General features: G+C 68.7%; 50 protein-coding genes and 2 pseudogenes (1 of these 52 cut by a window edge). 30 read left to right on the forward strand and 22 right to left on the reverse strand.

Going from position 1 to position 56,425, the window contains the following annotated elements; genetic code table 11:
* Positions 1-926, forward strand: a 926-nt coding sequence (locus Q7V15_RS14610) for an amylo-alpha-1,6-glucosidase (RefSeq protein WP_304756470.1), incomplete at its 5' end; no start/stop codon positions are given.
* Between the two features lie 6 nt (positions 927-932).
* Here the strand turns inward: Q7V15_RS14610 and pyk are convergent.
* The gene (gene pyk / locus Q7V15_RS14615) at positions 933-2,351 is read right to left on the reverse strand and encodes a pyruvate kinase (RefSeq protein ID WP_304756471.1); all 1,419 of its coding nucleotides are present in this window, start codon (positions 2,349-2,351) and stop codon (positions 933-935) included.
* 147 nt (positions 2,352-2,498) lie between these two features.
* Between pyk and Q7V15_RS14620 the strand changes: the two genes are divergently transcribed.
* Positions 2,499-4,295 (forward strand): glycoside hydrolase family 15 protein, encoded by a 1,797-nt coding sequence (locus Q7V15_RS14620; RefSeq protein ID WP_304756472.1) that lies wholly within the window; start codon positions 2,499-2,501, stop codon positions 4,293-4,295.
* A 69-nt stretch (positions 4,296-4,364) separates the two neighbouring features.
* Here the strand turns inward: Q7V15_RS14620 and Q7V15_RS14625 are convergent, their stop codons facing one another.
* The 4 genes from Q7V15_RS14625 to vapB form a co-directional block, all read right to left on the reverse strand.
* A complete protein-coding gene (locus Q7V15_RS14625) occupies positions 4,365-5,810 on the reverse strand; it encodes an amidase family protein (protein WP_304756473.1) in 1,446 nt (481 codons plus the stop codon).
* Positions 5,807-6,631, reverse strand: coding sequence for a 4-hydroxy-tetrahydrodipicolinate reductase (gene dapB / locus Q7V15_RS14630; protein WP_370689822.1), 825 nt, complete (start codon positions 6,629-6,631; stop codon positions 5,807-5,809). Before dapB ends, Q7V15_RS14625 begins: the two co-directional genes overlap by 4 nt.
* A gap of 70 nt (positions 6,632-6,701) precedes the next feature.
* Positions 6,702-7,109 (reverse strand): tRNA(fMet)-specific endonuclease VapC, encoded by a 408-nt coding sequence (gene vapC / locus Q7V15_RS14635; protein ID WP_304756474.1) that lies wholly within the window; start codon positions 7,107-7,109, stop codon positions 6,702-6,704.
* Entirely contained in the window at positions 7,110-7,331 is a 222-nt protein-coding gene (gene vapB, locus Q7V15_RS14640; RefSeq protein ID WP_304756475.1) for a type II toxin-antitoxin system VapB family antitoxin, read from the reverse strand.
* A 175-nt stretch (positions 7,332-7,506) separates the two neighbouring features.
* Between vapB and Q7V15_RS14645 the strand changes: the two genes are divergently transcribed.
* A complete protein-coding gene (locus Q7V15_RS14645) occupies positions 7,507-7,833 on the forward strand; it encodes an addiction module antidote protein (RefSeq protein ID WP_304756477.1) in 327 nt (108 codons plus the stop codon).
* Here Q7V15_RS14645 and Q7V15_RS14650 read toward each other — a convergent pair.
* Entirely contained in the window at positions 7,814-8,890 is a 1,077-nt protein-coding gene (locus Q7V15_RS14650; protein ID WP_304756478.1) for a Shedu immune nuclease family protein, read from the reverse strand. The two genes, Q7V15_RS14645 and Q7V15_RS14650, sit on opposite strands and share 20 nt — an antisense overlap.
* Positions 8,891-9,160: 270 nt before the next feature.
* Here Q7V15_RS14650 and Q7V15_RS14655 point away from each other — a divergent pair, with 270 nt between their 5' ends.
* Both Q7V15_RS14655 and Q7V15_RS14660 read left to right on the forward strand, forming a co-directional pair.
* Positions 9,161-11,449: an NADP-dependent malic enzyme gene (locus Q7V15_RS14655; protein WP_304756479.1), complete on the forward strand. Its 2,289-nt coding sequence runs from the start codon at positions 9,161-9,163 to the stop codon at positions 11,447-11,449.
* A gap of 91 nt (positions 11,450-11,540) precedes the next feature.
* Complete coding sequence (locus Q7V15_RS14660) at positions 11,541-12,890, forward strand: Hsp70 family protein (RefSeq protein ID WP_304756480.1); 1,350 nt, start codon at positions 11,541-11,543, stop codon at positions 12,888-12,890.
* 53 nt (positions 12,891-12,943) lie between these two features.
* Here the strand turns inward: Q7V15_RS14660 and Q7V15_RS14665 are convergent, their stop codons facing one another.
* The 4 genes from Q7V15_RS14665 to Q7V15_RS14680 form a co-directional block, all read right to left on the reverse strand.
* Positions 12,944-14,530 (reverse strand): alkaline phosphatase, encoded by a 1,587-nt coding sequence (locus Q7V15_RS14665; RefSeq protein ID WP_304756481.1) that lies wholly within the window; start codon positions 14,528-14,530, stop codon positions 12,944-12,946.
* Positions 14,531-14,584: 54 nt separating this feature from the next.
* Positions 14,585-15,832 carry an NAD(P)/FAD-dependent oxidoreductase gene (locus Q7V15_RS14670; protein WP_304756482.1) on the reverse strand — a complete coding sequence of 416 codons (1,248 nt, stop codon included), beginning with the start codon at positions 15,830-15,832 and terminating at the stop codon, positions 14,585-14,587.
* Positions 15,833-15,886: 54 nt separating this feature from the next.
* Positions 15,887-18,700, reverse strand: coding sequence for a pitrilysin family protein (locus Q7V15_RS14675; protein ID WP_304756484.1), 2,814 nt, complete (start codon positions 18,698-18,700; stop codon positions 15,887-15,889).
* Between the two features lie 189 nt (positions 18,701-18,889).
* A complete protein-coding gene (locus Q7V15_RS14680; protein ID WP_304756485.1) occupies positions 18,890-19,873 on the reverse strand; it encodes an NADP-dependent oxidoreductase in 984 nt (327 codons plus the stop codon).
* 105 nt (positions 19,874-19,978) lie between these two features.
* Between Q7V15_RS14680 and Q7V15_RS14685 the strand changes: the two genes are divergently transcribed.
* A complete protein-coding gene (locus tag Q7V15_RS14685) occupies positions 19,979-20,857 on the forward strand; it encodes an aminoglycoside phosphotransferase family protein (protein WP_304756486.1) in 879 nt (292 codons plus the stop codon).
* Between the two features lie 82 nt (positions 20,858-20,939).
* On the opposite strand, the gene Q7V15_RS14690 is transcribed toward Q7V15_RS14685, so the two are convergent.
* Positions 20,940-22,274, reverse strand: a complete 1,335-nt coding sequence (locus Q7V15_RS14690; protein ID WP_304756487.1) for an acyl-CoA dehydrogenase family protein — start codon at positions 22,272-22,274, stop codon at positions 20,940-20,942.
* Positions 22,275-22,653: 379 nt separating this feature from the next.
* A complete protein-coding gene (locus Q7V15_RS14695; protein WP_304756488.1) occupies positions 22,654-24,141 on the reverse strand; it encodes an MATE family efflux transporter in 1,488 nt (495 codons plus the stop codon).
* A gap of 176 nt (positions 24,142-24,317) precedes the next feature.
* On the opposite strand from Q7V15_RS14695, the gene rfbB reads away from it, so the two are divergent.
* From rfbB to rfbA, 3 genes are read left to right on the forward strand one after another with little or no spacing between them, the layout of a single operon-like run.
* The gene (gene rfbB / locus Q7V15_RS14700) at positions 24,318-25,367 is read left to right on the forward strand and encodes a dTDP-glucose 4,6-dehydratase (protein WP_304756489.1); all 1,050 of its coding nucleotides are present in this window, start codon (positions 24,318-24,320) and stop codon (positions 25,365-25,367) included.
* Positions 25,364-26,260, forward strand: coding sequence for a dTDP-4-dehydrorhamnose reductase (rfbD, locus tag Q7V15_RS14705; RefSeq protein ID WP_304756490.1), 897 nt, complete (start codon positions 25,364-25,366; stop codon positions 26,258-26,260). The genes rfbB and rfbD overlap by 4 nt, the downstream gene beginning before the upstream one ends.
* Positions 26,257-27,153 carry a glucose-1-phosphate thymidylyltransferase RfbA gene (gene rfbA, locus Q7V15_RS14710; RefSeq protein WP_304756491.1) on the forward strand — a complete coding sequence of 299 codons (897 nt, stop codon included), beginning with the start codon at positions 26,257-26,259 and terminating at the stop codon, positions 27,151-27,153. Before rfbD ends, rfbA begins: the two co-directional genes overlap by 4 nt.
* 4 nt (positions 27,154-27,157) lie before the next feature.
* Here rfbA and Q7V15_RS14715 read toward each other — a convergent pair whose 3' ends face one another.
* The gene (locus tag Q7V15_RS14715) at positions 27,158-27,793 is read right to left on the reverse strand and encodes a TetR/AcrR family transcriptional regulator (protein ID WP_304756557.1); all 636 of its coding nucleotides are present in this window, start codon (positions 27,791-27,793) and stop codon (positions 27,158-27,160) included.
* 140 nt (positions 27,794-27,933) lie between these two features.
* Between Q7V15_RS14715 and Q7V15_RS14720 the strand changes: the two genes are divergently transcribed.
* The 4 genes and pseudogenes from Q7V15_RS14720 to Q7V15_RS14735 all read left to right on the forward strand — a co-directional run bounded on the left by Q7V15_RS14720 (position 27,934) and on the right by Q7V15_RS14735 (position 32,321).
* On the forward strand, positions 27,934-28,794 hold the full coding sequence (locus tag Q7V15_RS14720; RefSeq protein WP_304756492.1) for a UDP-2,3-diacylglucosamine diphosphatase: 861 nt from the start codon (positions 27,934-27,936) through the stop codon (positions 28,792-28,794).
* A 49-nt stretch (positions 28,795-28,843) separates the two neighbouring features.
* Positions 28,844-29,047 (forward strand): annotated as a pseudogene (locus Q7V15_RS14725) (TetR/AcrR family transcriptional regulator); the annotation flags it as partial.
* 171 nt (positions 29,048-29,218) lie between these two features.
* A complete protein-coding gene (locus Q7V15_RS14730; protein ID WP_304756558.1) occupies positions 29,219-30,313 on the forward strand; it encodes a glycosyltransferase family 1 protein in 1,095 nt (364 codons plus the stop codon).
* Between the two features lie 220 nt (positions 30,314-30,533).
* Positions 30,534-32,321: a DUF885 domain-containing protein gene (locus Q7V15_RS14735; RefSeq protein ID WP_304756493.1), complete on the forward strand. Its 1,788-nt coding sequence runs from the start codon at positions 30,534-30,536 to the stop codon at positions 32,319-32,321.
* Between the two features lie 138 nt (positions 32,322-32,459).
* Here Q7V15_RS14735 and Q7V15_RS14740 read toward each other — a convergent pair whose 3' ends face one another.
* The 4 genes from Q7V15_RS14740 to phnC all read right to left on the reverse strand — a co-directional run bounded on the left by Q7V15_RS14740 (position 32,460) and on the right by phnC (position 35,548).
* Complete coding sequence (locus Q7V15_RS14740) at positions 32,460-32,774, reverse strand: hypothetical protein (protein ID WP_304756494.1); 315 nt, start codon at positions 32,772-32,774, stop codon at positions 32,460-32,462.
* A 74-nt stretch (positions 32,775-32,848) separates the two neighbouring features.
* Complete coding sequence (gene phnE, locus Q7V15_RS14745; RefSeq protein WP_304756559.1) at positions 32,849-33,628, reverse strand: phosphonate ABC transporter, permease protein PhnE; 780 nt, start codon at positions 33,626-33,628, stop codon at positions 32,849-32,851.
* Positions 33,629-33,683: 55 nt separating this feature from the next.
* Positions 33,684-34,757 carry a phosphate/phosphite/phosphonate ABC transporter substrate-binding protein gene (gene phnD, locus Q7V15_RS14750; protein WP_304756495.1) on the reverse strand — a complete coding sequence of 358 codons (1,074 nt, stop codon included), beginning with the start codon at positions 34,755-34,757 and terminating at the stop codon, positions 33,684-33,686.
* On the reverse strand, positions 34,754-35,548 hold the full coding sequence (gene phnC, locus Q7V15_RS14755) for a phosphonate ABC transporter ATP-binding protein (RefSeq protein ID WP_304756496.1): 795 nt from the start codon (positions 35,546-35,548) through the stop codon (positions 34,754-34,756). Before phnC ends, phnD begins: the two co-directional genes overlap by 4 nt.
* Before the next feature lie 305 nt (positions 35,549-35,853).
* Between phnC and Q7V15_RS14760 the strand changes: the two are divergent.
* The 6 genes and pseudogenes from Q7V15_RS14760 to ribB all read left to right on the forward strand — a co-directional run bounded on the left by Q7V15_RS14760 (position 35,854) and on the right by ribB (position 44,601).
* Positions 35,854-37,110: pseudogene (locus Q7V15_RS14760) on the forward strand (type III PLP-dependent enzyme).
* Positions 37,111-37,212: 102 nt separating this feature from the next.
* A complete protein-coding gene (locus Q7V15_RS14765) occupies positions 37,213-38,271 on the forward strand; it encodes a deoxyhypusine synthase (RefSeq protein ID WP_304756497.1) in 1,059 nt (352 codons plus the stop codon).
* 388 nt (positions 38,272-38,659) lie between these two features.
* Complete coding sequence (gene acs, locus Q7V15_RS14770) at positions 38,660-40,546, forward strand: acetate--CoA ligase (protein ID WP_370689824.1); 1,887 nt, start codon at positions 38,660-38,662, stop codon at positions 40,544-40,546.
* On the forward strand, positions 40,543-41,523 hold the full coding sequence (locus tag Q7V15_RS14775; RefSeq protein ID WP_304756501.1) for a small ribosomal subunit Rsm22 family protein: 981 nt from the start codon (positions 40,543-40,545) through the stop codon (positions 41,521-41,523). The genes acs and Q7V15_RS14775 overlap by 4 nt, the downstream gene beginning before the upstream one ends.
* A 120-nt stretch (positions 41,524-41,643) precedes the next feature.
* The gene (locus tag Q7V15_RS14780) at positions 41,644-43,401 is read left to right on the forward strand and encodes a class I adenylate-forming enzyme family protein (RefSeq protein WP_304756502.1); all 1,758 of its coding nucleotides are present in this window, start codon (positions 41,644-41,646) and stop codon (positions 43,399-43,401) included.
* Between the two features lie 72 nt (positions 43,402-43,473).
* On the forward strand, positions 43,474-44,601 hold the full coding sequence (gene ribB, locus Q7V15_RS14785) for a 3,4-dihydroxy-2-butanone-4-phosphate synthase (protein ID WP_304756503.1): 1,128 nt from the start codon (positions 43,474-43,476) through the stop codon (positions 44,599-44,601).
* A 12-nt stretch (positions 44,602-44,613) separates the two neighbouring features.
* On the opposite strand, the gene Q7V15_RS14790 is transcribed toward ribB, so the two are convergent.
* Complete coding sequence (locus tag Q7V15_RS14790; protein WP_304756504.1) at positions 44,614-45,150, reverse strand: hemerythrin domain-containing protein; 537 nt, start codon at positions 45,148-45,150, stop codon at positions 44,614-44,616.
* A gap of 222 nt (positions 45,151-45,372) precedes the next feature.
* On the opposite strand from Q7V15_RS14790, the gene Q7V15_RS14795 reads away from it, so the two are divergent.
* Both Q7V15_RS14795 and Q7V15_RS14800 read left to right on the forward strand, forming a co-directional pair.
* Positions 45,373-46,134, forward strand: a complete 762-nt coding sequence (locus tag Q7V15_RS14795) for a hypothetical protein (RefSeq protein ID WP_304756505.1) — start codon at positions 45,373-45,375, stop codon at positions 46,132-46,134.
* Between the two features lie 131 nt (positions 46,135-46,265).
* Positions 46,266-46,901 carry a DUF1013 domain-containing protein gene (locus Q7V15_RS14800; RefSeq protein WP_304756506.1) on the forward strand — a complete coding sequence of 212 codons (636 nt, stop codon included), beginning with the start codon at positions 46,266-46,268 and terminating at the stop codon, positions 46,899-46,901.
* A gap of 118 nt (positions 46,902-47,019) precedes the next feature.
* Here the strand turns inward: Q7V15_RS14800 and Q7V15_RS14805 are convergent, their stop codons facing one another.
* Positions 47,020-47,193: a YdcH family protein gene (locus Q7V15_RS14805; protein WP_304756507.1), complete on the reverse strand. Its 174-nt coding sequence runs from the start codon at positions 47,191-47,193 to the stop codon at positions 47,020-47,022.
* 130 nt (positions 47,194-47,323) lie between these two features.
* Between Q7V15_RS14805 and Q7V15_RS14810 the strand changes: the two genes are divergently transcribed.
* From Q7V15_RS14810 to Q7V15_RS14820, 3 genes are read left to right on the forward strand one after another with little or no spacing between them, the layout of a single operon-like run.
* Positions 47,324-47,953: a UbiX family flavin prenyltransferase gene (locus Q7V15_RS14810; protein WP_304756508.1), complete on the forward strand. Its 630-nt coding sequence runs from the start codon at positions 47,324-47,326 to the stop codon at positions 47,951-47,953.
* Positions 47,954-47,956: 3 nt separating this feature from the next.
* Positions 47,957-48,502, forward strand: coding sequence for a TIGR02444 family protein (locus Q7V15_RS14815; protein WP_304756509.1), 546 nt, complete (start codon positions 47,957-47,959; stop codon positions 48,500-48,502).
* Positions 48,503-48,539: 37 nt separating this feature from the next.
* Complete coding sequence (locus Q7V15_RS14820) at positions 48,540-48,755, forward strand: YdcH family protein (protein ID WP_304756510.1); 216 nt, start codon at positions 48,540-48,542, stop codon at positions 48,753-48,755.
* An 18-nt stretch (positions 48,756-48,773) separates the two neighbouring features.
* Here the strand turns inward: Q7V15_RS14820 and Q7V15_RS14825 are convergent, their stop codons facing one another.
* The 3 genes from Q7V15_RS14825 to acnA form a co-directional block, all read right to left on the reverse strand.
* Positions 48,774-49,127 (reverse strand): DUF2794 domain-containing protein, encoded by a 354-nt coding sequence (locus Q7V15_RS14825; protein WP_304756511.1) that lies wholly within the window; start codon positions 49,125-49,127, stop codon positions 48,774-48,776.
* Between the two features lie 337 nt (positions 49,128-49,464).
* On the reverse strand, positions 49,465-50,193 hold the full coding sequence (locus tag Q7V15_RS14830) for a thioredoxin family protein (RefSeq protein ID WP_304756512.1): 729 nt from the start codon (positions 50,191-50,193) through the stop codon (positions 49,465-49,467).
* Between the two features lie 162 nt (positions 50,194-50,355).
* On the reverse strand, positions 50,356-53,046 hold the full coding sequence (gene acnA, locus Q7V15_RS14835; RefSeq protein WP_304756513.1) for an aconitate hydratase AcnA: 2,691 nt from the start codon (positions 53,044-53,046) through the stop codon (positions 50,356-50,358).
* A 211-nt stretch (positions 53,047-53,257) separates the two neighbouring features.
* On the opposite strand from acnA, the gene ccmA reads away from it, so the two are divergent.
* The 6 genes from ccmA to Q7V15_RS14865 all read left to right on the forward strand — a co-directional run.
* Positions 53,258-53,857 (forward strand): heme ABC exporter ATP-binding protein CcmA, encoded by a 600-nt coding sequence (gene ccmA / locus Q7V15_RS14840; protein WP_304756514.1) that lies wholly within the window; start codon positions 53,258-53,260, stop codon positions 53,855-53,857.
* Entirely contained in the window at positions 53,854-54,519 is a 666-nt protein-coding gene (gene ccmB, locus Q7V15_RS14845) for a heme exporter protein CcmB (RefSeq protein WP_304756515.1), read from the forward strand. Before ccmA ends, ccmB begins: the two co-directional genes overlap by 4 nt.
* Positions 54,520-54,587: 68 nt before the next feature.
* Positions 54,588-55,106: a Spy/CpxP family protein refolding chaperone gene (locus tag Q7V15_RS14850; RefSeq protein WP_304756517.1), complete on the forward strand. Its 519-nt coding sequence runs from the start codon at positions 54,588-54,590 to the stop codon at positions 55,104-55,106.
* Between the two features lie 231 nt (positions 55,107-55,337).
* A complete protein-coding gene (ccmC, locus tag Q7V15_RS14855; protein ID WP_304756519.1) occupies positions 55,338-56,066 on the forward strand; it encodes a heme ABC transporter permease CcmC in 729 nt (242 codons plus the stop codon).
* Between the two features lie 11 nt (positions 56,067-56,077).
* Complete coding sequence (gene ccmD / locus Q7V15_RS14860) at positions 56,078-56,290, forward strand: heme exporter protein CcmD (protein ID WP_304756521.1); 213 nt, start codon at positions 56,078-56,080, stop codon at positions 56,288-56,290.
* Positions 56,287-56,425: the 5' end (the start) of a DsbE family thiol:disulfide interchange protein gene (locus tag Q7V15_RS14865; protein ID WP_304756523.1), read on the forward strand. Its footprint extends 377 nt past the window's final position; only the first 139 of its 516 coding nucleotides appear in the window; its start codon is at positions 56,287-56,289; the stop codon falls past the right edge of the window. Before ccmD ends, Q7V15_RS14865 begins: the two co-directional genes overlap by 4 nt.

Here is a 56,425-nt window from a genome sequence, read left to right on the forward strand (position 1 = left end):
CCACCGGCGATGGCCTGATCGACTATGCCCGGGGCGAGGAGTCAGGCCTGGCCAATCAGGGCTGGAAGGACAGCGAGGACTCCGTCTTCCACGCCGACGGACGCTTTCCCAACGGACCCATCGCCCTGGTGGAGGTGCAGGGCTACGCCTTCGCCGCCTTCCGCGCCATGGCCGACCTGGCCGAACGCCGCGGGGATCTGGAATCGGCCCATCATTGGCGGGCACGCTCCGAACACCTGCGGGAGTCGGTGGAAAGCCGCTTCTGGATGGCCGACAAGGGGTTCTACGGCATGGCCATCGACGGGGACGGCGAGCTCTGCTCGGTCCTCGGCTCCAATCCCGGCCACCTGCTGTTTGTCGGCCTGCCCTCCCCGGAGCGGGGCGAGGCGGTGGCCGAGCGGCTTCTGTCGACGGCGTTTTCCACCGGCTGGGGCCTGCGGACCCTGGCGGCGGGCGAGGCGCGCTTCAATCCCATGTCCTATCACAACGGCTCGGTCTGGCCCCACGACACCGCCCTCTGCGTCCAGGGCATGGCCAACTATGGGGCGCGGGACGGGGTGGTGAAGATGATGTCCCACATGTTCGAGACCGCCTCCCACTTCGAGATGCGCCTGCCCGAACTGTTCTGCGGCTTCCCCCGGGGGGCGGGCGAGCCGCCGGTGGCCTATCCGGTGGCCTGCCTCCCCCAGGCCTGGGCGGCCGGGGCCATCTTCATGATGCTGCAGGCCTGCCTGGGCTTGAAGATCAATGGACGCGATCGGCGGGTGGAGATCGACGATCCCCGCCTGCCCATCGGCATCGACCGCCTGACGGTCGAGGACCTGCGGGTCGGCCCGCACCACATCACGCTCCATTTTGAGACCCTCGACGGCAAGGTGGTCGTCCGCTGCGAGCCGGTGGATGGGGTCAAGATTGTGGTGCGTTAGGCCCCATTATCGACGCGGAACGTGCGCCAAACGCAGAATATTGGCCGCCCCAGGGGAGCCCATGGGCAGGCCGGCCAGGATCAGAATCCTCTGACCCGGCGGCGCAAGGCCCAGCGCGGCGGCCACCTCCGTCGCGATCTTGGCCAGACTCTCGGAATCGGCGGGCTGAGCCACCACCCGGGCCTCGACCCCCCAGGTCAGGGCCAGGCGCCGGGCGACGCCTATGTGGGGGGTCAGGGCCAGGGCCGGTTGCAGGGGGCGCTCCCGGGCCAGGCGCAGCGCCGTCTGGCCGGTGGTGGTGAAGCTGGCCAGGCAGGCCACGGCCGGCCCCTGGGCGGCGCGGCCGGCGGCGGCCACCAGGGCGTCGGCGTCGGCGTCCTCGATGGGATATTCTGCCGCCATCAGCTCGGGCCAGCGGGGGTCGCGCTCCACCCGGCAGATGATGCGGTCCATGATCGACACCGCCTCCAGGGGAAAGTCGCCGGCCGCGGTCTCGGCTGACAGCATCAGGGCGTCGGCGCCCTCATAGACCGCGCCCGCCACATCGGAGGCCTCGGCCCGGGTGGGCGTCGGCGCGCTGGTCATGGATTCCAGCATCTGGGTGGCGACGATCACCGGAATGCCCCGGGTGCGGCAGGCGCGGATCAGCGCCTTCTGGACCACCGGCACGTCCTCGGGCGCGAGTTCCACCCCCAGGTCGCCCCGGGCCACCATCACCCCATCGCAGAGGTCGAGGATTTCATCGAGGGCGTCCAGGGCGGCGGGCTTCTCTATCTTGGCCAGGACGGCGGCCCGGCCCTGGACCAGCTGGCGCAGCTCGGCCATGTCGGCGGCCCGCTGGACGAAGGAGAGCGCCACCCAGTCCACCCCCTGGTCCAGGGCGAAGGCCAGGTCCTTGCGGTCCTTGGCGGTCAGGGCGGGAATGGGGATCGGGTGGCCGGGCAGGTTGAGGCCCTTGTGGTTGGACAGGGTCTCGCCCACCACCACCTCGGTTTCGGCGAAGTCCTTGCCATGGCGGGTGACCCGCAGGCGCACCCGGCCATCGTCGATCAGGATGTCGGCGCCGACCTTCACCGCCGCCAGGATTTCGGGATGCGGCGCGCAGACCCGGGCCGCGTCGCCGGGCGTCGGGTCGAGATCGAGGCGGAAGGCCTGGCCGGGCCGGATGCGCACCTGACCATCGGCGAACTTGCCGAGCCGCAGCTTGGGGCCTTGCAGGTCCGCCAGGACAGCGATAGGCCGACCTAGGGTCGCCTCGGCGCCCCGGACCGTGGCGATGGCCCGGGCATGGTCCTCGTGCGTCCCGTGGCTGAAATTGACCCGGAAGACATCGGCGCCGGCCCGGGCCAGCGCCTCCACCTGGGCAGGACTGCGACTGGCGGGGCCCAGAGTGGCGACGATTCGGGCGCGGCGGGCTCGGATCATGGGTTCCCCGTTTGGATGTGCGGCCCGCACAGGGCCAAGATGGCGGCGAGTCACTTGGCGCCTCGCAGCTTAGCAAACGGCGCTGACCCGCCGTCGAGAAAAAGGACGCCACCACATGCGACACAACACCAGCGAGGCCCTGGCCCTGTGATTCAGACCCTGGACCTGTTTCCCATCGGCAACTGCTCGGCCAGCGCGCTGATCGACCGGCACGGCCGTTTCGTCTGGGGTTGCGTGCCCCGGGTGGACGGCGACCCCTTCTTCTCGGCCCTGCTCAGCGACCGTGACCCGGCCGACGCCGACGTCCAAGGCCTGTGGGACATCCAGGCCGAGGGCCTGGCCCAGACCCGCCAGACCTATCTGCGCAACACCCCCATCGTGCGCACCGAACTGACCAACAAGGATGGGGAAAGCCTGGAGATCCTCGACTTCGCCCCGCGCTACCGGCAGTTCGGGCGGATCTATCGGCCCATGGCCATGATCCGGCTGATCCGGCCCCTGTCGGGCGCCCCGCGCATCCGCATCCGCATGCGGCCCAGCGTCAACTGGGGCCAGGCGCCCGCCCGCCAGACCACCGGCTCCAACCACATCCGCTATGTGGGCGGGCCGACCACCATGCGGCTGACCACCAATGCGCCGGTGAGCCACATCACCGAGGAGCGGCTGTTCCGCCTGGAGGAGCCCATCGCCATGTTCCTCGGCCCCGACGAGGGGTTCGACGCCGATGTGATGGCCACCACCACCCGCATGCTGACCGAAACCACCGACTACTGGCGCGGCTGGGTGCGCACCCTGTCGGTGCCGCTGGAGTGGCAGGAGGCGGTGATCCGCTCGGCCATCACGCTGAAGCTCTGCGCCTATGAGGAGACCGGCGCCATCGTCGCGGCATTGACCACCTCGATCCCTGAGCACGCGGAGTCCGGCCGCAACTGGGACTATCGCTACTGCTGGCTGCGGGACGCCTATTACGTGGTCCAGGCCCTGACCCGCCTGGGCGCCGCCGACATGCTGGAGAACTATCTCTCCTACCTGCGCAACCTGGTGGCCGAGGCCGGCGGCGGCCATGTGCAGCCGGTCTATGGGGTGGGGCTGGAGCCGGGGCTGACCGAGAAGATCGCCACCGCCCTGCCCGGCTATCGGGGCATGGGGCCGGTGCGCATCGGCAACCAGGCCCACGAGCACCTGCAGCACGACGTCTATGGCCAGATCATCCTGTCCACCGTGCAGGCCTTCTTCGACGAGCGCCTGCTGCGTCCGGCCACGGTGGAGGATTTCCGCGCCCTCGAGCCGGTCGGCGAGCGGGCCTATGAGGTCTACGCCACCCCCGACGCCAGCCTGTGGGAGTTCCGGGGCCGGGAGGCGATCCACACCTATTCGGCGGTGATGTGCTGGGCGGCCTGCGACCGCCTGGGCAATGCGGCGGTCCAGCTCGGCCTGCTGGAGCGGGCGGCCCTGTGGAACGCCCGGGCCGACGAGATGCGCGCCGTCATCGAGGACCGAGCCTATAACGAGGAGCTTGGCCGCTACGCCGCCACCTTCGACGGGGACGAGCTGGACGCCAGCCTGCTGCAGCTGGTGGACGTCCGCTTCACCCCCGCCAGCGACCCGAAGATGGCCGCCACCATCGCGGCGGTGGAAAAGGGCCTGCGGCGCGGCCCCTACATGCTGCGCTACGCCCTGCCCGACGACTTCGGCGAGCCCAAGACCGCCTTCAACATCTGCACCTTCTGGCTCATCGAGGCCCTGCACCTGTCCGGCCGCACCCAGGAGGCCCGGGAGCTGTTCGAGGAGATGCTGACCAGGCGCACGGCCGCAGGGCTCCTGTCGGAGGACATCTCCTTCGACGGCGATGAGCTGTGGGGCAACTATCCCCAGACCTATTCCCTGGTCGGGCTGATCAACTGCGCAACGCTTCTGTCCAGGCCCTGGGCGGCGGTGCGCTGAGCGGGCTCAGAGCGCGTTCCGATAAGTGGGAACCGGTTATCGGGACGAAACGCGCTCCAGACATAGAGTTTAGGCCGGCGGCGGGGTGAAGCCGCGGACATTCTCGTCGATGGCCTGGGCCAGGGACAGGAGCCGGGCGTCGGTCCCATGGCCGCCGATCAGCTGGGCGCCCACCGGCAGGCCGTCGGCGGCGATCCCGGCCGGCAGGGTCACCGCCGGCAGCAGGCAGGCCGTCGCCAGGGCGATCCAGCCCAGCATGGTGATGTAGGGCGCGCCGCCCCCGTCGGAGAATTTCAGCCGCCGGGAGGGGAATGAGCCCTGGCTGTGGGGAAAGGCCGTGCCGGGCGCCACCGGCGCCAGGATGGCGTCATAGCCCTCGAACACCGCCTCCATCTCCCGGCGCAGTCGGGCGCGGATGGCGTCGGCCGCCAGCCAGTCCCGGTGGCGGGCCGTATAGGCCATCACCGTGCCCGCCCAGGAGAAGGGGCCGGCGCCGCGCGCCCTGGCGATGCGGGCGGCCGGGCGCATCATCTCCATGCGGCGGATCTGACCCGCCGGCATGTCGGCGCCGATGATCGCGCCCAGCAGCAGCAGGTAGGACTCCAGCAGGGTCTCGATATCCACAGGCGGCGAGATCACCTCGACGGTGGCGCCGGCGGCGGCCAGTTCGCCGGCATAGGCCACCAGCACCGCCCCCACCTGCGGATCCAGCGGCAGGCCCGGCGCCTCCAGCCACAGGCCGATGCGGGCCTTGTGGAGGTCGGCCGGGGGCGCCTTGGGCGAGACCCCGCCATCGGCGATCACCGACAGCAGCAGACGCAGGTCCCGGGCCGAGCGGGCCATGGGGCCGATGACGTTCAGGTCCGGCTCCTGCCAGGAGCCGGGCTTGGGCGGCACATGGCCATGCTGGGGAGTGAGCGCCCAGGTGGGCTTGTGCGAAAAGACCCCGCAGAAATGGGCCGGCACCCTCAGGGAGCCGCCGATGTCCGAGCCGATCTCCAGGGCCGTGACCCCGGCCGCGAGCGCCGCCGCCGCCCCACCGGACGATCCGCCGGGCGTGCGGGTCACGTCCCAGGGATTGTTGCTGGTCCCGTAGAGGGAATTGAAGCTCTGCCAGTCCCCGGCCATGACCGGCACATTGGTCTTGCCCCAGATCACTGCGCCTGCCCGCCTGGCCTGGGCGACTACGGCGGCGTCCTCGGCCTGGCGCCGGCGATGGACCTCCAGCCCCGCCGAGGCGGGCATGCCGCTGACGTCCAGGGTGTCCTTGATGGTCATGGGCAGGCCCGCCAGGGGCCCCAGCGCCCCGCCCCGGCCGCGGATGTCGTCAATGGCCTTGGCCCGCTCCAGGGCGCGCTCCAGATCGGCGGTGACCACGGCGTTCAGCCGCCGATGGGTCTGTTCATGACGGGCCAGGGTGAGCTTCAGGAGCTCCACGGCGGTGACCCGGCCAGACGCCAGCAGGGCCAGCTGGCCCGAGGCGTCGAGGCTGAGCAGGTCGAGCCCGCCGTTCATGCCCCGGCCCTGGACGGACGGCCCTTGAGGCCCAGCACGTCCTGCATGTCATAGGCGCCCGGCGGCTGGCGCACCGCCCAGAGGCCGGCCTCCACCGCCCCGCGGGCGAACAGGCTGCGGTCCCGGGCCGAGTGGGACAGGGTCAGGATCTCGTCCTCGGCGGCGAAGACCACCGAATGCTCGCCGATGATCCCGCCCCCGCGCATCACCGAATAACCGATCTCCCCTTCCGGCCGCGCCCCTGTGATCCCGTCCCGGGCCGCCCGGGCCACGGTCTCCAGGGCCACCGCGCGTCCCTCCGCGGCGGCCTGGGCCAACATGATCGCCGTGCCTGAGGGCGCGTCGACCTTGCGCCGGTGATGGGCCTCGAAGACCTCGATGTCGTAGTCGGCCGCCGCCAGGGCCCGCGCGGCCTGGGCCACCAGGCCCAGCAGCATGTTGACCCCCAGCGAGAAGTTGCCGGCCCGCACGATGGGGATGGCCTTGGCCGCCTGGTCGATCACCGCGATCTGGGCCGCATCAAAGCCGGTGGAGCCGATCACGAGCGCAATGTCGCCCCGGGCGGCGCACACCTGGGCGAGCTCGCAGGAGGCCTGGGGCGTGGAGAAGTCCACCACCACATGGGCCGCCGCCAGCGCGCTGGCCTGATCCACCAGCCGGGGATCATCGGCGCCGGGCCTATCGAAACAGGCGAAGACGCCGGCGTCGGACCGCGCCTCCAGCACGGACACCACCGCCTGGCCCATCCGGCCAAGGGCGCCTGAGACAGCGAAACGAACAGGTGCGGTCAGGACGGTCTCTCCGGGGCTCACGCGACGCAAGGCAGCGAATGTCGCCCCTGGACCGGCGCGGTCAAGGGCGGAGGTGGGGGCGGAGGCAGGGCGGGGCGCTTTAGGCCCCAGCCAGCCAGTCCTCGCAGCGCAAACCATCGACCCGGCGAAACTCTGACAGATTGCCGGTGATCACGGTCAGGCCCCGGCTGCGAGCGTGGCCGGCGATCAGGAGGTCATAGCCGCCGATCATCTCCCCCCGCGCCTCCAGATTGGCGCGGATGTCGGCGGCATGGTCGGCGGCGCCCGCGTCAAAGGCCAGCACCTCCAGCCGCGCGGCGAACCGCTCCACCTCATTGCGATTATGCGCCGGCCGCGCCGACTTCGCCGCGCCATGCAGCAGCTCGGTCAGCACGATGGTGGAGATGCAGAGGCTGTCGGCCTCCAGATTGAACCGCTCGCGAACCTGAGGCGGCCGGTCCCGCAGCACCCGGATGCAGAGATTGGTGTCGAGCAGGTAGCGTAGCATTCAGAACGGCTCGCGGCCTTGCACCGCCGGCTGATCCCGCTCGCCCAGATCGACGCCCGGCGCATCGAAGAAGTCGTCCCAGATGGCGTCGGCCGGCACGATGACCCGCCGCTTCCCATCCCGCAGCACCGCCACGGCCCGCACGCTGTCCGGAAAGGCCACGTCCTTGGGCAGACGCACAGCCTGGGAGCGATTGGACTGAAACAGGGTCGTGCGGGTCATGGGGCGCCTCTTGGGATATACGGAAGGTATATCCCATGGTGGGTGGGATCAAGGTCGGGGGTGGCCTTGAGCCGTTCAATCTCCTGGGCGAAGCGTCGCCACCCCCTGTCGCCCATAGTTGACATGTAGCTGGAGAGCGCCAAGGCCATGGCGCGTGAATTGGAGATTTGAGCGGATGCCTCTGAAGACCAGCCGCTTCGATGCGGCCGCAGTTCTGGACACGCCCGAGGCGATCGAAGCCTTCCTGGAGGACGCCTTCCAATCCGGCGACGCGTCCTTCATCACCCACGCCCTGGGGATCGTCGCCCGGGCCAATGGGATGTCGCAACTGGCCGAAGAAACCGGCCTCTCCCGCCAGGCCCTCTACAAGGCGCTCAGCGCCGAGGGCCGCCCGGAGTTCAGCACCGTCCTCAAGGTGGCCGGCGCCCTGGGCTTCCGGCTGCATCCGGAGCGGGCATTCACGCCGCCGCGCCCAACGGACTTCAATCAGCTTGTCCGCTGAGGTTCTGGACGATGAAACGCGCCCGGTAGAGCAACTCGTCAAACGTCAGGATTTCGGGCGAACGCACGTTCCGCCGATAGAGCTCGAAGCACGCAATTTTATCGTCGTTTCCAGATAACTCACCAGAGTTTCCAACAACGAGGAAACCACGCGGCTCAACAGAATACGTCAGATCTGTCGTGTCATTACCCGCGGCGTCCTTCATCACTTCCCGGAAGCGCCGGCGGGCAAAATCAAATGTGGTTTTCTGCACCTGCGTAACCGCGTTGGAAACCTCACTACTCACCCCATAGCAGCCAGGGCGATAGGGCTCCGCCGTTTGTCTGAGCAGGGCGGTGCTGTCTTTCTTGATCTCGACGAAAACGAACTGGCTGACCTGCGCGCGGGTTCGCATCAGCGCGTCTACGGTTTTTCCCGCTCGGTCGAATTCGTGCCCGGTGGTCTTTGCCATCAAGGTCTCTGACACTTTGCCCATGGCTACGTAGTGGAGCCCGTGTCCGAATATCCAAGAATTGACCTCAAAGAACGCTTGCCAGTCCGCCTCTGAGAGCCCTTTTCCCATGCGGTGTTCAAAGTCGTCCAACACCGAACGCTTCGCTGCCAACGCGTATATATCTTGGTGTAGCTCAGGAGACTCGGCTAGTTGGGCGATGACGTCGGCCGCTTTGTTCGATGTCAGAAGACTTGTGAGCGCTGCAAGACTCACATTCTCCAATGAAACTTTCGTCTTTCGGGCGTCACCGAAGTCGAGGCTTGCTATAATTCTCAAGAAATCGCGGATTTGGGCTAGTTGAAAATGGGTGACCTGCACCCGGGAATCCTCACGCCACCCATAGGTCTTATGGTGAGTAAGCTTGATAAGCGCGAAAGTGCCGAAGTCAGATTTGTCATTCACCCAGAAGGCTTTGACCGCTAGCTTGCAGCGTTGGGTGACGTCTATGCCACCGATGACCTCCTCGCTTGCGCCACATATCGTAGCGTAGGCACCATTGGGACCCGGGTGAACATAGAGCTTATCAGGCGTGTAGTTCGCCAAGTATTCCGCATCATCGCTCATAGCGGCAAGATATCGCGGTTCTCGCTCGCTTGGCTAGGCCGATCAACTGGGGCTGGTCTGCACTTGCCGAGGACTTGCGCGCCAAAGTCCAAAGGACTGGGCTAACAGCGGCGTTTCCGAGCGGCCGCTCAGAGCCAGAACCGGCCAACAACTCCCCACCTCCCGCAATTCCTACCGCCCCGCAGGAGTCTTGCGGTTGTGGCGGGGGGGCGGGGTATGTAGGTTGCGGCCCTCTTCCATCACCAGTGTCTGCAAGGACCGTCCGCGCTCATGAGCGACGCCGAGAAACGCACCTTCACCGACGAGGAGGCGCTGAGCTTCCACCGTCTGCCCACCCCTGGGAAAATCGCCATCGTGCCGACCAAGCCGATGGCCACGCAGCGGGACCTCTCGCTGGCCTATTCCCCCGGCGTGGCCGTACCGGTGCTGGCGATCGCCGAGGATCCGGACAAGGCCTATGACTACACCTCCAAGGGCAACCTGGTGGCGGTCATCTCCAATGGCACGGCCATCCTGGGCCTCGGCAATCTGGGGGCCCTGGCGTCCAAGCCGGTGATGGAGGGCAAGAGCGTCCTCTTCAAGCGCTTCGCCGATGTGGACTCCATCGATGTGGAGGTCTCGGCCACCGACGCCGACGAGATCATCACGGTGATCAAGAACATCGGCATCACCTATGGCGGCATCAATCTGGAGGACATCAAGTCCCCCGAATGCTTCCGCATCGAGACCGAGCTGCAGGAGCTGCTCGACATCCCGGTCTTCCATGACGACCAGCATGGCACGGCGATCATTTCCTGCGCGGGCCTGCTCAACGCCTGCAAGATCACCGGGCGCAAGCTGTCCGAGGCCAAGGTGGTGCTGTGCGGCGCCGGCGCCGCGGGCATCGCCTCCCTCGAGCTGATGAAGGCCATGGGGGTGCGGGCCGAGAACTGCATCGCCGTGGACAATACCGGCGTCATCTATCGTGGCCGGGCCGAAAACATGAACCAGTGGAAGTCGGCCCACGCCATCGACACCGACAAGCGCACCCTGGCTGAGGCGCTGGACGGCGCCGACGTGTTCCTCGGCCTGTCGGTCAAGGGCGCGGTGACGCCGGAAATGGTCGCCTCCATGGCGCCCAATCCGATCATCTTCGCCATGGCCAATCCCGATCCGGAGATCACGCCCGAAGAGGTTCATGCGGTCCGCAAGGACGCCATCATGGCGACGGGCCGCAGCGACTATCCCAACCAGGTCAACAACGTCCTGGGCTTCCCCTACATCTTCCGCGGCGCGCTGGACGTGCGCGCCCGGCGGGTGAACATGGAGATGAAGATCGCCTGCGCCCAGGCGCTCGCGGCTCTGGCCCAGGAGGACGTGCCCGACGAGGTGGCCGCGGCCTATCACGGGGTGCAGCTGAAGTTCGGCCCGCAATACATCATCCCGAGCCCCTTCGATCCGCGGCTGATCTCCTACATCCCGCCCTTCGTGGCCCAGGCGGCCATGGACACCGGGGTGGCGCGCAAACCGATCGAGGACATGGACGCCTATCGCGCCCAGCTGGCCCAGCGGCTCGATCCCACCGCGGCCTTCCTGCAGAAGCTGCAGGGCTCGGTCCTGTCGGGGCCAAAGAAGCGCGTGGTGTTCGCCGAGGGCGAGGAGCCCAGCGTGATCCGCGCGGCCTACGCCTTCCAGACCGCAGGGCTCGGCGAGGCGATCCTGGTGGGCCGTGACGAGCTGGTGGCCGAGAACATGCGCGCCGTGGGCCTCAGCCCCACCGACGCCAACCTGCGGGTGGTCAACGCCCGGACCTCCGACCACAATCCGGAGTTCGCCGAGTTCCTCTACAAGCGCCTGCAGCGTCAGGGCTATCTGATGCGCGACGTGCAGCGGCTGGTGAACCAGGACCGCAACACCTTCGCCGCCTGCATGGTGGCGCTGGGCCATGCCGACGGAATGGTCACCGGGGTGACGCGCTCCTACGACCAGGTGCTGGACGAGGTCCTGCGGGTCATCGATCCGGCCCCGGCCGGGCGGGTCATGGGCATGTCGGTGCTGCTGGGCAAGGGCCACACCCTGTTCATCGCCGACAGCAATGTCACCGAAATGCCCGAGGCCGAGGACCTGGTGGAGATCGCCCTGGAGGCCGCCCAGGCCGTCAAGGCGCTGGGCTACACCCCGCGCCTGGCCTTCATGTCCTATTCCACCTTCGGCAATCCCATGGGCGACCGCTCCGAAAAGGTGCGCGAGGCCGTGGCCATGCTCGACGAGATGGAGCTCGACTTCGAGTACGAGGGCGAGATGCCGCCGTCCCTGGCCCTGGAGCCCGAGCGTCGCGGCAACTTCCCCTTCATGCGCCTGACCGGCCCGGCCAATGTGCTGATCATGCCGGCCATCCACTCGGCCTATATCTCCACCCAGCTGGTGCAGGCCTTTGGCGGCGCCACCCTGGTGGGCCCGATCCTGCTCGGCCTCGAAAAGTCGGTGCAGATCGCGCCCCTGTCCTCCTCGGTCACCCGCATCCTGCAGCTGGCGACGCTGGCGGCCTACGACCTGCGCCAGACCGAGGCGCCCCGCTGATGACCCTCGGCGCCCGCCAGCACGCCTGACGGATCGCGCGCCTTCGGGGCGGCGGGCGATCCGCCGTCCGCCCCCCGAAGGAGTCCGCGCCATGAGCGCCGCGCCTACACCCTCGACCCCGCCCCAAACTGAGGTGGGCCTCAGCCTGGGGATCGACTTCGGCACCACCAACACCGTGCTCGCCCTGGCCGCGCCCGGCGCGCCGGCCCGCCTGGCGCGCTTTCCGGCGCCCGACGGCGACGTGTTCGCCTTCCGCTCGGCGCTGGCCTTCCATGCGCCGCCGGACCAGCCTGCCGAGCGCACGGTGGAGGCTGGCCCCTGGGCCATCGAGGCCTATGTGGAGGACCCGCTGGAGACCCGCTTCATCCAGTCCTTCAAGACCTTCGCCGCTTCGGCGAGCTTCACCGAGACCCAGATCCTGGGACGCCGCTACGCCTTTGAGGACCTGCTCTCGGCCTTCCTGTTCAAGCTGCGCGAACATGGGGGTGAGACCCTGGCCCACCTGCCCGCCCGGGTGATCGTCGGGCGCCCCGTCACCTTCGCCGGCGCCGCGCCTGATCCGCGCCTGGCGCTGTCGCGCTACGAGACGGCCTTCGCCCGACTGGGATTCTCCGAAATCCTCTATGTCTATGAGCCGGTGGGCGCAGCCTTCTTCTTCGCCCGCACGCTGAAGGCCGACGCCACCGTCCTGGTGGGCGACTTCGGCGGCGGCACCAGCGACTTCTCCATCATCCGCTTCAAGCGCGATGGCGAAGGCGCGTTCCGGGCCGAGCCGCTGGGGCGTTCAGGCGTTGGCGTGGCCGGCGACGCCTTTGACTACCGGATCATCGACCAGCTGGTGTCGCCGGCGCTCGGCAAGGGGTCCAGCTACAGGACCTTCGGCAAGACCCTGCCCATCCCCAACCGCTATTACTCGGCCTTCGCCCGCTGGGACCAGCTGGCCCTGTTGCGGGCCTCCCGGGACATGCGCGAGATCCGCAAGCTCGAGCGCGAGGCCGTGGAGCCTGAGAAGATCGCCCGGCTGATCGAAATCCTCGACGACAACCACGCCTATCCCCTCTACCGGGCCGTCTCGCGGCTGAAGGAGACCCTGTCGCGGCAGGGTCAGGCGCGCTTTTCCTTCGAGGCCGGCGGGGTCTCCATCGTCCGCGATGTGGCGCGGGGGGAGTTCGAATCCTGGATCGCCCCGGAACTGGGCAAGATCGAAGGCGCGGTGGACGAGGCCCTGGCGGGCGCTGGCCTGAACCCGGACGGGATCGACCGGGTCTTCCTCACCGGCGGCTCATCCCTGGTGCCGGCGGTCCGCGCCATCTTCAACCGCCGCTTCGCGCCTGAAAAAATCGAGACCGGCGGGGAGCTGGAGTCCATCGCCTCGGGCCTGGCCCTCATGGGCCACGAACCCGACCTCGCCCGCTGGGGCGAGCGGGCAGTGATCGCTTAAAGCTGGACGCGCGTTTCGATCCGATAACCGGTTCCCACTTATCGGAACGCGCTCTAGGCCGGAACCACCACCGCCTCGCCATTGGGCACGACCAGCTTCGCCCGGGTGCTGACGGCGCCGCCGGGCGCGCTGACCCTGTCCATCACCCGGAAGGCGGTCTCGAAGCGCTCGGCCGTCACGTCGCAGAGCATGTAGCCGCGCTGGGAGTTGTTGAACTTCAGCTGCGGATTGGCCGCCTGGACCTGCGCCATCCGTGGCGACTGATCGCTCCCATCGCCGCCAGAGGTGATGGAGGTGGCGACGAACTCGGTGGCGATGGCCCGTGGCTCAGGGTTGCGGCCGTCCAGGTGCAGCTCGCCGGCATAGTTCTGATGCTCGTCACCGGTCAGCACCACGGGATTGGCCACCCGGCGGTCGCGGATATGACGCAGTAGCCGGGCCCGCGGCGTCCGGTAGCCGCCCCAGGAGTCGGGATTGACCATGTAGCCGGGGCCGGGATCGCGATCGAGGTCCATCATCATCACCTGCTGGGCCAGGAGGTTCCAGCGGGCGGGCGAAGATGACAGGCTGTCGAACAGGAACTGTTCCTGCGCCGCCCCCAGCATCTCGGCCTGCGCCCGCTCCAGTTCGTTGCAGGCGCCCCAGCGGCCGCCACAGGGGTGCTCGGTGCGATACTGCCGGGTGTCCAGCAGGTTCAGCCGTAGCAGGGTTCCATAATCGGCCCGCCGGTAGAGCCGCATGGCCGGGCCGGCCGGGAAGGCCGAGCGCCGCAGGGGCATGTGCTCGTAATAGGCCTGCATGGCCGACTGCTGACGCAGGCGGAAGATGGCCGGGTCGGTTCCGTCCTGATCGAGGTCGGCGGCCCAGTTGTTGTCGATCTCGTGGTCGTCCCAGGTGACGAACCAGGCGGCCGCGGCGTGGCTGGCCTGCAGGTCGGGGTCCATCTTGTACTGGGCGTAGCGCCGCCGATAGTCATCCAGGCTGTAGGTCTCCTGACCCACATGCTGGCGCTGATTGGCCTGGGGGCCGGCTGCGGAGTTCCCCACCCGGGCCGAGCGCCCCTCATAGATGTAGTCGCCGTAGCAGAAGACGAAGTCGAGCTCGTCCTCCTCCGCCAGGCGCCGGTGGGCGGTGTAAAAGCCCTGCTCGTAGTGCTGGCAGCCGACCACGCCGAAACGGACCCGGGCCAGGCTCGCCCCGGCCGCGGGCGTCGTGCGGGCCCGGCCTGCGAGACTACGCTCGGCGCCGGCCATGAACCGGTAGTGATAGGTCCGCGCCGGCGAGAGGCCGGCCACCTCCACATGAACCGCATGGGCGAGCTCGGGCCTCGCCACGGTCTCACCTCCGGCGGCGATACGGGTGAAGGCCTCGTCCTCGGCCACCTCCCAGCTGACCGGCACGGGGCGGGCGGGCATGCCGTAGCCGACCGCCAGGGGGTCGGGCGCCAGCCGCGTCCAGATGACGAAGCCGTCGGGGGCCGGGTCGCCGGCCGCCAGGCCCAGCTGGAACGGATAGTCGGCGAACACCGGCTGGGCCTGCGCCTGACGGGGGTCGAGCGCCGGGGCCAGGAGCGCGCCCAGGCCTCCGGCCAGCATCCGCCGGCGCGACAGGGTCAGGGCTCGAATAGTGTGGTCGTCCATGCGCCCCTCCCCAGACAGCGCTCTTGTCTAACCTCAGTCCATGACGGCCGTGAGTCAGGTCTCCCGCAGGCCAAGCGCCGCCAGGGCCTCATCGGCGGCCCGCAGGCCGCTCTCCCACGCGCCATGGGCGGTGGAGAAGGATTTGGTTGAGGTGGCCTCGCCGGCGAAAAACAGGCGGCCATCGACCGGCTCGGCCAAGGCCCGCCTGGCCGCCGCGCAGCCCGGCAAGGCGTGGGAGTAGGCGCCCAGGACCCAGGGATCGGCGCCCCAGCGGGTCTCGGCCAGGGGCTGCAGCTGGGCGCGCACATCGGCGCCGTAACAGGCGACCAGCTCGTCGATGGCGAAGGCCGTGGCTGCGCCAGGCCCCTCGGCCGACAGCGCCCGGGCGTGGTCGCCGCCGAAATAGGCCTCGATCACCGGCCGCCCCAGGGGCCGGAGATAGTAGCTGCCGGTCGCCGCCCGGTCGGTGGCGCCCCAGCGGTGGCTCTCCCGCGGGAAGACCTCCGGCGCGGAGGGCCGCAGGAACACCTTCTCGGCCTGGCCCAGCGGCAGGCCCGTGGCGGCGTCCACCTTGGCCGGCAGGCGGGGATGGATGCGGATGGCCTCCTGGGCGATCAGCGCGCTGGAGACGGTCACCACCGCGGCCCTGGCGGTGATGGTTCCCCGGGCGGTCTCCAGCCTGAGCCTCGAGCCCTCATGGTCGATGGACAGCACCGCGCAGTGGGGCACGATCAGGGACCGGGGGGCGAGGCCGCAGATCGCCGCCCCATAGCCGTCAGGCGCCCGCCAGTTCACGCCGGTATCGGAAAAGGCCCCATAGTCCTGCACCGAGACCTGGGAGAGGGACGCGCCGTTATAATAGGCGCTGAAGGCCTCCAGCATCGGATGCCAGCGCGTCGCCCGCGGGGGCAGGTGGGCGATGGCGCGGCCCTCCTGTCCCGCCCGGGCGGCCTGTTCGAGGGCGGCTTCAAAGTCCTGCATGGCGCTGGCGAAGGCGGCCTGATCCTCAGGCGTCAGGCTCTGATTGGCCTCGGGGCGGCTCCAGGCCGGCGTCGTGCGGTCCAGCGCCACGCCGGCCCGGGCGAACAGGGTCGCCAGCGGATTGCGATCGGCGCTGTGCAGCCAGCCGCACCCCAGGTCGAGGGGCAGGTCCGGGCGGGCCGCCAGGGTGTGAGCCCGGCCGCCGATGCGGCCCTGCCCCTCCAGGACGACCACCGAAAGGGCTGCGCGGGACAGGCGCGCCGCCGCCGCGAGGCCAGCGGCTCCGGCCCCGACCACAACAACATCGAACGCATCCTGCATGCCGCGACTAGGCAGGTTCTACGGCCAAGGTTCAACCCCCGGCGTCGAATCGTCTCAGGGCGCCGCAGCGCCCAGGTCCGTGGCCTCCAGGTCCAGCTCCGCCGCCGGTATTCGCCGCAGGTCCGGCGCCCGGCTCCGCAGGCCTTCGATGAAGGCTTCGGCGTCGCCGACGACGATCACCGCCGCGTCGCCCGGCGACAGGCGCTGGGCGGCGAAGGCGCGGACCTCATCGGCGGTCACCGCCTGGACCTTGGCGGTATAGGCGCTGATCTCCTCCAGGGGGACGTCTTGCAGGGCCATCTCCCCCAGCACCCCGCCCAGGCCGCCGGCGGTGCCCAGGGCGCGACCAAAGGCGCCGATCAACACCGACTTGCGCGCGGTCAGCTCTTCGGTGGTCACGGGGTCGGCGGCCAGTCGCGTCATCTCCGCGGAGATCAGGTCGACCACCTCGGGGGCGGACTCGTTCTTGGTCTGGGCCTGGGCCTGGAAGGCGCCGGTGGTCCGCCGGGCCGACAGCCCCGATCCCGCCCCATAGGAGAGGCCGCGCTTGATGCGGATCTCCTGGTTCAGCCGGGCCGAATAGCCGCCGCCCAGGACCGAATTGGCGACGATGGCCGGATAGTAGGCCCCGTCCCGGCGGGATATGGCCGGCTTGGCCAGACGGACAGCGGCCTGGCCTGCGCCGGGCAGGTCGATCACCACCACCTGCCGCCGGGCGGCCGGGGCGATCTGGGGCTGGGCCGGCAGGGCCTCCGTCGGCCGCGCCCAATCGGCGAAGGCCTGGCGGGCGAGGGCGAACCCCTGTTCCGGAGAGACATCGCCGCTCAGAACCAGAATGGCGTTGTCGGGCCGGAAGTGTCGGTCATGCAGGGTCTTCAGGCTTTCCGGCGTCAGCCGGGGCAGCGAGGCGGGCGTCCCATCGGCCGGGTGGCCAAAGGCCGTGCCGGCGAAGATCACCGGACCCACGGCCATGGCCGAGAGCTGGCCGGGATCCTCATAGGCCACAGACATGCCATCCAGAGCCTGGGTGGTCTGACGCTCCAGCTCTTCGGGGGCGAAGGCGGGATTGCGCACCACGTCCGACAGGATGGCGAAGGCCGGCTCCACCTTGTCGGACATGGAGGTCAGGCTGACGCTGACCGATTCCAGCCCCGCCGAGGAGGACAGGCTGGCGCCCAGGGCCTCGATCTGCTGGGCGATCTGCGGCGCCGTGCGGGTGGTGGTCCCCTCGGTGAGCATGGCCGCGGTCATGGACATGGCGCCGGCCAGACCTTGCGGGTCGGCCCAGGCGCCGGCGCGTACGATCAGGGCCGCCGAGACCAGGGGCAGGTCGCTGGAGCGGGCGACAATCACCCGCAAGCCATTGTCGAGGACCATCTGGGCCGGGGTGGGCAGCACCGGGTCCGCCGGCTCGCCCACCGGCGGGGGCGCCTGGCGTTCGGACTCCGGCGCCAGGGTGACAATCTCCCCGTCAAAGGCCACGGGCTGGGCCGCGGGCGGCGCAGGCTCGACGGCGGCCTGCCCCGCCGGACGTTCTGACTCCGGGCGATAGCGGATGGTCATCCGCCGGTCGGCGGCGAGGTATGTCTGCGCCACCCGCTGGACGTCGGCGCCGGTGACGGCGGCCAGCTCCGCCAGCTCCGTATTGGCCTTGGCCGGGTCGCCTTGGGTCGCCCAGGCATAGCCGAGCGCGAAGGCGCGGCCATCGACGGTTTCGCGCTCGCGCAGGGCGCCGGTGACCAGCTCGTTGCGGGCCTCATTCAATTCGGCCTCAGTGGGCGGGGCCTCCCGCAGGCGGGCGACCTGGGCCAGCAGGGCGGCCTCGCCGGCCTCCACGGTCTGCCCGCTGGAGAGGATGGCGCCGACGGCGAACAGGCCCGGCTGCTGCGGCAGGTCGGCCTGGGAGAAGGCCTCCACGGCGATCTGCTGCTCATAGACCAGGCTGTTATAGAGCCGCGAGGACTTGCCGGCCGACAGGATGGCGTCCAGCACCTTGAGCGCCGGGGCGTCCGCGCTGGCGGCCTCGGCGCCCAGCCAGGTCAGGACCACGGCGGGCAGAGGCACATTGGGGCCATAGCCGTCATAGACGCCGGGTCCGGTGCGCGCAGGCTCCACCGCATCCACCCGCTTGAGGGGCGTCTCCGGGGTCTTCAGAGGCGCGAAATACTTGTCCACCCAGGCGTCGAGCTGGGCCTCATTGAAATTGCCGATGACGATCAGGACGGCGTTGTCGGGGCGGTAATAGTCCCGGTGGAAGGCCCGCACATCGTCGATGGTGGCGGCGTCCAGCTCGGCGATGGAGCCGATGCCCGGCCGCCTGTAGGGATGCTCCTGGAAGCTCGCCTGCGGGATCATCAGGCCAAAGAGGCGGCCATAGGGGGCGGCGAGGATGCGCTGGCGCAGCTCCTCCTTCACCACGTCCCGTTCGGAGTTGAAGATCTCGGCGTCCACCACCAGGGAGCCCAGCCGCTCGGCCTCGGCCCAGAGCAGACGCTCCAGATGGTTGGCGGGGACCACCTCGTAATAGTTGGTGAAATCATCCCAGGTGGACGCATTGTTGAACCCGCCCACGTCCTCGGTCATGCGGTCCAGGGTCTCGGACGGCATGTTGCGGGTGGCCTTGAACATCATGTGTTCAAAGAGGTGGGCGAAGCCCGAGCGCCCCTCCGGGTCGTCCTTGGAGCCGACCCCGTACCAGACCTGCACCGTCACATTGGGCGTGGTGGCGTCCACCCCGCTCAGCACCCGCAGGCCGTTGTCCAGCACCCGCTCGCGATAGGTGATCGGCGGAATGTCGGCGGCCTGGACGGCCATCGGCGCGGCCAGCAGAACGGCGGCCAGGGCGATGCGGGTGAAGGCGCGAAACATGGCGGGCTCCGGAACAGTCGAAGCCAAATCCATAGCATCCTGAGCGGCCCGCGGAAGCCGGCGCGTCGGGAGGCGACGCGAAGGACACAAAGGGAGGCGAAGAACACAAAGATGAGGCCGCCGACACCTTCGTGTCCCTGGCTCGTCTTCGTGTCCTTCGTGTCCCTGTCTTTTTGAAGCGCTAGGCGCCTAGTCGGCCAGCTTGACCAGCATCTTGCCGGAATTGGCGCCTTCCAGCAGGCCGATCAGGGCCTGGGGGGCGGACGTGATCCCGTCCATCACCGTCTCCTGGTACTTGATCTTGCCCTCGCGCAGCCAGGCGGCCATGTCGCGCTGGAAGTCGGGCTGCAGGTGCATGAAGTCCGTGCCCACAAAGCCCCGCAGCATCACCCGGGAATAGATGATGTTGGACAGGTTGCGCACCGGCGCCTGACCTTCGTTGTAGCCCGAGATCATGCCGCAGACCGCGATACGGCCCAGTGTGTTCATCCGGCGCAGCGCGGCTTCCAGATGCTCGCCGCCGACATTGTCGAAATAGACGTCGATGCCCTTGGGCGTGGCGTCCTCCACTGCCTTGCGAATGGGCTGGGTCTTGTAGTTGATCACGGCGTCCAGGCCGATCTCGTCCCGCAGCCAGGCGGCCTTGTCGTCCGAGCCGGTGGAGCCGACCACGTAACCGTTTTTGATCTTGGCGATCTGGGCGGCCATCGAGCCCACCGCGCCGGCGGCGGTGGAGACGAACACCTGCTCGCCCTCCTTCATCGCGCCGATGAACAGCAGGCCGCCATAGGCCGTGAAGCCGGTCATGCCCATCGCATGCATGTGGACCGTCAGCGGCAGGCCCTCGGCCGGGGTCAGCTTGGACAGGCCCTTGGCGTCGGAGACGAAATACTCCCGGAAACCCAGGCGGTTGTTGACCAGATCGCCGACGGCGAAGTCCGGGCTCTTGGACTGGACCACCCGACCGAGCGCCCCGCCCATCATGGCCTCATTCAGGGCCTGGCCTGAGGTCAGCCGCGGGCGCATGGCCGGGTCCACCGACATGTAGAGGTTCTGGACCAGCACTTGGCCGTCGGCGGCGTCGGGGACGTTGGTCTCGACGATCTCGAACTCGCTCGCCTGCGGCATGCCATTGGGGCGGGTGATGAGATGAACTTCGCGGCTGATGGGCATATGGCCCTCCCTTATGTGTCTTGAATGGGTGAAAACTATGGGCGGACCATGGACCGCGCCGATCAGGGGCTTCAACCCTGACGCAAGGGAAGGGGGAGGGGGCTGATGGCCGAGCGCGTGCAGGTGGACGAGGCGACCGTCGCCGCCCTGGTGGCCGAGCAGTTTCCCCAATGGGCGGACCTGGCCGTGAGCCGCGTGCGGCCCGGGGGCTGGGACAATCGCACCTTCCGGCTGGGGGAGGCCCTGCTCGTTCGCATGCCGGCCGCCGACCACTATGTGGCCGCTGTGGAGAAGGAACAGGTCTGGCTGCCGAGGCTGGCGCCCGCCCTGCCCCTGCCGATCCCGGCGCCTGTGGCGGTGGGCGCGCCGGGCCACGGCTACCCCTTCCCCTGGTTGATCTGCGCCTGGATCGCGGGGGACACGGTGGCGGCGGCGGAGGGCCTGGACCACAATCAGCTCGCCCAGGACCTGGCTGACTTCCTGCTGGCCCTGCACGCCATCGACGCCCAGGACGGGCCGGCGGCGGGCGCCCACAACTTCCACCGGGGTGGCGATCCGGCGGTCTATGACGGCCAGACCCGGGCGGCGGTGCGGGCCCTGGGCGATCAGATCGACGGCGCCGCGGCCCTGGGGCTGTGGGAGGACGCCCTGTCCACCCGCTGGGAGCGGCCGCCGGTCTGGATCCACGGGGACGTGGCGCCGGGCAATCTGCTGGTCCGGGACGGCCGGCTGGCCGCGGTGATCGACTTCGGGACCTGCGGGGTCGGCGATCCGGCCTGCGACCTGGCGTTCGCCTGGACCGTCCTGGCGGACGAGGCCCGCGACGTGTTCCGCCAGCGTCTGGGCCTGGACGACGCCTGCTGGCGCCGGGGTCAGGCCTGGGCGCTGTGGAAGGCGCTGATCGTGGTGGCCGGGGCGCCCGGCGTCCACACCCACGAGCGCGACCTGCACCTGCGGGTGTTGAAGCGCCTGGGCGTCATGTAGCCTCTCGTCCTGGGCCTGGACGGCCCGGTCAAGTCAGGCCGCGACGGCCCAGGTTCTCTGGGCCGTCGCTGTCGAACAGGCTTCAGGCCGGGGCTTTTTCCCGTTCGGCCTTCAGCTTGGCGTAGCCTTCCTTCAGCTCCTCCAGCTCCTTGGCGTACTTCTCCTTGGCTTCCTCCTGCAGGCGCGGGATGTGGTAGCTGGGGAAGAGGTCGTTCTCGGGCCGGTAATCCTTGAGGATCTGCTTGGCGAGCGTGACCTTGTGCACCTCGGTGGGGCCGTCGGCGATGCCCATGACCAGAGAGCTCGTCACCATACGCATGAACGGCATTTCGTTGGAGACGCCCAGCGCCCCATGCAGGTGGGCGGCCTTGGTGGCCACGTCGTTATAGACCTTGGGCATGGCCACCTTGATGGCGGCGATGTCCTTGCGGACCTTGTTGTAGTCCTTGTGCTTGTCGATCAGCCAGGCGGTGCGCAGGACCAGCAGGCGGAACTGCTCGACGGCGATCCAGGAGTCGGCGATCTGCTCCTGCACCATCTGCAGGTCCGACAGGCGCCCGTCCCGGGTGGTGCGCGACACCGCCCGCTGGCACATCAGGTCGAGCGCATGGCGGCAGGCGCCGACGGTGCGCATGGCGTGGTGGACCCGGCCGCCGCCCAGGCGGACCTGGGCGATGACGAAGGCCGCGCCGCGATCGCCCAGCAGGGCCTCAGGCCCCACGCGGACGTCGTTGTAGCGGACATAGCCTTCGGTGCCGCCGCCGATCTCGCCGCCGCCGCCGACCGCCACATTGCGGATGATCTCCACGCCGGGGGTGTCGGTGGGCACCAGGAAGATCGAGGTGCGCCGATAGGGGTCCTTGGCGTCCGGATCGGTGATCGCATAGACCACCAGCAGCTTCGAATAGCGGGCGTTGGTGGAGAACCACTTCTCGCCATTGATGATCCAGTCCTTGCCGTCCTGCACCGCGCGGGTGGTGAAGGTCAGGGGATCAGACCCGCCGGCCGGCTCGGACATGGAAAAGGCCGAGCGGATCTCGCCGTTCAGCAGCGGCCAGAGCCAGCGCTCCTTCTGGGCGTCGGTGCCGTAGTGGGCGATGATCTCGGCGTTGCCCGTGTCGGGCGCCTGGCAGCCGAAGACGGTGGGGGCGATGGAGTTGCGCCCCAGCTTCTCGTTCATCAGGCCGAGCTTGAGCTGACCATAGCCCTGGCCGCCGAGTTCGGGACCGAGGTGACAGGCCCACAGGCCCTGGTCCTTCACCTTCTGCTGCAGGGGCTTGATGAACTTCTCGCGGCCCAGCGGGCCGTGGGCGGCCATGCCCAGATGGCTGAGAGGTTCGACCTCCTCGCGCATAAAGTCCTCGATCCAGTCGAGCTTCTTCTGGAATTCGGGGTCGGTTTCAAAGTCCCAGGCCATGTCGTCCTCCTTGGGCTCCGCCGCACCAGGCGCGAAGCATTTCGTAGATGCGGTATGTTTCGGCGCGCCGGGCATACCGGAAATTCTAACACTGGCGGCCGGCTCTGGCCGGCTCCCGGCATTATCAGGCCAGCGGCGGCGCGACGCAACCGGGCGAGCCCAAATCACCTAACAGACTGATTTCACGACAATTGTGCTGACTCAGCGCAGTTGTGCTGAAACTGCCGCCAAGCCTGGGTGTGCCGGTTTCTTCAGAACGCAGGGTTCACCACGAAGGACACGAAGAGCACGAAGAGCACGAAGGAGGGGCCACATCTTTGTGAACTTTGTGTGCTTCGTGGTTGATCTTACGGCGCTGCGCGCGGCCTGACCGCCCTCATCAGTCCGAGCCCGTCGCGGGCGCCAGGGCTGGACCTGGGACGTCACCGCGGGGCGGAGGCGAGAGGGTCGAGCGCCGCCAGCCGCCCCAGACATAGTAGCCCCCGGCCAGGACCATGGTGGTCACGCTGCCCAGGGGGAAGCTCCACCAGATGGCGTCGGCGCCGAGCATGGGCGTCAGGAGCTGGGCGAAAGGGATGCGCACCACCCACAGGGAGACCACCATGGCCAGGAGCGGCGCGATCACCGCCCCTGTGGCCCGCACCACGCCGGCGAAGATGAAGGCCACCCCGAACGGGACGAAGCCCCAGAGCACAATGGCGTTGATGTGCCGGGCGATGGGGATGGTCCCGCTGCCCTCCGGCAGGAAGATCCGCAGGATCAGAGGCTCGGCCAGATAGATCAGGGCGATGGGCAGGGCGGTCATGATGATGGCGAACAGCACGCCGGTCCGAGCCACCGCCTCCACCCGGTCCATGCGCCCGGCCCCGACATTCTGGGCGGCCATGGAGGACACCGCCGCCCCCAGCGCCATGGCCGGCATCTGCACATAGGTCCAGACCTGCATGGCCGCGGCGTAGGCGGCGGCGGTCTGGGAGCCATAGGCGTTGACGAAGGCCAGCATCACCACCGCTGCGCCCGACACCACCAGCATGTGCATGGCCATGGGCAGGCCCTTGAACACCAGGGTCTTGAGGATGGCGGGGTCGGGGCGCAGCAGGCCCCATTCGCCGCGTCGCAGAACCAGCGGACTGCCCGTGCGGTAGAGGAAGACGATCATGCCGGCCAGCGCGATGGTCTGGCTGATCAGGGTGGCGGCGGCCGATCCGCCGATGCCCAGGGTCGGCGCTGGTCCAAGGCCCAGGATCAGCACCGGGTTGAGGACGATGTCGAGACCGACGGCGGCGAGGGAAAAATAGAAGGGCGTCCGGGAATCGCCGGTCCCGCGCATGGCCATCATCGCGAAGGAGAAGAAGTACATGAAGGGCAGGGCCGCAAAGATCACCCGCAGATAGGTGATCGCATCGGCCCGGGCGTCGGCGGGCGTTCCCATGGCCGCCAGGATGGCCGGGGTCAGGGCCAGGCCCGCCAGGCCCACGGCCAGGGACAGGAGGGCGAAGAAGAGCGTGCTGGCGCCGGCCACCCGCTTGATTTCAGCGGTGGAGCCGGCCCCGACGGCCTGGGCGATCAGCAGGTTGGCGGCCATGGCCAGGCCGAACACCGCGCCCAGCAGCAGGAAGAGGATGTTGTTGGCGTTGGCCGTGGCCGTGAGGGCGGCTGGCCCCAGGATATGGCTGACCCAGGCGGCGTTGGCCGTTCCGTTCAGGGACTGGAGGAGGTTGGCCCCCAGCATCGGCAGGGTGAAGACCAGCAGGCCGCGCGCGATGGGGCCTTGGGTCAGATCGCCCTTGCGCGGGGCCGGCGGCGCCCCCGCGATGGCCGCGCTGGAAGGGGGCTCCCCGGAAAGGGCCTTGTCAGTGGGTTCCAAGCCGGGCTCCCGCCAGCGCCCAGGGGCGTGTAGGGGTCAATCCTAGGCGGGGGCGCCGGCGCCCACAACCCGGACGCGCAGGCCCGTTCGTCTTGAGCCCGCCGCATTTCGCTGTATGAGCAGGACTAACCATTTGAACGGGCGCGCGCCTGGGGCGCCTGCAGACAAAGTTCGGCATGAAAATTCTGATCACCGGCGGCGCCGGCTTCATCGGGTCGGCCGTGGTCCGCAGGGCGATCGCCCAGGGTCACGAGGTCGTCAATCTGGACGTTCTGACCTATTCGGCCAGCCTGGCCAATGTGGCCTCTGTGGCGGGCTCGCCCCACTACGCCTTTGAAGAGGCTGATATCTGCGACGGGCCCAGGATGGCGGAGATCTTCGCCCGCCACCGGCCCGATGCGGTGATGCATCTGGCGGCCGAAAGTCACAACGACCGGGCCATTGACGGGCCGCTGGACTTTGTCCGCACCAATGTCACCGGGACCGCCGTGCTGCTCGAAGCCGCCCGGGCCTTCTGGAACACCCTGGAGGGCGAGGCCAAGGCCGCCTTCCGTTTCCACCATGTGTCCACCGACGAGGTGTTCGGGGCGCTGGGCGAAGACGGCGCCTTCACCGAAGAGACCCCCTACGACCCCAACTCCCCCTATTCGGCCAGCAAGGCCGGCGCCGACCATCTGGTGCGCGCCTGGGGGCGGACCTATGGCCTGCCGGTGGTGATCACCAACTGCGCCAACAATTACGGCCCCTTCCAGTTTCCCGAAAAACTGATCCCGACGGTGGTGGTCCGGGCCATGGAGGGCAAGACCATCCCGGTCTATGGGGACGGCCGCCAGGTCCGCGACTGGCTGCATGTAGATGACCACGCCCAAGCCCTGCTGCTGGTGCTACAGAAGGGCCGCCTGGGCGAGACCTATTGCATCGGCGGGGACTCCACCCACCGCAATTTGGAGGTCATCCAGATGCTCTGCGCCGAGCTCGACCGCCTGGCGCCGGCCAATACGCCGCACGCCGAAAAGATCACCTTTGTCGCCGACCGACCGGGCCACGACTTCCGCTATTCCATCGACGCCGCCAAGCTGAAGGCCGAACTCGGCTGGGAGCCGGCCACGCCGCTCAGCGAAGGTTTGGCGCAGACCGTGGCCTGGTACGTGGACAACCGCGACTGGTGGCAGGCTATCCGCGACAAGGGCTTCCATTCCGAGCGCCTGGGCCTGGCCAAGGCATGAGCCTGAAGGTCCTGCAGTTCGGCGCCACCGGCCAGCTCGCCCGGGAGATGCTTGAGCGCGCCGGTCCGGGCGTGGAGATCACCGCCCTGTCCCGCGCCCAGGTCGATCTGACCGACCCCGTGGCCGTCGCGCGCGCCATCGGCGAGGCCGGCGAGACCGACCTGGTGCTGAATGCGGCGGCCTATACCGCCGTCGACAAGGCCGAGGCCGAGCCGGACCTGGCCTATGCCGTCAACGCCTGGGCGCCCGCCGCCATGGCCCGGGCCTGTCAGGCGCGGGGCCTGCCCCTGCTGCACATCTCCACCGACATGGTGTTTTCCGGCGAAAAGGCTGGCGCCTACCTCGAAACCGACCCCCCGGCCCCGTTGCACGTCTATGGCGCCTCCAAGCTGGCCGGCGAGCAGGCGGTGCTGAACGGCTGCGACCGGGCCCTGGTGATGCGGGTCTCCTGGCTGTTCTCGGCCTATGGCCAGAACTTCCTGCAGATGATGCTGCGCCTAGGGGAGACCCAGCCGGCGCTGAAGGTGGTGGCCGACCAGCGGGCCTGCCCGACGGCCAGCGGCGACCTGGCGGCCTTCATCCTCAGCCAGGGGGAGCGCCTGGCCAAGGCGCCGGCCGGCGCCCGGGAATGGGGCCTCTTGCATGTGGTCAACGCCGGCGTCGCCAGCCGCTATGACATGGCCCAGGCGATCTTCGCCCAGACCAAGCCGGGCAACCCGCCGGCCATGGAGCCTGTGCCCACCAGCGCCTTTCCGACGCCGGCCCGCCGGGCCCTGAACGCGGTGCTGGACACGAGCCGCATGCAGGAGGTCTTCTCCCTGCAGCTGCGTCCCTGGCAGGAGGCGCTGGAGGATGTGGTGGGGGCGCTGATAGCCCAGAAGGAGACGGCGTGAGACGCGGCATCATCCTGGCGGGGGGCTCGGGCACCCGGCTGCACCCGCTGACCCTGGCGGTCTCCAAGCAGCTCCTGCCGATCTACGACAAGCCGATGATCTACTACCCCCTGTCGGTCCTGCTGCTGGCCGGGGTCCGCGAGATCCTGATCATCACCACGCCTGAGGACCAGGCGGGATTCAAGCGCCTGCTGGGCGACGGCTCCCAGCTCGGCGTACGGTTCGAATTCGTCGTCCAACCCAAGCCCGAGGGCCTCGCCCAGGCCTATCTGCTGGGGGAAGAGTTCGTCGGCGGCGAGCCCAGCATCATGGTGCTGGGCGACAACATCTTCTTTGGCCAGAACTTCGGCCAGATGCTCCGGGCCGCCGATGAGCGGACCAATGGCGCGACGGTCTTCGGCTATCCGGTCAACGACCCCGAACGCTATGGCGTGGTTGAGCTCGGCGAGGGCGGCAAGGTGCTGGGCATCGAGGAAAAGCCCACCCGGCCCAAGTCCAACTATGCGGTGACCGGCCTCTATTTCTATGACGGCAAGGCCAGCGAATACGCCAAGACCCTGAAGCCTTCCCACCGGGGCGAGCTGGAGATCACCGCGCTGAACCAGGTCTATCTGGACGCCGGCGAACTGAATGTGGAGCTGCTGGGCCGCGGCTTCGCCTGGCTGGACACCGGCACCCATGACAGCCTGATCCAGGCCGGCGAACTGATCCGCACGCTGGAGCTGCGCCAGGGCCTGCGCATCGGCTGTATCGAGGAAGTCGCCTATTCCAAGGGCTTCATCGACCGGGCGCAGCTGGCCGATCTGGGCCGCGCCCAGGCCAAGGGCGAATATGGCCAGTACTTGATCCGCCTGGCCGAGGGCCTCGCCACCGGCGCCGAGCCGGCGGAGTAAGAGCCTAGTCCACCCAGAGGTCCTGGGCCTCGCCCTTGCGGTTCAGGGCGCGGACCGCGCGTTTGACCACGGCGATCAGCCGTTCGCGCCGGGCGATCTCGTCATAGGTCAGCGAGCCCCGGGCCAGGCCTTCCAGCAGGAAGCGGCCGAGATCGCGGCTGGTCTGGAAGCGTGGGTCGCTGCCGGCCTGGGTCAGCGCCAGGAAGCGCTCGCCCACCTGATTGCGGTCAAAGGCGCTCTGGGCGTTGGCCAGGCGGGTGCGCAGCATGGGGTCGGTGCGGGCGGCGGCCTCCAGCTCGGCGAAGGCCACAAAGGGCGTCTCGTGCAGCAGGGACCAATAGGCGTCGATGGCCTGCTCGGCGGAATCGACCCCCGGCGCGGTGGGGCTGGAGGCGGCCTGTTCGAACAGGCGCGCGCGCTCAACCTCGATATGCGCCACGGCGGCCTCCACCAGCTCTTCACGGCTGGAGAAGTGATAGAGCATGGCCCCGCGGGTCAGGTTGGCCGCGTCGGCGATCAGGGCGTTGGTGGCCGCATGATAGCCGACCTCGGCGAACAGCCGCATGGCCGCGTCCAGGATGCGGGCGCGGGTCCGGCGAGACTTGGGGGTCTCCTTGGCGGGATAGGTTCGAGCGTCCATCTGCACGGGCAAAGCTTCAATCAAAGTGCGGCCGACATATGGCGAGCCATGCTGCGGCGCCAGTGTTGCAGTGCGGTTTCATCAAAGCGACATGCAATCAGCCTACCCGACGGTCAGATATAGCCGCTTCGGAGGCGTTCGTGGCCGATCTGGGAATCCGACGTTATCGGACCGTCTTCGTTTCCGACGTCCACCTGGGCACCCGGGGGTGCCAGGCCGAGATGCTGCTGGACTTCATTCGGCACATCGAATGCGACACCCTGTATCTGGTCGGGGACATTGTCGACGGCTGGAAGATGAAGAGCGGCTGGTACTGGCCCCAGGCCCATAATGACGTAGTGCAGAAAATCCTGCGCCTGGCCCGCAAGGGCGTCAACGTCGTCTATATTCCCGGCAACCACGACGACCGCATCCGCGACTTCTGCGGCATTCACTTCGGCGGGGTGGTGGTGGCCCGCGATGCGATCCACGAGGGCGCCGACGGGCGCCGTTTCCTGGTCACCCACGGCGATGAGTTCGACGGGGTCGTGCAGCACGCCAAGTGGCTGGCCTTCCTGGGCGACTATTCCTATCGGGCGCTGCTGTCGGCCAACACCCTGTTCAACCGGGTGCGGCGCCGTATGGGCTTTGGCTATTGGAGCCTGTCGGCCTTTCTGAAGACCAAGGTCAAGAACGCCCTGCACTTCATCGAGAACTTCGAGGGCGCGGTGGCCGAGGAGGCCCGGCGGCGCGGGGTCGACGGGGTGATCTGCGGCCACATCCACAAGGCGGAGATGCGCCAGATCGAGGACATCCTCTATATCAATGACGGGGACTGGGTGGAGAGCTGCACCGCCCTGGTCGAGCATATGGACGGCCGGATGGAGATCCTGGAATGGGCCAAGCTGCGCACCTGGGAGGCCGTGCGTCAGGCGCGCACCCAGCCCGAGGCGCAGGACTCCAGCCCGCCCGCTCCGGTCGAGCCCCAGCCCCTGCCCGCGGCCGCCACGGCGGCGGCCTGATCCGATCGGCTGATTGACACCCGGGGAGGCTCATGACAGTGAGACTGTCATGAGTGATGACCCCAACGCCCCAAGCGACGGCCCCCTCGACGCCCGGGACCGCCAGAAGGCCGCCACCCGGGACCAGATCCTGCGGGTCGTCGGCGCCCGGATCGAGACGGGCCCCCTGGACGAGCTGTCCTTCGCCGACATCGCCAAGGACGCCGGGGTTGGCGAGCGCACCGTCTATCGCCATTTCCCCACGCGTGAAGCCCTGCTGGGCGCCTATTTCGCCTGGGCCCAGGCCCAGGCCACCCTGCCGCTGGCCTCCCCCGGGGCGGACGCCCCCGTCCGGCCAGAGCCGAGCCCTGCGACGCCGCCGGCCCGCTCCCCGGCCCAGCGCATGTGGGAGCCCGCCGTCCCCGTGGACGACGTCCAGCGGCCCATGCGCATCCTGCTGGCCACCGACGCCTGGGAGCCGCAGGTCAACGGGGTGGTGCGGACGCTGACCCGGGTGGTGCGCGAACTGCGCGACCTGGGCCACGAGGTCGAGGTGATCAGCCCCGACCAGTTCAAGACCCTGCCGCTGCCCACCTATCCGGAGATCAAGGTGGCCATCGGCGCCTATGAGCCGGTGCAGGAGCGCTTCAAGGCCTTCGAACCCGAGGCCATCCACATCGCCACCGAGGGCCCCATCGGCCTGGCCGCCCGGCGCATCTGCGTGGAGTGGAAGCTGCCCTTCACCACCAGCTATCACACCCGGTTCCCGGAATATGTCTCGGCCCGTCTGCCGCTGCCGCTCTCGGTGGGCTACACCTATATGCGCTGGTTCCACCGCCCGTCCGGGCGGCTGATGGTGGCCACGCCGACCATGCGCGACGAGCTGACCCGGCATGGCTTCCGCAACATCTCGGCCTGGTCCCGCGGGGTCGACACCGAGATGTTCCGCCCCCGGGCCGAGGGCGAGCCCGACATCTTCGCCCACCTGCCCAAGCCGATCTTCCTCTATGTGGGCCGGGTGGCGGTGGAGAAGAATATCGAGGCCTTTCTAGGCCTCGACCTGCCCGGCACCAAGGTGGTGGTCGGCGACGGGCCGCAGAAGGACGAGCTGACCGAACGCTACCGCGGGGTGGTCTTCACCGGCTCGAAGTTCGGCGAGGAGCTGTCGGCCCATTTCGCCTGCGCCGACGTCTTCGTCTTCCCCTCCCTCACCGACACCTTCGGCCTGGTGATCCTGGAGGCTATGGGCTCGGGCACGCCGGTGGCGGCCTATCCGGCGCCAGGCCCCATCGACATCATCCCGGGCTCCGGCGCCGGGGTGCTGGCGGCCTCGGCCACCGAAGGGCTGAAGGAGGCCTGCATGGAGGCGCTGGCCCTGGACCGCAAGGCGGTTCGGGCCTTTGCGGAGACCTTCTCCTGGACCGCCTGCGCCGAGGACTTCGTGCGCAACCTGCAGCCCTATCCCGAGCCGGAAAAGACCCGCTTCTGGCGACGCCTGCGCCGGCTGGCCCGGGTGCGGCGCCGGCCGAAGACGGCCTGAAGTCTCCAAAACGAAGGACACGAAGGACACCCAGATAGCCAAGGACACGAAGGGGGCGGCGGCCCCGCCTTTGTGTCCTTCGCGCGCCTTTGTGTTCTTTGTGTCGCCTCTTGAGAGCGCCTGCGGCGCGTAGGGCGCCCGCCAGCGCACGCTTGCCCGTGGTGCGGCCCTGGCCGAAAGTGCCGCCGCGCCCGGATCGGCGCGTCTTGGGATCACCGTCATGCCTCTCCTGCTCGACCGCCGCATGCTGATGGCCTTCGGGGCCGCCGCGGCCCTGCCCTTCTCGGCCGCCCGCGCCCAGCCGACCCCGGCTGCGAGCCCGGCCGATCAGGCCTTCGACGTCCTGGCCGCGGCCTGGCTGGAGACCAATCTACGGCTCAGCCCGATCACCGCCACCCAGTGGGGGGATCACCGCTATGATGGCCGCCTCGATGATCTGAGCCTGGCCGGCTGGGCGTCCCGCCGCGACAGCGCCGCAGCCTTTCTTGAGCGCCTCAGCGCCATCGCGCCGGCCGAGCTCAGCCGTGAGCGACAGGTGGACGCCGCCATCCTGCGCAACAGCCTGGCCGGGGAGGTCTGGACCCACGACACCCTGCAGGCGCACCGGTGGGACCCGCTGATCTACCAGTCGTCGGTGGGCTCGGCCCTCTATGGCCTCATCGCCCGGGACTTCGCCCCCCTGCCGCAACGCCTGACCTCGGCCACCGCGCGGATGAACGGCTTTCCCAACCTTCTAACGCAGGTGCGCGCCAGTCTCGATCCGGCCCGCACGCCCAGGATCCACGCCGAGACGGTCTCTGGCCAAAACGCCGGGCTGGTGAGCCTGATCGACCTGCTGCTGGCCGAGGCCGGCGCCCTGGAGGGCGAGGCCCACGCTGAACTTGAGGCCGCCGCCGCTATCGCCAAGGCCGCCATCGCCGAGCACCAGGCCTGGATCGATGGGGTCCTGGTTCCCCAGGCGCAGGGCGAATGGCGCCTGGGCGCCGACCTCTATGACGCCAAGCTGGCCTTCGCCCTCGACAGCCCCTTAAGCCGCGCCGAGATCAAGGCCGCCGCCGAGCAGGCGCTCGCCCAGGTGCGGGCCGAGATGTACGACATCGCCCGCCAGGTTCTGGTCCGCAGAGACGCCCCGCCCACCCCGGCCCAGCCGACGCCTGAACAGGAACAGACGGCCATCGCCGCGGCGCTTGAGCTGGTCTATGCCGACCGGGCCACGCCGGAGACCCTGATCGAGACCGCCCAGGTCAAGCTGGACGCCGCCATCGCCTTTGTCGCCGCCAACCCCATCGTCACCCCGCCCACCGAACCGGTGGAGCTGGTCCTGACCCCGGAATTCCAGCGGGGCGTGGCCGTGGCCTATTGCGATCCGCCCGGCCCGCTGGATCGGGAGCTGCCCACCTTCTACAAGCTCTCGCCGATCCCCGAGGACTGGACGCCGGAGCAGGCTGAGTCTTTCCTGCGGGAATACAACAACTGGACCCTGGAGGGCCTGACCGTCCACGAGGGCACGCCCGGCCACTACCTGCAGCTGGCCATCTCCAACCGTCATCCTTCGGTGCTGCGCTCGGTCCTGTGGTCGGGGAGCTTTGTCGAGGGCTGGGCCTGCTACGCCCAGGACGTGATGGTCGAGGCCGGCCACCGGGACGGCCATCCGCTCTACCGGCTGGCCAACCTCAAATTCCTGCTGCGGGTGATCACCAACGCCATCCTCGACATCGGCGTCCATGTGGAGGGCTGGGACGAGGCCCGCGCCATGCATCTGATGACCCACGACGCCTTCCAGCAGGAGCGCGAGGCGGCCGGCAAGTGGACCCGCGCCCGGGTCTCCTCAGCCCAGCTGCCCACCTATTTCGTCGGCTGGCGGGAACACTGGTCCCTGCGCCGGGAGGCCGAAGCCAGGGCCGGCGACGCCTTCGACATGAAGGCCTATCACGATGAACTGCTCAGCCATGGCTCCCCGCCGGTGCGGGTCTCCCGCCAGCTGATGTTCGACCTGCCGGTGGGGTGAGGCCTTGCGTCCTTCGAGGCTCGCTTTCGCTCGCACCTCAGGATGAGGGAAGGGGGTGCGGCGTCTCGTTCCGTCCTCATCTTGAGGCGCCCTGCGCCAGCAGGGCCTCGAAGGACGAGGGCGGCCGCACAGCCCCGGCTAGCCCGCGTCCTGCCCCCTCAACCACCGCCTCAGCAGGTACAGGTGCAAGGCGTGGACGGCGATATAGGCCAGGCAGACGAGGGTCAGCACGATCCGGAAGGTCAGCCGCTCGTCGGGCGCCACCCAGAGGCTGGCCAGGGCGAAGGGGGTCAGGGTGAAGGCCGCCAGCAGCGGCGTGAACGACAGGGCGATCTCGCGGGGGGCATGCCAGATCGGGCGGCCATTGAGCCCCCATTGCATGGGCAGCTTCATCCCCGCCGGCGCCCGCCGCGCAAAGGCCAGCGACATGGCCACAAGGGCTAGGACGGTCATGCTCGATACGAAGGGCGCGCTCAACATCGGGCCAGCTTGGCAGGTTTGGCCCCCGACTCAAACCAGCCTGGCCCCTAGATCAGCCGCGAGCGGATGGCCTGGGAGAGGATGTCGATCAGGGTCACGGCGACGACGATCACCAGGGCGATGGCCGCGACCCGGGAATAGTTGAAGCTGTTGAGGCTATCGAACAGGATCTGGCCGATGCCCCCGGCTCCGATGAGGCCCAGAATGGTGGCCGCCCGGCTGTTGGATTCGAACCGGTACAGCGCATATGAGGTCCATAAGGGGGCGACCTGCGGGACCACACCCCAGGCGATCTCCTGCAGCTTGTGGGCGCCGGTGGCCCGGACCCCTTCCACCGGGGCCTTGTCGATGGACTCCACGGCCTCGGAAAACAGCTTGCCCAGCACCCCGCCGGTGTTCAGCGCCAGGGCCATGACCCCGGCGAAGGGGCCGAGGCCCACGGCGACCACAAAGACCATGCCGATCACCAGGTCGGGCACCGAGCGCAGGATGTCCATGAGCCTGCGCACCGGCCACTGGATGGCGGCCGGCGCGATATTGCGCGCCCCCAGCAGGCCCAGGGGCACGGCGATGAACACCGCCAGCACCGTGCCCCACATGGCCATCTGGATGGTCAGCCACATCTGGGCGATGAAGAAGGGCAGCAGGTCGAAGTCCGGGTTCATGAAGGCCCGGCCGAACTCGCGCATATTGTCCGACCCGGAGAACAGGCGCGGGAACTTCTCGATCTCAGCCGGGCCGAAGCTGAGCGTCAGGACGATGATGATGCCGCCCCACAGCAGCACGTCGAAGATCCACTGGCCCAGCGGCCGTGCGGGCGGCTTCAGGGCGGCGCTGGTCGCGGCGTCGGTCAAGGGCGTCTGGCTCTTTGAGGGTCTGACGTCAGGGGGTCGGAACAGGGGCCATCGGCGCCGAGATGATCGGCGCCTCGCCGGCCCGGGCGTCCAGGGCCTCGCGCTCGGCCGTCACCACGTCCAGGGCCGCCTGGGCCTGGGCGATGCGGGCCGGATCGCGGCTGTTCCGGGCGGTGATCAGGGCCTCGGTGGCCTCCATTTCCCGCACCGGCAGCAGGTGGCTGGCGTCGGCCGGCAGGAAGCCGCCGATGGAGATGGCCGCCAGCAGAGCCCGCTGGCGCTCGGCCTCGGGACCTTCGCCCTTGCCATAGGTCAGGAAGAACTGGCGGACCTTCTCCTTGACCGCCGGATCCAGATTCTTGCGCCAGACGATGGGGTCCTCGGGCAGCTTGGGCGATTCCCAGATCACATTGATCTTGTCGGTCACCGTCGGCTGGCCGTTGGCGCGGTTGATCACGTCCCGCTCGCCCTGCAGGCGGATGGCGGTGGAGTTGTTGGTGGCCACGTCGAGCACCCCATTGGCCACGGCGAACAGATTGGCCTGATGGTTGGCGGTGCGCACCTGCTTGAAGCAGCGCTCCGGCTCGATGGCCCGGGGTCCGAACAGATAGGTCATGGGCGCGAGCGTGCCCGAGGTGGACTTGGCGTCGCCGATCCCGAAATCCAGGGTGCGGTCGCACTTGAGCACGTCTTCCAGGGTCAGGCCGCTGGAGGCGGTCGCGATCAGCACCGAACGATAGCCGTCCTCGCCGGAGGGGTCGAAGGTGCGGGCGAAGATCTCGGCGTCGGCCCGGCGCACGGCCTCAAGGCCCGACAGGTTGGAGAACCAGCCCACATCGGTCTGGCCAAAGCGCAGGGCCTCGATCAGGGCGGTGTAGTTGGAGCCGTAGAAGGGCTTCACCGGAATCCCGATCTCCTCCTCCATATCGGCCAGGACCGGCCGCCAGAGGGTGTCGAGACTGGTGGAGTTCTCCGTCGCCAGTATGGAGAAGTTCAGCACGTCGGGCTGGGCGCTGTTCAGGCTCTGTCGCTCCCCGCAGGCGGCGAGCATCAGGAGGAGGGCGGCGCTCAGGCCAGCGCCGAGGACTCTGCGAGCGATCATTGGGGGGCTCCCTCCCAGAAGACGTCTTCGAATTCGGGACCGTAGATGTCGATAAGCTGTTTGCGTTTCAGTCCCTGGGGCGGGCCATCATAGACCACCTTGCCGGCCTTGAGGGCGACGACCCGGTCACAATAGCGCAGGGCGTAGTCCACCTGGTGCAGGGTGACGATCAAGGTCAGGCCGTCGGCCCGGTTCAGGTCCCGCAGGACCTCCATCACCTTGCGGGCCGCCACGGGATCAAGGGAGGCCACCGGCTCGTCGGCGAGGATGATCTTGGCCTTCTGCACCAGGGTCCGGGCGATGGCCGCCCGCTGCTGCTGGCCCCCCGACAGGGTGCCCGCCCGCTGGCCGGCATATTCGGCCACGCCTACCCGGGCCAGCGCCGCCATGGCGGCGTTCTTGGTCTCGGCGGGCCAGAACCCGAAAAGCCCCCGCAGGAAGCCGATCCGCCCCAGCGAGCCCATGGCGACATTGGTGAACAGGGTCAGCCGGCCCACCAGGTTGAACTGCTGGAAGATCATGCCGATGCGGATTCGGGTGCGGCGCACGTCGCGATCGACGCGGCCCTGGGCCTGGACGGCGCCGCCAAAGGCTTCGATCCGGCCGGGCCCCTTGTCGATGGGCGCCAGGCCATTGATGGCGCGCAGCAGGGTGGACTTGCCCGATCCCGAAGGACCGATCAGGGCGATCATCTCGCCGCGGGCGACGTCGAGGGAGACGGCGTCCAGCGCGCGGCGGGACCCGAAGCTCTTCGACACTTGGCGCACCGACAGAACGGCTGCGTCAGACATGAACGGCGACTATCCCCTGGGCGTTCGGCGGCCGGACTCATACCAGCGCGTGATCGCCGAGCCCCACGACGGTTTCATGACATGGGCGCCCCTCGCGGTCCAGCACGGCGCCTTTGCACGACCGCTTCGGGCGGATTCGGGGGGCGGTCTGAGCGCGCCAAGCCCAGGCCCAGCAAGGTTCATTTGCCGGGCGCCCTTTACATCGGCGCCATATGCCCCTATTTCCCACCGCTCCGGCGGACCCCGTTGTCCAAAGCGTTGCTAACGCCGGATTGGGTTCAACAATCTGTTGGGGGTTGCGTGAGGTGCACAGGTACCATACGCCCCTGGACCTGGTCCGTGAGCGGTCACCGGAACGTCCTGTCGCCTTTGCGCGACCGGACGCCGTGGCCCTAGCGGCGCGCTGGTTCCAGGACAATTTTAAAGGCGACGTCTTCTACGCTGTGAAGGCCAACCCTTCGCCGTGGGTGCTTGAAACCCTCGCGGCGAATGGCGTGCGGTCGTTCGACGTGGCGTCGGTTCCAGAAATCGAGCTGGTGGCGAAACACGCCCCTGGCGCGCGCATGGCCTTCATGCATCCGGTCAAGAGCCGCCGCTCCATCTCCACGGCCTATTTCGACCATGGGGTGCGGACCTTCGCCCTCGATACGCACGAAGAGTTGGCCAAGATCCTCGACGCCACCGGTCACGCCAAGGACCTGAACCTGATGGTTCGCCTGGGCGTCGCCGCCGAGGGCGCGGCCTATTCCCTGTCGGGCAAGTTCGGCGTCGATGCGCATGAGGCCCCTGACCTGCTGCTGGCCGCCCGCCGGGCGACCCAGGAGCTGATGGGCGTCTCCTTCCATGTGGGCAGCCAGTGCATGCGGCCGACCGCCTATCAGGCGGCCATGAGCCAGGCCTCCCGCGCGCTCGTCCGCGCCGGCGTCTTCGCCGACGTGGTCGATGTGGGCGGCGGCTTCCCGTCGGTCTATCCCGGCATGGTGCCGCCGGCGCTCGCCGACTACATGGACTCCATCGACCGCGGCTTCGCCGAGATGATGGTCCATGAGACCACCTAGCTGTGGTGCGAGCCTGGCCGGGCCCTGGTGGCGGAAGCCTCTTCGGTGCTGACCGCCGTCGAGCTGCGCAAGGGCGACGCCCTTTATCTGAACGACGGCTCCTATGGCAGCCTGTTCGACGCCACCCACACCAAGTGGCCCTTCCCGGTGAAGCTGCTGCGCCGCGAGGCCGATGGCTCGGCCCGGGAAGTGGAAGGCCCGCTGAAGCCCTACCGCTTCTATGGTCCGACCTGCGACTCCCTGGACCACATGCCCGGCCCCTTCTGGCTGCCCGAGGATGTGCGCGAGGGCGACTTTGTCGAGATCGGCATGCTGGGCGCCTATGGCGTGGCGATGAACACCCGCTTCAACGGCTTCGGCGACACCGAGACCGTGGCGGTGGACGATCCGCCGATGGCGTCCATGTATGGCCTGGCCCGCCGCTCCATCCCGGTGCCGCGGACCGAGACGCACAATGTCGTCAAGCTGTCGCGGGCCCGGGGCAAGAAACGTCGTCGGCGTTAGGACGTTAGGTTCGACGCACACGCATGAGACGCGACCGGTCGCTCCGTCCCGGTCGCGTCCTTTCTCCATGGACGGGCGCTCAAACTCTAGGACTCCAAGAGAATGAACGCTGAGGTTCAGTCCAACCGCAAGGCCGAGCTGCTGTCGTCCACCGTCGAGCACGTGGCCATCGACCAGTACGACGCCCGTCCGATCATCGACGCCATGCGTCAGATGAGCTTCACCAGCCGCGACACCGCGCGCGCGGCCGACATCTTCTCCATGGCCCTGGAAGATCCGTCCTGCTCGACCTGGCTGACGCTCGCCGGCTCCACCAGCGCCGGCGGCTGCATGCACATCTATCGCGACATGGTGAAGTACGGCCTGATCGACGCGGTGGTCGCCACCGGCGCCTCCATCGTCGACATGGATTTCTTCGAAGCGCTCGGCTTCAAGCACTACCAGGCGAAAGAGCCGGTGGACGATCGCGACCTGCGCGCCCTCTATATCGACCGGATCTACGACACCTATATCGATGAGGAAGAGCTGCAGACCTGCGACGCGGTGATCAAGGAGATCACCGACCAGCTGGAGCCGCGGCCCTATTCCTCGCGGGAATTCATCTGGGAGATGGGCAAGTGGCTGGCGGCGGGGAACGCCAAGAAGCCGGGTTCGCTGATCCAGACGGCCTATGAGGAAGGCGTGCCGATCTTCTGCCCGGCCTTCACCGACTCCTCGGCCGGCTTTGGCCTGGTCAAGCATCAGGTGGAGCGGATGAAGGCGGGCAAGCCTTACCTGACCATCGACTCCATCGCCGACTTCCGCGAGCTCACCGACGTCAAGATCGCGGCGGGCACCACCGGCCTGTTCATGGTCGGCGGCGGCGTGCCCAAGAACTTCGCCCAGGACACGGTGGTCTGCGCCGAGATCCTCGGGCAGGAGGTCGACATGCACAAATACGCCATCCAGCTGACGGTGGCCGATGTGCGCGACGGCGCCTGCTCGTCCTCGACGCTGCAGGAGGCCTGCTCCTGGGGCAAGGTGGACGTCACCTGGGAACAGATGGTCTTCGCCGAAGCCACCACCGTGGTCCCCCTGATCGCCTCGGACGCCTGGCACCGGGGCTCCTGGAAGACCCGCGAACGCCGCCGCTGGAACAAGCTGTTCGAAAAGGCGGCCTAGGCTCAGGCCGTAAAAGAGGGTCACGAAGGACACGAAGGAAGCCAAGGACACGAAGGTGTCGGCGGCCTCGCCTTTGTGTCCTTCGCGCTCCTTTGTGTGCTTCGTGTCGCCCCTTGACGGCGCCTGCGGCGCACAGGACGCCGCTATCGAATCTCAAACCCCATGCCGTCACCCTGGGCCTTGTGCCCAGGGTCCCTCGCGACGCTTGCGCCCGCCCCGGGCAGGGACCCTCTGGACAAGCCCGAGGGCGGCGGGGAAATGAGTCGTACAGGCGGTTGCCACAGGCCCCCCACTCCGCATACTCCGCGCCAAAGTCGATCAAGGGAGTTGCGCCGTGAGTGATGGCGAGATTTTTCCGGTGCCTGAGTCCTGGGCTGCGCGGACGCACATGGATGCGGCCGCCTATGACGCCGCCTGCCAGCGGGCCGACCAGGACCCGGACGGCTACTGGCGCGAGGTGGCGAGCCGCCTGGACTGGTCCAAGCCCTTCACCCAGGTCAAGGACGTCTCCTTCAACGCCTCAGATTTCCGCATCAAGTGGTTCGCCGATGGCGAGCTGAATGTCAGCGTCAACTGCATCGACCGGCATCTGCCGGAGCGGGCCGACCAGGTGGCCATCATCTGGGAGAGCGATGACCCGGAAATCTACAGCACCCTGACCTATGGCGAGTTGCACGCCGAGGTCTGCCGCATGGCCAATGTGCTCAAGGCCAAGGGCGTCAAGAAGGGCGACCGGGTCACCATCTATCTGCCGATGATCCCGGCCGCGGCCGTGGCCATGCTGGCCTGTTCGCGGATCGGGGCGGTGCATTCGGTGGTGTTTGGCGGCTTCTCGCCTGACAGCCTGGCCGGCCGCATCCAGGACTGCGACTCCCGCATCGTCATCACCGCCGATGAGGGCGTGCGCGGCGGCCGCATCGTGCCGCTGAAGGCCAATGTGGACGAGGCGCTGAAGGCCTGCCCGGACGTCACCGACGTCATCGTCGTGCGGCGCACCAAGGCCGACGTGCCCATGGTCGAGGGCCGCGACGCCTATTATGGCGAGCTGAAAAAGACCGTCGCCGACACCTGCGACCCGGAGCCGATGAACGCCGAGGATCCGCTGTTCATCCTCTACACCTCCGGCTCGACGGGGAAGCCCAAGGGGGTGCTGCACACCACCGGCGGCTATCTGACCTGGGCGGCCCACACCCATGAGCTGGTGTTCGACTATCGCCCCGGGGAGGTCTTCTGGTGCACCGCCGATGTGGGCTGGGTCACCGGCCACTCCTATGTGGTCTATGGCCCGCTCGCCAATGCGGCGACCACGGTGATGTTCGAGGGCGTGGCCACCTATCCGGACAATTCCCGCTTCTGGCAGGTGGTGGACAAGCACAAGGTGGAGATCTTCTACACCGCGCCCACCGCCATCCGCGCCCTGATGCGCGACGGCGACGCGCCGGTGAAAAAGGCCAGCCGGGAGTCCCTGCGCCTGCTGGGCACAGTGGGCGAGCCGATCAATCCCGAAGCCTGGCTCTGGTATCACCGGGTGGTGGGCGAGGGTCGCTGCCCGGTGGTCGACACCTATTGGCAGACCGAGACCGGCGCCTGCCTGGCCACCCCCCTGCCCGGCGCGACGCCGGCCAAGCCCGGCTCCTGCGCCATGCCCCTGCCCGGGGTAAAGTTCCAGCTGGTGGACGCCGACGGCAAGGTGCTGGACGGCGCGACCAGCGGCAATCTCTGCCTGACCGATTCCTGGCCTGGCCAGATGCGCACGGTTTATGGGGACCATGAGCGCTTCATCCAGACCTATTTCACCACCTATCCCGGCAAGTACTTCACCGGCGACGGCTGCCGCCGGGACGCCGACGGCTATTACTGGATCACCGGCCGGGTGGACGATGTGATCAATGTGTCGGGCCACCGCCTGGGCACGGCCGAGATCGAGAGCGCCCTGGTGGGCCATGAGGCCGTGGCTGAGGCCGCCGTGGTTGGCTATCCCCACGACATCAAGGGCCAGGGCATCTACGCCTTCGTGACGCTCAAGTCCGATGTGGAGCTCACCGACATCCTGGCCGCCGACATCAAGGGCTGGGTGCGCCGGGAGATCGGCGCCTTCGCGGCCCTCGACGCTCTGCAGTTTGCGCCCTCCCTGCCCAAGACCCGGTCGGGCAAGATCATGCGCCGCATCCTGCGCAAGATCGCCGAGAACCAGACCGACCAGCTGGGCGACACCTCGACCCTGGCTGAGCCCGGCGTGGTCGACGACCTCGTGCAGAATCGCGTCGCGGTTTGAGCCCCGACCTTCCCGGCCCCCTGCGCGGGGCCATTGAGGCCAGGCTCGAGGGCGTCTCCCGCCGGGACCTGGCCGAACGGGCGGCCCGGGTCTCGGCGGGCTATCGCGGCGGGGCAGGCTCGGCCGGGGTTGTGCTGACCCCGGACGACGCGCTGGCCTATGCGCTCGCCCGCCTGCCGGCCACCTACGCCGCCGACATGGCCGTCTTCTCCGCGGTCGCCGAGGCCTGTCCGGACTTTGCGCCGGCCACCCTGCTGGACGCCGGCGCCGGCCCCGGGACGGCGTCCTGGGCGGCGCTGGAGGTCTGGCCGCAGATCGAGGCGGCCCTGCTGCTGGACGAGAGCGGCCCCTTCCTCGACCTCGCCCGCATCCTGGGCGAGGGCGGGCCGCCAGTGCTGGCGGGCGCCGAGCGGCGCCGGGCCAATCTGACCGCGACCCAGGCCGAGCCCTGGCCCAGGGCCGAGCTGGTGGTCGCCTCCTACGTCCTGGCCGAGATCCCGGCGCCGGCGCAGCCCCCCCTGGTGGAGCGGCTGTGGGACGCCTGTGAAGGCCTGCTGGTGCTGGTGGAGCCCGGCACGCCGGCCGGCTACCAACGGATTCTGGCCGCCCGGACCCAGTTGATCGCGGCCGGCGCCCGGCTGGCTGGGCCCTGCCCCCACGCCCAGGCCTGTCCGCTGAGCGCGCCCGACTGGTGCCATTTCGTCCAGCGCCTGCCCCGCTCCCGCGACCATCGCCTGGCCAAGGGGGCCGATGCGCCCTTCGAGGACGAGAAGTTCATCTGGCTCGCCGCGGCCCGGGATAGCATCGTGGTCACCCCCTTCGAGGCCCGGGTGCTCGCCCCCCCTCGCCAGGCCAAGCCCGGCGTCGACCTCAAGCTTTGCGTGCAGTCAGGCGCGCTGGAGCAGCGTTTTGTCCCCCGCCGCGACAAGCCAGCCTACGCCCTGGCGCGCCGCCTGGACTGGGGCGACGCCATCTAAAGCGCAGTCCTGTCGCCAAACCGCCCACACACGCTTGCCTTCGCCCCCGCCGCTCGGCTTTCTGGGGACAAGGCCGCCTGAAGAAGGCCAGAGAACAACCCACCTAGGACGCCAGGACCCATGACCGAGACCGCCGCCAAACCTTGGCCCATCATGTCCATCGCCGAGGCCCACGCCAGGCTGACCGCGCCGGGGGAGCGCTTCGAGCTGGACGAGGCGTTGATCGACGGGGTCGCGACCAAGGTCTGGAAGAACGCCCCTGCAACCTTGCGCGACGTGCTGCTGAACGGCCGGGCCTTCGGCAGCCGGGAATTCCTGGTCCATGAGGACGAGCGGGCCACGTTCGAGGCCTTCACCCGGGCGGTCATCACCCTCGCCCACCAGCTGCAGGCCGATGGGGTGAAGCCTGGGGATCGGGTGGCCCTGGTCATGCGCAACCTGCCCGAATGGCCGACAGCCTTCTTCGCCGCCGCCATCATCGGGGCCATCGTCACGCCCCTGAACGCCTGGTGGACCGGGCCTGAGCTGGAGTTCGGTCTGGCTGATTCCGGGGCCAAGGTCGCCCTGGTGGATGACGAGCGGCTGGAGCGGATGCTGGAACGCCTGGACGCCTGCCCGGCGCTCGCCCGGGTCTATGTGACGCGCACAGAAAGCCTGCCCGCCGACCCACGTCTGGCCCGGTTGGAGGACGTGATCGGCCCGGTGAACAGCTGGGGCGATCTGCCTGACCAGCCCCTGCCCGAGGTTCCTCTGGCGCCCGATGATGTGGCGACCATCTTCTACACCTCCGGCACCACCGGAAAGCCCAAGGGGGCGCTGGGGACCCACCGCAACCTGACGGCCAACATCATGGCCAGCGCCTGCGCGGCGGCCCGCGGTTTCTTGAGGCGCGGGGAGCCGATCCCGGAGCAGGACCCCCACAAGCTGCCTCAGCGGGCCTATCTGCTGGTGGTGCCCATGTTCCATGTGACGGGATGCAACGCGACCCTGTCGCCGGCCATCAATTCGGGCTCCAAGCTGGTCCTGATGCGGAAGTGGGAGCCGGTGGAGGCCATGGGCCTGATCGAGAAGGAGCGCGTCACCAACACCGGCGGCGTGCCCACCATCGCCTGGCAGCTGATCGAGCATCCGGCCCGCAAGGACTTCGACCTGTCGTCGCTCACCACCGTGGCCTATGGCGGCGCCCCCTCGGCGCCCGACCTGGTGCGCAAGATCGTCGAGACCTTCCCGGGCTCGGCGCCCTCCAACGGCTGGGGCATGACCGAGACATCGGCCACCTGCACCACTAATATCGGCCGCGACTATGAACACCGCCCCGACAGCTGTGGGGTGGCCCCGCCCCCCTGCGAGCTGAAGATCGTCGATCCCGCCGACGGGGTCACCGAACTGCCCGTGGGCCGGGTGGGCGAGCTGTGGGCCAAGGGGCCGAACATCGTCAAAGGCTACTGGAACCGGCCGGAAGCCACCGCCGAGACCTTTGTCGAGGGCTGGGTGCGCACCGGCGACCTGGCCCGCCTGGACGAGGAGGGCTTCTGCTTCATCGTCGACCGGGCCAAGGACATGCTGATCCGCGGCGGCGAGAACATCTACTGCGTGGAGGTGGAGAACGTCCTCTACGACCATCCCGATGTGATGGACGCCGCCCTGATCGGCCTGCCGCACCGCACTTTGGGCGAAGAACCCGCCGCCGTCGTCCACCTGAAGCCCGGCGGCACGGCCACCGAGGCCGAGCTTCGGGCCTTTGTCCGTGAGCGGCTGGCGGCCTTCAAGGTCCCGGTCAGGGTGGCCTTCTGGCCCGAAACCCTGCCGCGCAACGCCAATGGGAAAATCCTCAAATCCGAGCTGAAAGCCGCCTTTGAGACCGCCGCCGACGCCTGAACGCCTTGGAGCCAGGGCTTTCGGCGCCTAAATGAGCGGCAGAAGGTCCCAGGCGGGCCAATGAGAGCGCAGATGACCACGACCCAGGACACCCAAGTCGACGCCGCCCACCGGGCGGTCAGTCCCATCGAAGAGATCATCGAAGAGGCGCGCAACGGCCGGCCCTACATCCTGGTGGACGCCGAGGACCGGGAGAATGAGGGGGATGTGATCATCCCCGCCCAGTTCGCCACCCCGGCCCAGATCAACTTCATGGCCCGGCACGCCCGGGGCCTGATCTGCCTGTCCATAACGCCTGAGCGGGCGCGGACCCTGCGCCTGCCGCCGATGACCGCCGACAATGGTTCGGGGCACGGGACGGCCTTCACGGTTTCGGTGGAGGCCCGGGAGGGCGTGACCACCGGGATCTCGGCCCAGGACCGGGCCCACACCATCGCCGTGGCGGTGGACCCCACCAAGGGCCCTGACGACATCGTCTCGCCAGGTCACGTCTTTCCCCTGGTGGCCAAGCCGGGCGGCGTTCTGGTGCGGGCCGGACATACCGAGGCCGCCGTCGACATCTCGCGGCTGGCGGGCCTCAACCCCGCCGGGGTGATCTGCGAGATCATGCGCGATGACGGGACCATGGCCCGCCTGCCCGACCTCATCGACTTCGCCCGCCTGCACGGCCTGAAGATCGGGACCATCGCCGACCTGATCGCCTATCGCCGCCGCACTGAGCGGCAGGTGGAGCGGGTGCTGGAGACGCCGTTCGAGAGCGCCTATGGCGCCTTCCGCATGGTCATCTACCGCAACATCCTCGACCATACCGAGCATGTGGCCCTGACCCGGGGGCGGATCGCCCAGGACGCGCCGACCCTGGTGCGGATGCACCGGGTGGACTTCGCCGCCGACCTGCTCGCCGCCGCCGGCCCTCGCAAGGACTATGTGCCCCAGGCGCTCAAGGCCCTGGCCGAGCATGAGGGCGCCGCCGCGGCGGTGTTCATCCGCGATTCCAACCCCGCCTGGCTGTCGGAACGCTATGGCCAGGATGGCGCGGCCGCGGCGCCGGCCAACACCCTGCGGGACTATGGGGTGGGCGCCCAGATCCTGCTGGACCTGGGCGTGCGCGACCTGGTTCTGCTCAGCAACGCCGATACGGTGCTGCCGGGCTCCGCGGGCTACGGCCTGAAGATTGTCGGCCGCCGCGCCCTGTCCTGATATTGGGGCCTCTCAGGCCGCCGGGGCGACCGGCGGCTCGCCGTAGACCACCTTGGCCCCCTTGAAGGACCGGGTCTCAGGCGCCGGCAGGCCATTGGCCTTGATCATGGCCATCAGCTCGTCCTTGCGGGCCTGCATCCGGTCGGCCAGCGCCACCAGATCCACGTCGGTGCGGCGGCACTGGGCGAACATGCCCTCGGACGGGCGCTCCTCCTCCTTGACGTGGTGCTCGATCTCTTCGGACAGCACCGAGACCTTGGCGTCATAGAAGGCGTCGTCCGGGTCGCCGGCCATCAGCTCGGCGATCAGCATCTTGGCGCCGTCATGCTCCACATAGCCCTCGTCGAGGAGGTCGTCTTCGATCTTGCCCCGGAAGGTGGGGTAGAAGATCTCTTCCTCGATCAGGCTGTGCACGGTCAGCTCGGTGCAGATCTTCTCGACGATCTTGGCCTTGCGGTCCTTGGTTGTGGCCTTTTCGAACTGTTCGAACAGGTCCTCCACCTCCCGGTGGTCGTCCTTCAGAAGTTTGATGGCGTCGATCTTGGCCATGGGTGTCTCCCGTTGTCTGGCGTCTTCGCCGTCAACGTCGCCACCGGGGATTTGGATGCGCGGACCCTGCGGCGCAGCCGAGAATTGCCAAGGCGGGGGTTTATCAGCCAATCTAGGGGGCGCCGGACGCGGATTTCACGCCGGCTGAACCGATTTTTCTCAGTACGGCGGGTCGCCGCCGGATCGTCCATTTCAAGCCCGACCATTTCCGAGCCTCATTTCATGACCCAGATCGTCGTTCCGCGGCAGTTCCGCGGCCCCCCCGTCACCGCCAATGGCGGCTATATCTGCGGCCTGCTGGCCAAGGCCGTTGGCGGCAAGGGCAGCGCCATGCTGCGCGCCGGCGTGCCCCTGGACACCGCCGTGGCGCTGGTGACCGGCGAGGACGGCGCCGTCTCGGCGGTGGGCGACCAGGGCCAGGTTCTGGGGGTGGCCAAGCCGGCCAGCGACGATCAGATCCCTGCCCCGCCGCCGTCGCCCGGGATCGAGGCCGCCCGCCTGGCCGCGGCCGCCTCGCCCTTCGCCACGCGATCCCTTCACCGGGGCTGCTTTTCCTGCTGCATCGAACGGGAGGCCGGCGAGGGCCTCGGCGTGCATGTGGGCCAATTGCCGGGCGCCGAGCCCGGGGTCTGCGCCGGCCTGTGGACCCCGCACGCCAATTTCGCCGGCCCCGATGGGACCATGCCCGACGAGATCACCTGGGGCGCCCTGGACTGCTCGGGATCCATGGCCTGGTGGATCAAGACGGGCTCGCCGGTGGGCCTGCTGGGCACCATGGCGGGCGAGGTGCTGACGGCGCCCAAGGCCGGCGAGACCTATGTGGTGGTCGCCTGGGCCCGGGAGTCCGAGGGCCGCAAATTCTTCGCCGGCGTCGCCCTCTATGACGCGGCTGGCGAGGTGGTGGCCAGAAGCGGCCAGATCTGGATCGGCCGCCCGGCCGGCGCCCCGGCGCCTGCGCCGCTTGCCCCCGCCGCCAGCGCCTGAAAGCCGCCGGGTCTTCACGGTCTCGGGAAAGGAACCGGCCGGGCATTTCCTTTCCCGTAGAACGGGCCTATACGGAATATTGACAACCGCCCGGCCGAAAGGCCGGGCGCCGTCGTTTCTGGAGTACGGCCATGACCGACATTTTGATGCCCAAGGCGACCGCCGTCTGGCTGGTCGACAACACCTCTCTGACCTTCGATCAGATCGCCGACTTCTGCGGCCTGCACCCCCTTGAGGTGCGCGGCATCGCCGACGGCGAGGTGGCGCGCGACATCCGCGGCGCCGACCCGATCGGCAACGGGCAGCTGTCACGGGAAGAGCTGGACGCCGCGCAGGCGAGCCCCGCCTACCGGATGAAGGCCCAGAAGAGCCGCCACGCCGAGCTGCTCAAGCCGACCAAGAAATCGCCGCGCTATACGCCGGTGTCCCGTCGTCAGGACCGGCCCGACGCCATCGCCTGGTTCCTGCGCAACCACCCCGAAGTGCCGGATTCGCAGATCGCCCGCCTGCTGGGCACCACCAAGGCGACCATCGACCAGATCCGCAACCGCACCCACTGGAACTCGGCCAATATCAAGCCGGTGGACCCGGTGACCCTGGGCCTCTCGACCCAGATGGAGCTGGATGGCGTGGTCCGTAAGGCCGCCGACAAGAAGGCCAAGGACGACGCCAAGGCGGGAATCGTCGATCCCGACGGTCCGTCCCTGCTGCCGGCCTCAGAGACCGGCGCGGTGGAAGACGTCCCCGTGGCGGCCGAGGAAGACTAAAGACCCCAGAGCGTGATGCTCTAGATCCGAAGGTTGGAGCGCATTCCGCTCCAGGCTTTCAGGACCCCGAGAATGCGAGAGGCCCGCGCGATGCGCGGGCCTCTTTCAGTCTGGAGGATCAGTGGGCCTTGCGTTGCAAGGTCTGCATCTCTTCCTTCAGCTTAAGCTTTCGTCGCTTGAGTTCCTGAAGTCGGAGGTCGTCTCCCGCGGGGCTACGCACTTCGTCCTGGATCGCCTTATCCAAGGTCTGATGGCGAGATCCGAGTTCACGGATGCGGGCTTCAACGGCCATAGGTACGCCTCCTTCAAGGTTTTTCGACACGACACCTGATCACCCCTTCGCCGGGGTGTCAGATCAAATATGATTGCGCAGGGTTGAGTTCGGATTACGGCCGGATTTTTCAGCGCAGGGGTGAGACCGAATGCCGCAATCTGAGCCGTCCGTCCCGGGTCGTCCCCGACTGGTGATCGGCGTCGCCGGCGCCAGCGGCGTGGCCTATGGCCTGCGCGCCCTGGCCGCCTGCCGGGACCTGGGGGTGGAAAGCCATCTGGTCATGAGCCGGGCCGCGGCCCTCACCCTCGCCCAGGAGACCGATCTTTCGGTGGCCGAGGTCCAGGCCATGGCCGATGTGGCCTATCGCGCGGGCGACGTGGGCGCCGCCATCGCCTCGGGCTCGTTTCCCACCCTGGGCATGCTGATCGCCCCCTGTTCGGTGCGGACCATGAGCGAGGTGGCCACCGGCGTGACCTCCTCCCTGATGACCCGGGCCGCCGACGTGACCCTCAAGGAGCGCCGCCCCCTGGTGCTGATGGTGCGCGAGACTCCCCTGCACCTGGGGCATCTGCGAACCATGGTGAAGCTGGCGGAGATGGGGGCGGTGATCGCCCCGCCCCTGCCGGCCTTCTACGCCAAGCCGGTCAGCCTGGAGGAGATGGTCGACCAGTCGGTGGGCCGGGCGCTCGATCTGTTTGGCCTGTCCTGGGCCCGGGTGAAGCGATGGGGCCAGGACATGGCCATGCCCCCGGCCATGCCCCCGGCCATGGACGACTGAGCCATGGACCTCTGGTCCTGGGCCGTGGCCGCCTATGGCCGCCCTGGTGTTGCGCCGGCCGCCCTCGCCCTGCAGGACGAGCATGGGCAGTGCGTGCCCCTGCTGCTCTGGGGCGCGTTTGCAAGGCCGGCTGACCCTGACGTCATCGGTGAGGCTGTCAGCCTGGCAAGGACCTGGGAGCGCGCCGCCATCCTGCCCCTGCGCGCCGCCCGCCGGAACCTGAAGTCCCCCCTGCCGGGGGCCGATACCGGTCCGCGGGAGGCCCTGCGCGATCAGGTTAAGGCCGCCGAGCTGGCCGCCGAACGTCTGCTGCTGGCCGCCCTGGCGCCCCTGGGGCCAGGCGTGAGGGATGCGGGGCCGCCCCTGGCCGTCCTCCAGGCAATCGCCAAGGCCTGGGGTCCGACGTCACCGGGGGCGCCGGACGCCCTGAGCGCGGGCCTGACGCGCCTTTCGGCCGCCCTGTCTCACCCGCCGGATCCCGGCGATCCGGCGGCCGCGATCGGTGACGGATTGAGCGGTCCTTTACCCAGGGCTGGCAAAACAGGATGATGCAGCGACGGGGGAACAAGGCCATGGCGGGGGCGGCATGAACGATCTGGGACCCGATCCCGAGGCGCAGCTCCGTGAACGCCTGAGCGCCGCCCGGCAGGAACACGCCGATCTCGACATCGCCGTGCAGGCGATCAGCGCCATGCCCACCCCAAGCCTGGGGGTTCTGGGGCGCTTCAAGCGCCGGAAACTCGCCCTGAAGGACGAGATCGCCGCCCTGGAGGATCAGCTGACCCCGGACATCATCGCCTGAGGCCAGGGCTGCCGGCGGTCAGTCTATGACCTTGAACCGGCCCTTTTCGAAAAAGCGCAGCACCTGCTCCAGCTCGTGCCCACGGCGCAGGATCATGCCCCCCTGGCCGATCACCGCCCAGGCCCCCTGGCGCCGCGCCAGGGCCGGGCGCTTTTCGATGCGATAGAGGGGCGACTCCGCCGCGCGACGGAAGACCGAAAAGGCGCAGGCCTCGTTCCCGGGTTCGATGGAATAGTCCCGCCATTCGCCGGCGGCGACCATTCGACCATAGAGGTTGAGGAGCCGCTGGAATTCCTGGCGCTGAAAAAAGACGGGGCCGGCCCGGCGTCCGGCGGTCGCGTGGGAATCGTTGGCGGACGGATCAGTGGCCATCGCCGCAGAGCGTGACTCAATCCGCCGAAGAAATCGAGCCGTGATTGCGGCGGCCCCCGCGCCGCGAAATGACCTTATTTCGGTCCTGTCCCCGCCTGCTTAGACCCCGATAAATGCATTGTCGGTTGATCGGGACCTCGCGGTTCCGGACCCTGAACAGCCCCCCCAGCCCCCCTGGGACCCGGGACTCGGTCAGCCGGCGATCTACCCCATCCCCGATTGACGGCCTGCGCGGAGTAGCCCCCCTCCTCTGCGCGGGCCGTTTTCGTTGGGCGACGCAGGCGTGTCTTGGAGCCTGAGCCAAGGATCAGACGGTTCCGTCTGATCGCATCATGCTCTAGCGCGCGGCGGTCTGGGGGCGCGCCATCAGGGTGGTCTTGGCCTTGGCCGCCAGAATACGGCCGCCTTCCGGGGCCTGGACGATCAGCAGGGTCTCAAGACCCTCTTCGGTGGGCTCAGGCGCCGCATAGGCGGTGGGCCGGCCCCGCCACTGGCCCAGACGGACGATCTCACGGACCACATTGCGCTGCTCCAGGGTCTGACCCCGGTTCTCGCCCCGGCGCACGACCACCTGCCGCGGCTTGGGGTCATAGCGCACCAGCCAGACCTCGGCCCCGCCCCGGGGGGCCGGACCAGAGCCCACATCCACCCGGCGCGGGCCGATGAACTGGATGTCGGGCGCCGGTCCCTGGCTGCGGGCGGCGTCGTCCAGCAGGTCCTCGACCTTGTCCGGCTCGACCCCCGAGGCCTCGCTCGCCCCGTTGATGACCAGCTGGGGGGTGTAGGGTTCGCGCAGGGACAGGGGCGCCAGATAGGCCTTCTGCCGCTCGGCGAAGGCTGGCTGGGCGAAGGTGTCGGCCCAGCCCAGATAGTCCCAGTAGTCGACGGCGAAGGTCAGGGCCACCACACCGGGTCGCTCGGCCAGGCTGTTGACGAAGGTGTTGGCCTCAGCACAGGCCGCGCAGCCCTGGGCGGTATAGAACTCCACCACCACCGGCGGCTTGGCCGCGGCGGCGACGGCCGGGACCGTCAGGAGGCATAGGGCGGCGAGCAGGGCTCTGATCATGGTCGGGCAATTAAGCCGAGTTGCGGCGCCCGCGCGCCTCAACAAGGTGTGAGCAGAGGTCGACATTGGGTTCGACGTCTCAAAAAAAGCAGTCCCTCATAAAACGTCAAAAGGGGGCCGCGGCGACCGCGACCCCCCTTTTCGTTGTCAGGCGCGATGCGCTCAGGCGTCTTGCGAGGCCAGGTTGCGCAGCACGAAGTTCAGCACGCCGCCGTTCTTGAAATACTCAAGCTCGGTGGGGGTGTCGATCCGGCAGCGGACCGGGAAGCGGGCCACCCGGCCGTCGCCGGCGCGGTAGAGCTCGACGGTCAGCTGTTTGCGGGGCGACAGGTCCTGAAGACCGCGGATGGACACGATCTCCTCACCCGTAAGGGCCAGCTTCTGCCAGCCTTCCTGCAGGAACTGCAGGGGCAGGACGCCCATGCCCACCAGGTTGGACCGGTGGATACGCTCGAAGCTCTCGGCGATCACCGCACGCACGCCCAGGAGCTTGGTGCCCTTGGCCGCCCAGTCGCGGGAGGAGCCGGTGCCGTATTCCTTGCCGGCGAAGACCACCAGCGGGCGGCCCTCGGCCTGATAGCGCATGGCCGCGTCATAGATCGACATCACTTCGCCGGTGGGGAAGTGCTTGGTCACGCCGCCTTCGATGTCCGGGGTCAGCTTGTTGCGGATCCGGATGTTGGCGAAGGTGCCGCGCATCATGACCTCATGGTTCCCGCGGCGGGCGCCGTAGGAGTTGAAGTCGGTCTGCGGCACCTGGCGTTCGCGCAGGTATTCGCCCGCCGGGGAGGTCAGCTTGATGGAGCCAGCCGGGCTGATGTGGTCGGTGGTGATCGAGTCGCCGAACACGCCGAGGACGCGGGCCTCGATGATGTCGGTGATCGCCTCAGGCTCCATGCTCATGCCCTCGAAATAGGGCGGGTTCTGAACATAGGTGGAGCTGACGTCCCAGGCGTAGGTCTGGCCGCCGGCCACCTTGATGCCCTGCCAGGCCTTGTCGCCCTTGAAGACGTCGGCGTAGCGGGTGGCGAACATCTTGTCGGTGACGTGCTTGCGCTGAAGCGTGGCGATCTCTTCGTTGGTTGGCCAGATGTCCTTCAGATAGACCGGCTTGCCGTCCTTGCCTTCACCCAGGGGCTCGGTGGTCAGGTCGATCTGCATCGAACCGGCCAGGGCGTAGGCGACCACCAGGGGCGGCGAGGCCAGATAGTTGGCCCGCACGTCGGGGTTCACCCGGCCTTCAAAGTTGCGGTTGCCCGACAGGACCGAGCAGGCCACCAGGTCGCCCTGCTGGACGGCCTCGGAAATGGCTTCCGGCAGCGGCCCGGAATTGCCGATGCAGGTGGTGCAGCCATAGCCCACCAGGTTGAAGCCCAGCGCGTCCAGCGACTTGGTCAGGCCTGCGCTCTTCAGATAGTCGGTGACCACCTGCGAGCCGGGCGCCAGCGAGGTCTTCACCCACGGCTTGACCTTCAGGCCCTTTTCGATGGCCTTCTTGGCCACCAGACCCGCGGCGATCAGCACGCTGGGATTGGAGGTGTTGGTGCACGAGGTGATCGCGGCGATGACCACGTCGCCGTGGCCCACATCGAACTTCTCGCCGGCCACCGGCACGCGGACATCGATGGAGTCGGCCTTGGCGAAATCCTTGGCCAGGGCTTCCTTGAAGTCCGAGGCCGCGCTGGTCAGCAGCACCCGGTCCTGGGGACGCTTCGGGCCAGCCAGGGACGGCACGACGCTGGAGAGATCGAGCTCAAGGGTGTCGGTGAACACCGGGTCGGGCTCGTCGCCGTCACGCCACATGCCCTGGGCCTTGGCATAGGCTTCCACCAGGGCGACGCGGTCGGCGTCGCGGCCGGTGGCGGCCAGATAGTCGATGGTCGCCCGGGTGATCGGGAAGAAGCCGCAGGTGGCGCCGTATTCCGGGGCCATGTTGGCGATGGTGGCCTGGTCTTCCAGGGTCATCTTGGCCAGGCCCGGACCGAAGAACTCGACGAACTTGCCGACGACGCCCTTCTTGCGGAGCATCTGGGTGACGGTCAGCACCAGGTCGGTGGCGGTCGCGCCCTCGGGCATGGCGCCGGTCAGCTTGAAGCCGATGACCTCGGGGATCAGCATCGGGATCGGCTGGCCGAGCATGGCGGCCTCGGCCTCGATGCCGCCCACGCCCCAGCCCAGGACCGACAGGCCGTTGATCATGGTGGTGTGGGAGTCGGTGCCGACGACGGTGTCGGGATAGGCCAGGGTCGCCCCGTCCACATCATTGGTCCAGACGGTCTGGGCCAGATATTCCAGGTTCACCTGGTGGCAGATGCCGGTGCCGGGCGGCACCACGCGGAAGTTGTTGAAGGCCGAGGATCCCCAGCGCAGGAAGCGGTAGCGCTCGATATTGCGCTCATATTCCCGCTCGACGTTTTCGCCGAAAGCCTTGGCGGTGCCGAAATGATCGACCATCACCGAGTGGTCGATGACCAGGTCCACCGGGTTCAGCGGATTGATCTTTTCCGGGTTGGCGCCGAGCTTGGTCATGGCGTCGCGCATGGCGGCCAGGTCGACCACGGCGGGCACGCCTGTGAAGTCCTGCATCAGCACCCGGGCCGGGCGGAAGCTGATCTCGTGCTCCTTGGCGCCGCGGTTTTCCACCCAGGCGGCGATGGCCTTCAGATCGGCTTCGCCGACCGAAACCCCATCCTCGTTGCGCAGCAGGTTCTCCAGCAGAACCTTCATGGAAACGGGCAGGCTGGAAATTCCATTCAGACCGGCGTCTTCCGCGGCGGCCAGGCTGTAGTAGACGTAAGTCTTGTCGCCCACCGTCAATTCGCGGCGGGTCTTCAGGGTGTCGATCGACGCCATCCTAAAGGATCCTCTCTCTGTTCACGGCCGTTCATCTACCGCCCCCGGGATCGCGCGCTCAAAGAGGCGGACACACAGCGTCCGTCCCCGCGCCGCGTACGCCCCCTCGGGTGGCGACGGCCGCGGCTGTCATAGACCCGGCCGCGAGCCTCGTCCATGCGAGGCGTGAGGTCATTTTGCGGCCTCTTCTTTACTTTGCGGGGGGCCGCCCATGATCCCAGAGGTTTCGATTCAGTCCCTGGCCCTGTCCCGCGGGGGCCGCCAGTTGTTTTCGCGACTTATTCTCAAGTTAAGTCCGGGGGAAGCGATCGCCCTCATCGGGCGCAACGGCGCGGGAAAAACCAGTCTTTTGAGAGCTATAGCCGGCCTGATCAACCCCGATGAGGGGGAGATCGCCTTTGGCGGCGTCGAGCCCGCCGAGGCGCGGGAGGCCATTCATCTCCTTGGACATCTGGACGGCCTGAAGTCTTCGCGGACGGCCCGGGACGAACTGGCCTTCTGGACCGGTTTCGGCGGCGGCGCGCCCGCCGCCGTGGAGGCCGCCGCGGCCCGCCTGGAGCTGATCCCCCTGCTGGATCTGGAGGTGCGGCGCCTGTCGGCCGGGCAGAGGCGAAGGCTGGCCCTGGCCCGCCTGCTGGCCGCGCCCCGACCGCTCTGGCTGCTGGACGAGCCCTTGAGCCCCCTGGACGCCGAATGGCGCGGCCGGTTCGGAGAGATCATGGGCGAGCATCTGGCCACGGGCGGCATGATCCTGGCCGCGGTCCACGACCCCCTGCCGCTGGCGACCCGCACGGTGGAGGTCGGCCGATGAGCCGGGTTTCCACCCTGCTGGCCCGGGAGACGGCTCTGGCCTGGGGCAAGGGCGGCGGTCCCATGGTGGCCGTCGGCTTCTATGCCGGGGTCGCCACCCTGCTGCCCCTCGCCGTCGGGTCGGAGCCCGAGCGGCTGGCGGCCATCGCGCCCGGCGCGGCCTGGGTGGCCCTGGCGCTCGCCGCCCTGCTCTCCCTCGATCGCCTGTTCGAGCGGGACTATGAGGACGGATCCCTGGACCTGCTCACCCTGTCGCCGGTCCCGCTGGAGATCATCTGTGCGATCAAATGCCTGGCCCAGTGGCTGGCCACCGGCCTGCCCCTGGCGCTCGCCGCGCCCGTAGCGGCCATTGCGCTGGGCGCCTCGCCCCAGCTCAGCGGTCTGGTGGTGGCCTGCGCGCTGCTCGGCGGCCTGGCCTTTTCCTTCATGGGCGGGATTGGCGCGGCGCTGAGCCTCGGGGCGCGCCGGGGCGGCCTCTTGACCGCGGTGATCGTCCTGCCGCTGTTCGTGCCGCCGGTGATCTTCGGCGGCGGCGCCCTGGCCAGCCTGGAGGCCGGCCTGCCCTGGAGCGCGGGGTTCGCCCTGCTGGGCGCCTATGCCGCCGCCGCCGTGGCGCTCGGACCCCTGGCCATGGCCGCGGCCTGTCGCAACGCCCTGTCCTGAAAGAATCTGCGACGGAACGGCGGTCGGCCTGCGTGCAAGTCTTCAGAGGGGCACGACTGGAGACACACATGAAGACGATCAAGACCATTGCGCTCAGCGGCGCCATCGCCAGCCTGGCCTTCGCCACCGCCGCCTACGCCCAGCAACCACCGGCGCCCGGCCAGGGCCAGCGCCCCGGCATGGAGGCCCGCGAACGCCCCAGCCCGGAACAGATGCGCACCCACATGGCCGAGCGCCTGCGCACCACCCTGCAGCTGACCAGCCAGCAGGAGGCCGCCCTCAACACCTATGTCGGCGCCATCGCTCCGCAGCCGGGCGCCTGGGACCGCCGCGGCGATCGCAGCGCCATGCGCGACATGACCACGCCCCAGCGCCTGGACGCCATGGCCGCCCAGATGGCCCAGCGCCAGCAGGCCTTCGCCACCCGGGCTGAGGCCACCAAGCGCTTCTACGCCCAGCTGACGCCGACCCAGCAAAAGGCCTTCGACGCCCTGCGCCCGGCCGGCCGCGGCATGGGTATGGGCATGGGCGGCAAGTCCATGGGCGGCCCCGGCGGCCATCGCGGCATGGGCCACAGCGGCCGTTAAGCGTCCGAAAAGTGAGGGACACGAAGGACACGAAGACAGCCAAGCGCACAAAGATGCCTGCGGCATGGTCTTCGTGTTCTTCGCGCCCCTTTGTGTCCCCCCTTTGTGTCCTTTGTGTCGCCCCTTGATGTCGCCTGCGGCGGACGAGACCTCGCCGCATTCAGACGCTGACCCCCCCGCGACGGAGCGGCGCCTTGCGGGGGCGCGGCGCAAAGGGCTAATTGCGCGGCCATGATCCCCGCCCCGGCCTTCCTGTCCAATCCCGAACGGTTCATGGCCTTTTCCCGCTGGGCCGCGCCCCTGTTCGGCGCCATCGCCGTGGTCCTGGCCATCGCCGGCCTGTGGCTCGCCTTCGCCGCGCCGGAGGATTATCAGCAGGGCGATACGGTGCGGATCATGTTCATCCATGTGCCGGCGGCCTGGATGAGCATGTTCGTCTATGCCTGCTTAGGCGTCGCGAGCTTCCTGTCGCTGGTCTTCCGCCATGCCCTGGCCGACGCCGCCGCCCAGGCCGCAGCCCCGCTGGGCGCCGCCTTCACGGCGCTCGCCCTGATCACCGGCTCCCTCTGGGGCCGGCCCATGTGGGGCGCCTGGTGGGTGTGGGACGCCCGCATGACCTCGGTCCTGGTGCTGTTCCTGTTCTACGTCGCCTACATGGCCCTGCGCGCCGCCCTGGATGATGAGGCCAAGGCCGCCCGGGCCGGCGCGATCCTGGCCCTGGTGGGGGTGGTCAACCTGCCCATCGTCAAGTTCTCCGTCGACTGGTGGAACAGCCTGCACCAGGGCGCCTCGGTGTTCCGCGCCGATGGTCCCACCGTGGCCGACGTCTTCCTCTACCCCCTGCTGCTGATGGCGCTGGCCTATATGTCGGCCTTCGGGTCGCTCTGGCTGGTCCGCATCCGCGGCGAGGTCTGGCGCCGCCGGGCCGAGGCGCTGGCGCTGCGCGCAGCGAGGGCCTGAGGATGTTCGGCATGCTTGATCTCGACGCCAGCCCCTATGGCGCCTTCGTGTGGCCGGCCTTCGCCATCACCGCGCTGGTCTTTATCGGCATGATCGCCGGCGCCCTGGCCCATGCCCGCCACTGGCGCGCCCGCACCGAGGCCCTGCGCCAGACCGCCGAGGCCGCCGAGGCCGCCCGGCGCGGCGGCCCGGCCCCAGATCTTGGCAAGGATCCTGCCCCATGAACCGCTGGCTGGCGCTGGCCCCCCTGGCGGTGCTCGTGGCGCTCGCCCTGTTGTTTGGCCTCTATTCCCTGAACCGCGACCCTCAGGTCCAGCCCCAGGCCATGGTCGGCAAGCCGGTCCCGGCGCTCAGCCTGC

It is taken from the genome of Phenylobacterium sp., from assembly GCF_030651755.1.
In the GTDB taxonomy this organism is placed as follows: domain Bacteria; phylum Pseudomonadota; class Alphaproteobacteria; order Caulobacterales; family Caulobacteraceae; genus Phenylobacterium.

Bases quoted from the DNA above. Each gene is read 5' to 3' on its own strand.
- Q7V15_RS14830 (WP_304756512.1), bottom strand. From the start codon at position 50,193: ATGATCAGAGCCCTGCTCGCCGCCCTATGCCTCCTGACGGTCCCGGCC.
- Q7V15_RS14780 (WP_304756502.1), top strand. From the start codon at position 41,644: ATGACCGAGACCGCCGCCAAACCTTGGCCCATCATGTCCATCGCCGAG.
- Q7V15_RS14715 (WP_304756557.1), bottom strand. From the start codon at position 27,793: ATGGACGCTCGAACCTATCCCGCCAAGGAGACCCCCAAGTCTCGCCGG.
- ccmC (WP_304756519.1), top strand. From the start codon at position 55,338: ATGATCCCCGCCCCGGCCTTCCTGTCCAATCCCGAACGGTTCATGGCC.
- Q7V15_RS14665 (WP_304756481.1), bottom strand. From the start codon at position 14,530: ATGGACGACCACACTATTCGAGCCCTGACCCTGTCGCGCCGGCGGATG.
- phnD (WP_304756495.1), bottom strand. From the start codon at position 34,757: ATGATCGCTCGCAGAGTCCTCGGCGCTGGCCTGAGCGCCGCCCTCCTC.
- Q7V15_RS14805 (WP_304756507.1), bottom strand. From the start codon at position 47,193: ATGGCCGTTGAAGCCCGCATCCGTGAACTCGGATCTCGCCATCAGACC.
- Q7V15_RS14680 (WP_304756485.1), bottom strand. From the start codon at position 19,873: ATGCCCATCAGCCGCGAAGTTCATCTCATCACCCGCCCCAATGGCATG.
- Q7V15_RS14735 (WP_304756493.1), top strand. From the start codon at position 30,534: ATGCCTCTCCTGCTCGACCGCCGCATGCTGATGGCCTTCGGGGCCGCC.
- ccmA (WP_304756514.1), top strand. From the start codon at position 53,258: ATGATCCCAGAGGTTTCGATTCAGTCCCTGGCCCTGTCCCGCGGGGGC.
- Q7V15_RS14690 (WP_304756487.1), bottom strand. From the start codon at position 22,274: ATGGCCTGGGACTTTGAAACCGACCCCGAATTCCAGAAGAAGCTCGAC.
- Q7V15_RS14740 (WP_304756494.1), bottom strand. From the start codon at position 32,774: ATGACCGTCCTAGCCCTTGTGGCCATGTCGCTGGCCTTTGCGCGGCGG.
- Q7V15_RS14625 (WP_304756473.1), bottom strand. From the start codon at position 5,810: ATGAACGGCGGGCTCGACCTGCTCAGCCTCGACGCCTCGGGCCAGCTG.
- rfbB (WP_304756489.1), top strand. From the start codon at position 24,318: ATGAAAATTCTGATCACCGGCGGCGCCGGCTTCATCGGGTCGGCCGTG.
- Q7V15_RS14650 (WP_304756478.1), bottom strand. From the start codon at position 8,890: ATGAGCGATGATGCGGAATACTTGGCGAACTACACGCCTGATAAGCTC.
- Q7V15_RS14825 (WP_304756511.1), bottom strand. From the start codon at position 49,127: ATGGCCACTGATCCGTCCGCCAACGATTCCCACGCGACCGCCGGACGC.
- rfbD (WP_304756490.1), top strand. From the start codon at position 25,364: ATGAGCCTGAAGGTCCTGCAGTTCGGCGCCACCGGCCAGCTCGCCCGG.
- ribB (WP_304756503.1), top strand. From the start codon at position 43,474: ATGACCACGACCCAGGACACCCAAGTCGACGCCGCCCACCGGGCGGTC.
- acs (WP_370689824.1), top strand. From the start codon at position 38,660: ATGGATGCGGCCGCCTATGACGCCGCCTGCCAGCGGGCCGACCAGGAC.
- vapB (WP_304756475.1), bottom strand. From the start codon at position 7,331: ATGACCCGCACGACCCTGTTTCAGTCCAATCGCTCCCAGGCTGTGCGT.
- Q7V15_RS14815 (WP_304756509.1), top strand. From the start codon at position 47,957: ATGGACCTCTGGTCCTGGGCCGTGGCCGCCTATGGCCGCCCTGGTGTT.
- ccmB (WP_304756515.1), top strand. From the start codon at position 53,854: ATGAGCCGGGTTTCCACCCTGCTGGCCCGGGAGACGGCTCTGGCCTGG.
- vapC (WP_304756474.1), bottom strand. From the start codon at position 7,109: ATGCTACGCTACCTGCTCGACACCAATCTCTGCATCCGGGTGCTGCGG.
- Q7V15_RS14645 (WP_304756477.1), top strand. From the start codon at position 7,507: ATGCCTCTGAAGACCAGCCGCTTCGATGCGGCCGCAGTTCTGGACACG.
- Q7V15_RS14660 (WP_304756480.1), top strand. From the start codon at position 11,541: ATGAGCGCCGCGCCTACACCCTCGACCCCGCCCCAAACTGAGGTGGGC.
- Q7V15_RS14685 (WP_304756486.1), top strand. From the start codon at position 19,979: ATGGCCGAGCGCGTGCAGGTGGACGAGGCGACCGTCGCCGCCCTGGTG.
- acnA (WP_304756513.1), bottom strand. From the start codon at position 53,046: ATGGCGTCGATCGACACCCTGAAGACCCGCCGCGAATTGACGGTGGGC.
- Q7V15_RS14655 (WP_304756479.1), top strand. From the start codon at position 9,161: ATGAGCGACGCCGAGAAACGCACCTTCACCGACGAGGAGGCGCTGAGC.
- Q7V15_RS14810 (WP_304756508.1), top strand. From the start codon at position 47,324: ATGCCGCAATCTGAGCCGTCCGTCCCGGGTCGTCCCCGACTGGTGATC.
- Q7V15_RS14765 (WP_304756497.1), top strand. From the start codon at position 37,213: ATGAACGCTGAGGTTCAGTCCAACCGCAAGGCCGAGCTGCTGTCGTCC.
- ccmD (WP_304756521.1), top strand. From the start codon at position 56,078: ATGCTTGATCTCGACGCCAGCCCCTATGGCGCCTTCGTGTGGCCGGCC.
- Q7V15_RS14730 (WP_304756558.1), top strand. From the start codon at position 29,219: ATGCGCATCCTGCTGGCCACCGACGCCTGGGAGCCGCAGGTCAACGGG.
- Q7V15_RS14800 (WP_304756506.1), top strand. From the start codon at position 46,266: ATGACCGACATTTTGATGCCCAAGGCGACCGCCGTCTGGCTGGTCGAC.
- Q7V15_RS14795 (WP_304756505.1), top strand. From the start codon at position 45,373: ATGACCCAGATCGTCGTTCCGCGGCAGTTCCGCGGCCCCCCCGTCACC.
- Q7V15_RS14790 (WP_304756504.1), bottom strand. From the start codon at position 45,150: ATGGCCAAGATCGACGCCATCAAACTTCTGAAGGACGACCACCGGGAG.
- Q7V15_RS14675 (WP_304756484.1), bottom strand. From the start codon at position 18,700: ATGTTTCGCGCCTTCACCCGCATCGCCCTGGCCGCCGTTCTGCTGGCC.
- phnC (WP_304756496.1), bottom strand. From the start codon at position 35,548: ATGTCTGACGCAGCCGTTCTGTCGGTGCGCCAAGTGTCGAAGAGCTTC.
- Q7V15_RS14670 (WP_304756482.1), bottom strand. From the start codon at position 15,832: ATGCAGGATGCGTTCGATGTTGTTGTGGTCGGGGCCGGAGCCGCTGGC.
- Q7V15_RS14850 (WP_304756517.1), top strand. From the start codon at position 54,588: ATGAAGACGATCAAGACCATTGCGCTCAGCGGCGCCATCGCCAGCCTG.
- pyk (WP_304756471.1), bottom strand. From the start codon at position 2,351: ATGATCCGAGCCCGCCGCGCCCGAATCGTCGCCACTCTGGGCCCCGCC.
- Q7V15_RS14820 (WP_304756510.1), top strand. From the start codon at position 48,540: ATGAACGATCTGGGACCCGATCCCGAGGCGCAGCTCCGTGAACGCCTG.